Source organism: Cellulomonas marina (assembly GCF_900111925.1).
In the GTDB taxonomy this organism is placed as follows: Bacteria; Actinomycetota; Actinomycetes; order Actinomycetales; family Cellulomonadaceae; genus Cellulomonas; species Cellulomonas marina.
This window is the reverse complement of the sequence record NZ_FOKA01000009.1, coordinates 1-57,175: the sequence shown is the minus strand read 5'-3', so window position 1 is coordinate 57,175 and position 57,175 is coordinate 1. Positions and strand designations below refer to the sequence as shown.

General features: G+C 71.5%; 52 protein-coding genes (1 of these 52 cut by a window edge). 27 read left to right on the top strand and 25 right to left on the bottom strand.

Going from position 1 to position 57,175, the window contains the following annotated elements; translation table 11 throughout:
• The 4 genes from BM048_RS10865 to BM048_RS10850 all read right to left on the bottom strand — a co-directional run.
• Nucleotides 1-496, bottom strand: partial view of a dienelactone hydrolase family protein gene (locus BM048_RS10865; protein ID WP_090033071.1) — the beginning only. It extends 644 nt beyond the left edge of the window; the window shows 496 of its 1,140 coding nt (coding positions 1-496); its start codon is at nt 494-496; its stop codon lies off the left edge, out of view.
• Entirely contained in the window at nt 493-1,497 is a 1,005-nt protein-coding gene (locus BM048_RS10860; protein ID WP_090033069.1) for a LacI family DNA-binding transcriptional regulator, read from the bottom strand. The genes BM048_RS10865 and BM048_RS10860 overlap by 4 nt, the downstream gene beginning before the upstream one ends.
• Before the next feature lie 91 nt (nt 1,498-1,588).
• Nucleotides 1,589-2,272, bottom strand: coding sequence for a DedA family protein (locus BM048_RS10855; RefSeq protein ID WP_090033067.1), 684 nt, complete (start codon nt 2,270-2,272; stop codon nt 1,589-1,591).
• A gap of 220 nt (nt 2,273-2,492) precedes the next feature.
• Entirely contained in the window at nt 2,493-3,347 is an 855-nt protein-coding gene (locus tag BM048_RS10850; RefSeq protein ID WP_090033066.1) for an SDR family oxidoreductase, read from the bottom strand.
• On the opposite strand from BM048_RS10850, the gene BM048_RS10845 reads away from it, so the two are divergent.
• From BM048_RS10845 to BM048_RS10835, 3 genes are all read left to right on the top strand, one after another.
• Complete coding sequence (locus tag BM048_RS10845) at nt 3,331-4,278, top strand: RHS repeat-associated core domain-containing protein (RefSeq protein WP_139224425.1); 948 nt, start codon at nt 3,331-3,333, stop codon at nt 4,276-4,278. The genes BM048_RS10850 and BM048_RS10845 overlap by 17 nt on opposite strands.
• A gap of 341 nt (nt 4,279-4,619) precedes the next feature.
• Entirely contained in the window at nt 4,620-5,495 is an 876-nt protein-coding gene (locus tag BM048_RS10840) for a F510_1955 family glycosylhydrolase (RefSeq protein ID WP_239078668.1), read from the top strand.
• 184 nt (nt 5,496-5,679) lie between these two features.
• Nucleotides 5,680-6,207 (top strand): flagellar basal body-associated FliL family protein, encoded by a 528-nt coding sequence (locus tag BM048_RS10835; protein WP_239078667.1) that lies wholly within the window; start codon nt 5,680-5,682, stop codon nt 6,205-6,207.
• A gap of 81 nt (nt 6,208-6,288) precedes the next feature.
• On the opposite strand, the gene BM048_RS10830 is transcribed toward BM048_RS10835, so the two are convergent.
• Entirely contained in the window at nt 6,289-7,749 is a 1,461-nt protein-coding gene (locus BM048_RS10830) for a gamma-glutamyltransferase (RefSeq protein ID WP_139224424.1), read from the bottom strand.
• Between BM048_RS10830 and BM048_RS18215 the strand changes: the two genes are divergently transcribed.
• Entirely contained in the window at nt 7,748-8,041 is a 294-nt protein-coding gene (locus tag BM048_RS18215; RefSeq protein ID WP_175499502.1) for a hypothetical protein, read from the top strand. The genes BM048_RS10830 and BM048_RS18215 overlap by 2 nt on opposite strands.
• Here the strand turns inward: BM048_RS18215 and BM048_RS10825 are convergent.
• The gene (locus BM048_RS10825; RefSeq protein WP_090033063.1) at nt 8,022-9,242 is read right to left on the bottom strand and encodes a DUF418 domain-containing protein; all 1,221 of its coding nucleotides are present in this window, start codon (nt 9,240-9,242) and stop codon (nt 8,022-8,024) included. The two genes, BM048_RS18215 and BM048_RS10825, sit on opposite strands and share 20 nt — an antisense overlap.
• Before the next feature lie 61 nt (nt 9,243-9,303).
• Entirely contained in the window at nt 9,304-9,981 is a 678-nt protein-coding gene (locus BM048_RS10820; RefSeq protein WP_090033061.1) for a thioredoxin-like domain-containing protein, read from the bottom strand.
• 382 nt (nt 9,982-10,363) lie between these two features.
• Between BM048_RS10820 and BM048_RS10815 the strand changes: the two genes are divergently transcribed.
• Nucleotides 10,364-10,987: a DUF305 domain-containing protein gene (locus tag BM048_RS10815; protein ID WP_090033215.1), complete on the top strand. Its 624-nt coding sequence runs from the start codon at nt 10,364-10,366 to the stop codon at nt 10,985-10,987.
• Between the two features lie 102 nt (nt 10,988-11,089).
• Here BM048_RS10815 and BM048_RS10810 read toward each other — a convergent pair whose 3' ends face one another.
• The 5 genes from BM048_RS10810 to BM048_RS10790 form a co-directional block, all read right to left on the bottom strand.
• Nucleotides 11,090-12,391, bottom strand: coding sequence for a M23 family metallopeptidase (locus BM048_RS10810; protein ID WP_175499500.1), 1,302 nt, complete (start codon nt 12,389-12,391; stop codon nt 11,090-11,092).
• A gap of 119 nt (nt 12,392-12,510) precedes the next feature.
• The gene (gene lnt / locus BM048_RS10805) at nt 12,511-14,265 is read right to left on the bottom strand and encodes an apolipoprotein N-acyltransferase (RefSeq protein WP_090033057.1); all 1,755 of its coding nucleotides are present in this window, start codon (nt 14,263-14,265) and stop codon (nt 12,511-12,513) included.
• Nucleotides 14,262-15,248 (bottom strand): hypothetical protein, encoded by a 987-nt coding sequence (locus BM048_RS10800; RefSeq protein ID WP_139224423.1) that lies wholly within the window; start codon nt 15,246-15,248, stop codon nt 14,262-14,264. The genes lnt and BM048_RS10800 overlap by 4 nt, the downstream gene beginning before the upstream one ends.
• A gap of 329 nt (nt 15,249-15,577) precedes the next feature.
• Entirely contained in the window at nt 15,578-16,189 is a 612-nt protein-coding gene (locus BM048_RS10795; RefSeq protein ID WP_090033055.1) for a M15 family metallopeptidase, read from the bottom strand.
• A 290-nt stretch (nt 16,190-16,479) separates the two neighbouring features.
• Complete coding sequence (locus BM048_RS10790) at nt 16,480-16,704, bottom strand: heavy-metal-associated domain-containing protein (protein WP_090033053.1); 225 nt, start codon at nt 16,702-16,704, stop codon at nt 16,480-16,482.
• A gap of 283 nt (nt 16,705-16,987) precedes the next feature.
• Here BM048_RS10790 and BM048_RS10785 point away from each other — a divergent pair, with 283 nt between their 5' ends.
• Nucleotides 16,988-19,486: a heavy metal translocating P-type ATPase gene (locus BM048_RS10785; RefSeq protein ID WP_203708730.1), complete on the top strand. Its 2,499-nt coding sequence runs from the start codon at nt 16,988-16,990 to the stop codon at nt 19,484-19,486.
• Between the two features lie 207 nt (nt 19,487-19,693).
• On the opposite strand, the gene BM048_RS10780 is transcribed toward BM048_RS10785, so the two are convergent.
• The gene (locus BM048_RS10780) at nt 19,694-20,749 is read right to left on the bottom strand and encodes a sensor histidine kinase (RefSeq protein WP_308439479.1); all 1,056 of its coding nucleotides are present in this window, start codon (nt 20,747-20,749) and stop codon (nt 19,694-19,696) included.
• 68 nt (nt 20,750-20,817) lie between these two features.
• Complete coding sequence (locus BM048_RS10775; RefSeq protein WP_090033212.1) at nt 20,818-21,546, bottom strand: response regulator transcription factor; 729 nt, start codon at nt 21,544-21,546, stop codon at nt 20,818-20,820.
• Between the two features lie 239 nt (nt 21,547-21,785).
• On the opposite strand from BM048_RS10775, the gene BM048_RS10770 reads away from it, so the two are divergent.
• The 6 genes from BM048_RS10770 (at nt 21,786) to phoA (ending at nt 27,010) form a co-directional block, all read left to right on the top strand.
• Nucleotides 21,786-22,217 (top strand): thioredoxin domain-containing protein, encoded by a 432-nt coding sequence (locus BM048_RS10770; RefSeq protein WP_175499498.1) that lies wholly within the window; start codon nt 21,786-21,788, stop codon nt 22,215-22,217.
• A 641-nt stretch (nt 22,218-22,858) separates the two neighbouring features.
• On the top strand, nt 22,859-23,218 hold the full coding sequence (locus BM048_RS10765; protein WP_373308393.1) for an ArsR/SmtB family transcription factor: 360 nt from the start codon (nt 22,859-22,861) through the stop codon (nt 23,216-23,218).
• On the top strand, nt 23,215-23,865 hold the full coding sequence (locus BM048_RS10760) for a cation diffusion facilitator family transporter (RefSeq protein WP_090033051.1): 651 nt from the start codon (nt 23,215-23,217) through the stop codon (nt 23,863-23,865). Before BM048_RS10765 ends, BM048_RS10760 begins: the two co-directional genes overlap by 4 nt.
• The gene (locus BM048_RS10755; RefSeq protein WP_090033049.1) at nt 23,855-24,523 is read left to right on the top strand and encodes a methyltransferase family protein; all 669 of its coding nucleotides are present in this window, start codon (nt 23,855-23,857) and stop codon (nt 24,521-24,523) included. Before BM048_RS10760 ends, BM048_RS10755 begins: the two co-directional genes overlap by 11 nt.
• Nucleotides 24,520-25,440 (top strand): cation diffusion facilitator family transporter, encoded by a 921-nt coding sequence (locus BM048_RS10750; RefSeq protein WP_090033048.1) that lies wholly within the window; start codon nt 24,520-24,522, stop codon nt 25,438-25,440. The genes BM048_RS10755 and BM048_RS10750 overlap by 4 nt, the downstream gene beginning before the upstream one ends.
• 166 nt (nt 25,441-25,606) lie before the next feature.
• Nucleotides 25,607-27,010, top strand: coding sequence for an alkaline phosphatase (gene phoA, locus BM048_RS10745; RefSeq protein WP_239078665.1), 1,404 nt, complete (start codon nt 25,607-25,609; stop codon nt 27,008-27,010).
• A 52-nt stretch (nt 27,011-27,062) separates the two neighbouring features.
• Here the strand turns inward: phoA and BM048_RS10740 are convergent, their stop codons facing one another.
• From BM048_RS10740 to BM048_RS10710, 6 genes are all read right to left on the bottom strand, one after another.
• Nucleotides 27,063-27,995: a CE1 family esterase gene (locus BM048_RS10740; protein ID WP_175499496.1), complete on the bottom strand. Its 933-nt coding sequence runs from the start codon at nt 27,993-27,995 to the stop codon at nt 27,063-27,065.
• Nucleotides 27,992-30,727 (bottom strand): bifunctional lysylphosphatidylglycerol flippase/synthetase MprF, encoded by a 2,736-nt coding sequence (mprF, locus tag BM048_RS10735; protein WP_090033045.1) that lies wholly within the window; start codon nt 30,725-30,727, stop codon nt 27,992-27,994. The genes BM048_RS10740 and mprF overlap by 4 nt, the downstream gene beginning before the upstream one ends.
• 69 nt (nt 30,728-30,796) lie before the next feature.
• Nucleotides 30,797-32,509, bottom strand: a complete 1,713-nt coding sequence (gene resB / locus BM048_RS10730) for a cytochrome c biogenesis protein ResB (protein ID WP_090033044.1) — start codon at nt 32,507-32,509, stop codon at nt 30,797-30,799.
• A gap of 215 nt (nt 32,510-32,724) precedes the next feature.
• Nucleotides 32,725-33,450, bottom strand: a complete 726-nt coding sequence (locus tag BM048_RS10720; RefSeq protein WP_239078664.1) for a DUF305 domain-containing protein — start codon at nt 33,448-33,450, stop codon at nt 32,725-32,727.
• A complete protein-coding gene (locus tag BM048_RS10715; RefSeq protein ID WP_239078663.1) occupies nt 33,447-34,094 on the bottom strand; it encodes a thioredoxin-like domain-containing protein in 648 nt (215 codons plus the stop codon). The genes BM048_RS10720 and BM048_RS10715 overlap by 4 nt, the downstream gene beginning before the upstream one ends.
• Before the next feature lie 98 nt (nt 34,095-34,192).
• On the bottom strand, nt 34,193-35,587 hold the full coding sequence (locus BM048_RS10710; RefSeq protein ID WP_139224421.1) for a M23 family metallopeptidase: 1,395 nt from the start codon (nt 35,585-35,587) through the stop codon (nt 34,193-34,195).
• A 74-nt stretch (nt 35,588-35,661) separates the two neighbouring features.
• Here BM048_RS10710 and BM048_RS10705 point away from each other — a divergent pair, with 74 nt between their 5' ends.
• From BM048_RS10705 to BM048_RS10685, 5 genes are all read left to right on the top strand, one after another.
• Nucleotides 35,662-36,678 (top strand): cytochrome c oxidase assembly protein, encoded by a 1,017-nt coding sequence (locus BM048_RS10705; RefSeq protein WP_090033037.1) that lies wholly within the window; start codon nt 35,662-35,664, stop codon nt 36,676-36,678.
• A gap of 254 nt (nt 36,679-36,932) precedes the next feature.
• A complete protein-coding gene (locus BM048_RS10700) occupies nt 36,933-37,454 on the top strand; it encodes a flagellar basal body-associated FliL family protein (RefSeq protein WP_239078662.1) in 522 nt (173 codons plus the stop codon).
• 426 nt (nt 37,455-37,880) lie between these two features.
• Nucleotides 37,881-38,336, top strand: coding sequence for a TlpA family protein disulfide reductase (locus tag BM048_RS10695; RefSeq protein WP_308439478.1), 456 nt, complete (start codon nt 37,881-37,883; stop codon nt 38,334-38,336).
• On the top strand, nt 38,333-39,106 hold the full coding sequence (locus BM048_RS10690; protein WP_090033035.1) for a cytochrome c biogenesis CcdA family protein: 774 nt from the start codon (nt 38,333-38,335) through the stop codon (nt 39,104-39,106). The genes BM048_RS10695 and BM048_RS10690 overlap by 4 nt, the downstream gene beginning before the upstream one ends.
• Before the next feature lie 426 nt (nt 39,107-39,532).
• Nucleotides 39,533-41,332: a bifunctional copper resistance protein CopD/cytochrome c oxidase assembly protein gene (locus BM048_RS10685; protein WP_239078661.1), complete on the top strand. Its 1,800-nt coding sequence runs from the start codon at nt 39,533-39,535 to the stop codon at nt 41,330-41,332.
• A 207-nt stretch (nt 41,333-41,539) separates the two neighbouring features.
• On the opposite strand, the gene BM048_RS10680 is transcribed toward BM048_RS10685, so the two are convergent.
• Both BM048_RS10680 and BM048_RS10675 read right to left on the bottom strand, forming a co-directional pair.
• The gene (locus BM048_RS10680; protein WP_175499494.1) at nt 41,540-42,496 is read right to left on the bottom strand and encodes a M56 family metallopeptidase; all 957 of its coding nucleotides are present in this window, start codon (nt 42,494-42,496) and stop codon (nt 41,540-41,542) included.
• 42 nt (nt 42,497-42,538) lie between these two features.
• Complete coding sequence (locus BM048_RS10675; protein WP_090033032.1) at nt 42,539-42,928, bottom strand: BlaI/MecI/CopY family transcriptional regulator; 390 nt, start codon at nt 42,926-42,928, stop codon at nt 42,539-42,541.
• 133 nt (nt 42,929-43,061) lie between these two features.
• Here BM048_RS10675 and BM048_RS10670 point away from each other — a divergent pair, with 133 nt between their 5' ends.
• The 4 genes from BM048_RS10670 (at nt 43,062) to BM048_RS10650 (ending at nt 50,444) form a co-directional block, all read left to right on the top strand.
• Nucleotides 43,062-44,585 carry a cytochrome ubiquinol oxidase subunit I gene (locus BM048_RS10670; protein WP_090033031.1) on the top strand — a complete coding sequence of 508 codons (1,524 nt, stop codon included), beginning with the start codon at nt 43,062-43,064 and terminating at the stop codon, nt 44,583-44,585.
• A 60-nt stretch (nt 44,586-44,645) separates the two neighbouring features.
• Nucleotides 44,646-45,665, top strand: coding sequence for a cytochrome d ubiquinol oxidase subunit II (gene cydB, locus BM048_RS10665; protein ID WP_090033029.1), 1,020 nt, complete (start codon nt 44,646-44,648; stop codon nt 45,663-45,665).
• Nucleotides 45,662-49,132, top strand: coding sequence for a thiol reductant ABC exporter subunit CydD (gene cydD / locus BM048_RS10660; protein WP_090033027.1), 3,471 nt, complete (start codon nt 45,662-45,664; stop codon nt 49,130-49,132). Before cydB ends, cydD begins: the two co-directional genes overlap by 4 nt.
• Nucleotides 49,133-50,042: 910 nt before the next feature.
• Complete coding sequence (locus BM048_RS10650; RefSeq protein WP_090033024.1) at nt 50,043-50,444, top strand: four-helix bundle copper-binding protein; 402 nt, start codon at nt 50,043-50,045, stop codon at nt 50,442-50,444.
• 243 nt (nt 50,445-50,687) lie between these two features.
• Here the strand turns inward: BM048_RS10650 and BM048_RS10645 are convergent, their stop codons facing one another.
• From BM048_RS10645 to BM048_RS10635, 3 genes are all read right to left on the bottom strand, one after another.
• The gene (locus tag BM048_RS10645; RefSeq protein ID WP_090033022.1) at nt 50,688-51,620 is read right to left on the bottom strand and encodes a hypothetical protein; all 933 of its coding nucleotides are present in this window, start codon (nt 51,618-51,620) and stop codon (nt 50,688-50,690) included.
• 37 nt (nt 51,621-51,657) lie between these two features.
• Nucleotides 51,658-53,214 (bottom strand): relaxase/mobilization nuclease domain-containing protein, encoded by a 1,557-nt coding sequence (locus tag BM048_RS10640; RefSeq protein WP_239078660.1) that lies wholly within the window; start codon nt 53,212-53,214, stop codon nt 51,658-51,660.
• Nucleotides 53,215-53,357: 143 nt separating this feature from the next.
• The gene (locus BM048_RS10635; protein WP_090033020.1) at nt 53,358-53,756 is read right to left on the bottom strand and encodes a plasmid mobilization protein; all 399 of its coding nucleotides are present in this window, start codon (nt 53,754-53,756) and stop codon (nt 53,358-53,360) included.
• Between the two features lie 187 nt (nt 53,757-53,943).
• Between BM048_RS10635 and BM048_RS10630 the strand changes: the two genes are divergently transcribed.
• From BM048_RS10630 to BM048_RS10605, 6 genes are all read left to right on the top strand, one after another.
• Complete coding sequence (locus BM048_RS10630; protein ID WP_090033202.1) at nt 53,944-54,300, top strand: hypothetical protein; 357 nt, start codon at nt 53,944-53,946, stop codon at nt 54,298-54,300.
• A 6-nt stretch (nt 54,301-54,306) separates the two neighbouring features.
• Nucleotides 54,307-55,032 carry a hypothetical protein gene (locus BM048_RS10625; protein ID WP_139224420.1) on the top strand — a complete coding sequence of 242 codons (726 nt, stop codon included), beginning with the start codon at nt 54,307-54,309 and terminating at the stop codon, nt 55,030-55,032.
• Nucleotides 55,033-55,279: 247 nt separating this feature from the next.
• Entirely contained in the window at nt 55,280-55,642 is a 363-nt protein-coding gene (locus tag BM048_RS10620; protein ID WP_090033017.1) for a hypothetical protein, read from the top strand.
• A 71-nt stretch (nt 55,643-55,713) separates the two neighbouring features.
• On the top strand, nt 55,714-56,079 hold the full coding sequence (locus tag BM048_RS10615; protein WP_090033200.1) for a histone-like nucleoid-structuring protein Lsr2: 366 nt from the start codon (nt 55,714-55,716) through the stop codon (nt 56,077-56,079).
• Between the two features lie 256 nt (nt 56,080-56,335).
• The gene (locus BM048_RS19175; protein ID WP_090033015.1) at nt 56,336-56,779 is read left to right on the top strand and encodes a protein-tyrosine phosphatase family protein; all 444 of its coding nucleotides are present in this window, start codon (nt 56,336-56,338) and stop codon (nt 56,777-56,779) included.
• 168 nt (nt 56,780-56,947) lie between these two features.
• The coding region (locus tag BM048_RS10605) for a transposase (protein ID WP_175499493.1) at nt 56,948-57,175 on the top strand (228 nt) is incomplete at its 3' end.

Here is a 57,175-nt window from a genome sequence, read left to right as displayed (position 1 = left end):
TGCGCTCGGTGAGCGGGAACCGGCGGCTGCCCCAGCAGAACGCGTCGGGCGCGAGGACGGCGCACCCCGCCCGCGCCAGCGCGTGCGCCGGCCCGCGCCCGCCGTAGAGGTCTCGCTGCAGCCTGACCGCGCCGGCCGGGGCGTCGTCCCCGAGCTCGACGAGCTGCGCGCCGCCCACGGACTTCACGCCGCCGTGGCAGTGCAACGCGAGGACACCCGGGCGGGCGGCGTCGTCGTCGGGACGCACGAGCCAGCCGTGGGTGCGCGGGCCGACGCCGGTGGACCACACCAGCTCCGCCAGGCGCAGGCCGTCCGGCGTGGTGCGTGTCGCCAGGACCTCGACCGCGGGCGGCCCGGCCGGCAGGGCGCGGACGCCGAGGACCGCCGCGAGCGCGTCCTGCCGGGCGTCGCCGGTCGTGCGGGGCGGCGTCGAGCGGGCCCAGCCCGGCCAGTCCTCGTAGCCGGCGAGCGGGTCGGGCGGCAGCGCGACGCTCACCGCGGGGCCGGTCCGGTGCTGCTGCGCACGGTCACGGCCGGCGTGAGCAGGACGTCCTCGTCGGGGTCCTGCCCGGCGAGGAGCGCCGCGAGCCGGGCCCACGCCAGCGCCCCCAGCTCGACGTTCGCCACGGACGCCGTCGTCAGGCTCGGCGTCGTCCACCGGGCCAGCGGGATGTCGTCGAAGCCGGTCACCGACACCTGCTCGGGCACGTCGACGCCGGCCTCCTGCAGCGCGCCGAGCAGGCCCATGGCGACGAGGTCGTTGAAGGCCATGACGGCGGTGGCGCCCGACTCGCGGACGGCGGCCGCGGCGGCGTAGCCGTCCTCGAAGCTCACGCCCCCAGTTCGGACGACGACCTCCACCTCCGGGTGAGCGGTGCGGACGGCGTCGATGCCGTCGAGGCGCAGCCGGTTGTTCGTGCTCGACGCCGGGCCCGCCAGGTAGAGCAGCCGCCGGTGCCCGAGGCCGAGGAGGTGCTCGCCGAGGTCCACCATCCCGGCGCGGTAGTCGGCCGTGGCGGTGGGCACGCCGGTGCCCGGGCGTCGGTGCGTGAGGACCAGCGGCGCGAGCGAGGGGACGAGCGCCGCGAGCTGTTCGTCGGGCATGCGCGGGGCGCACAGGACGAGCGCGTCGGTGTGCCGCCGCGCCTCGCGCGCCAGCTCGACCTCCGCCGTCACGTCCTCGGCGGAGTCGGCGATGAGCACGCGGTGGCGCTGCTGGGCCGCGGCCCGCGTGATGCCCCGCAGCGTCTCCTGGAACGTGGGGTTGGCCATGTCGGGGACGACGACGGAGACGGTCTGGGTGCGGCCGAGGACGAGGCTGCGCGCGATGGGGCTGGCGACGTAGCCCAGCTCCGCCGCCGCGGCGTGCACCCGCTCGACGAGGGCGGCGGCCACCGTCGTGTTGCCGTTCATCACGCGCGAGACCGTGGCGGGCGAGACCCCGGCCGCGGCGGCCACGTCGGTGATCTGCGGCCGGCCGGACGTCCTCGGGCGCATCCCGCTCCCCTCTCGAGGCGGCGCGGGGGCTCCGGCGCCAGGCCTCATCCTGGCTGGGGAAGCGTTTCCTGGCAAACCTCGGTGGAGCGTGTCAGGCGTGCGCGCGGTCCCGGCCCGCCTCGGCGCGCTGGCGCCGGGACCGGCGGACGCGGGTCCAGACGAACTTCCCGACGAAGAACACGATCGCCGCGTAGACGGCGTAGTTGATGTAGTCGCTGTAGTGCCCGACGTCCTGCCACTGGCTGCCCAGCGCGTACCCGGCGACGATGAGCCCGGCGTTCCAGACCGTCGAGCCCAGCGCCGTGAGCAGCGTGAACGCCAGCCACCCCATCCGCTCGAGCCCCGCCGGCAGCGACACGAGGCTGCGCACCACGGGCACGCACCGCCCGACGAGCACCGCCCACACGCCCCAGTGCCGGAACCACGCCTCGGACCGCTCGAGGTCCTCCACGTCGACGAGCGGCATCCGGTCGATCCACCGCCGCAGCCGGGCGACGCCCACCCCGCGGCCGATGCCGTAGAGCAGCCAGGCGCCGGCCAGCGACCCGAGCGTGGCCCCGACGATCGCCCACGCCAGCGACATCTGCCCGGTGCTGGCGACGTACCCCGCGACGGGCAGGACCACCTCGGACGGGATGGGCGGGAAGGCGTTCTCGAGGGCGACGAGCAGCCCGACGCCCACGGGCCCGATCGACTCGATGACCGAGACCACCCACCCGGTGAGCCCGGTGAGCTCCGCCCCGCCGGAGGCGGCGGCCGTGGCGAGCACGCTCATACGATGGGCCCTCCGACCCTGGGATGGACACGGGGATGGACATGAGGATGGACACGGGGATGGATCGTCGTCGCCGCCGATGCTGCCATCGCGTCCTGGCCTCCGCTCCTCGGGCCGCCCTGCGCCCCGGCGGCGCCGGGACCCGGGCGGCGCCGTCGTCGTCCGGAGCGTGGAACGGGTGCGGGCGGACGGAGGTTCCCGTCCGTCCGCACCCGTCGCGTCACACCCAGCTGCGCAGCGTCTCCGCCAGCGGCGTCGTCGGGCGGCCGATGAGCGTCGCGAGGTCCGTCGTCGCGTCGGCGAGGTCGCCGCGGGCGATGCCCTCGTCGAGGGCGACGACGAAGCCGGCGGTGCCCTCGTCGAGCCCGGCGCCCGTCAGCGCCGCGCGGTGCTCGTCGGGCGTCACCGCGCGGTGCACCACCGGCCGCCCGAGGACGTCGGCGGCCGTCGCGGCGAACTCGTCGAACGTCCAGGCGGTGTCGCCCGACAGCTCGTAGACACGGCCCTCGTGACCCTCGCCGACGGCCACCGCCGCGGCGCCGGCGGCGTAGTCGGCGCGCGTGGCGGAGGCGACGCGGCCCTGGCTCGTGCTGGTGACGACCTCACCGGTGTCGCGCGCCTGCGCGAAGGTGCCCTCGTAGTTCTCGGTGTGCCAGTTGTTCCGCACGACGGTCCACACCAGGCCGGAGGCGCGGACGAGCTCCTCGGTGGCCTTGTGCTCGGGCGCCAGGACGAGCGCGGTGGTGTCGGCGTGCGGCGCGCTCGTGTAGACGACCCGGCGGACGCCGGCGTCGCGGGCGGCTTCGAGGGCGTTGCGGTGCTGGTCCACGCGCTGCCCGACCTCGCTGCCGGAGACGAGGACGAGCACGTCGGCGCCGGAGAAGGCGTCCTTGAGCGCGGCACCGTCGGCGTAGTCGGCGACGACCGTGCGCACGCCCTGGGCCGCCAGGTCGGCGAGGGCGTCGGCGCGACGGCCGGTCGCGGTGATCTCCCCGGCCGGGACCCCGCGGGCCAGCAGCTCCGCGACGACCAGGCGGCCCAGGTGGCCGGTGGCCCCGGTGACGACGTACGACATGCGTCCTCCTCGTGCTCGGCGGCGGGCACGTCGCCCGCCGCGGACACCTGCGCCAACGGCGACCACCGGGCTACCCTTCCCGGGCAGCGGTACCCACTTCTGGGTCGGGTACCTACCCGGAGGTGAGCATGCAGGTCAGCGCGGCGGGGATCGACCTACCGGAGTAAAGACCGCCGCGCCAGTCGCCGCCTACGATCCCTTCGGTCAAATCATCCACCCCACCAACTACGGGATCGTCACCAACATTGCCAACGACGCCGGGCCCGACACCACGCCGGGCACCGGCGACAACTCCTGGGTCGGCCAACACCAGAAGGTCACCGATACCACCGGCACCATCTACGCCATCGAAATGGGCGCACGCGTCTATCTCGCAACGCTGGGACGCTTCCTCTCGGTCAACCCCATCGAGGGCGGAGGAGCAAATGCATACTCATATCCGTCAGATCCGATCAACGCGTTCGATTTGGATGGGCGGAGCTGGAAATCCACTCTTAGTGGAGTCGCTACCGCCGCATCGATAGTAGGAGTAGCTGCGTGCATCGTGGCTTCGGCCGGCGCCTGCCTAGCATTGGGACTAGTGGCCGCAGGCATGAGTGCGGCCAGCAGTTACTCGAAGTTCCGCGCTGGTGACATAATCAAGACGCAACTAGGTCGCTCTATAGCGATAGACGCCGTTCTCGGCGCCATACCTGGTGCCCGGACCTTGAAATTAATTGGGCGGCACCGTGAAGCCCTGTCCGCAACCGGGCGCCTGTGGAATCGGGCGTCGCGCTCCACCGCGCGCCACCGCGCAAAATTCTCGTTCAAGCCGATGCTGCGGTACGCCAATCGCTCCTTCGAGGGCAACTGGCAATTGCGTCCAGCACGAACCGCTGGTGCAGTTGGTGCCCAGATCGGCCTCCTCGGACAATCTCTATACGGAGACTAGCCATGAGCCTTTTTGCGATCTTTATCGCCGTCGCCGTCGCATACTTTGTATCTCTTTTAGTAGACATAGCGGCAGGGTCGACAATGCGAGGTGCGGTCATCGTGATGACTCCGTTCGAGGGTGCTGTGAGAGGTTCACTCGAAGGATCACGCGGTGACCGCGTCGTCGTCTCTGACGACCACCGGCCCCAGCGCTACACCACTATCCGGGACTCAACTTCAGCGCGCTCGTGCTGCGTCTGTGCGTCCGACCGACTTGAGTGTCGATGAAGGTCTGATGAAGACCTGCCGCTGCGCCACCTCCGGGCTCAGGCGGGGCGCTGAGCGGCCGAGAATTCCGATGTGATTGCCGCGTTCTCGTCCTGGCGCCGGTCCGTCCTCGGCTTGGGGATCGCCGGTGCTCTGATCGTGCTCGTGGGCTGCTCGGGGCCGATTGCGCGACCGGCGACCGGCGCTGCGCCTTCAGAGACGGCCCAGTCGGGTGAGCTCGGCGCTCACGTTCACGGAGCGGGCTTCAACCCTGCTGACTCAACCCTGTACGTCGCCACTCACGACGGTCTGCTGCGCTACACCGAGGATGGGGCGTCGAGGGTGGGACCGGCGATGGATTTCATGGGGTTCGTCGTCGCCGGGCCGGACCACTTCTACGCCTCCGGCCATCCAGAGCCTAGCCAGGACCTACCGGACCCGGTGGGCCTGCTGGAGTCCACGGATGGTGGACGGACGTGGACACCTCTGGCTCGCACTGGAGCCAGTGACTTCCACGCGCTGGCGGTCACCAGCACGGGCATCCATGGCTACGACGGAGCGGACCTGCTCAGCAGCTTGGACGGCGGAACGACGTGGACGTCGACAAAGCCGCCTGTGCCGGTCTTCGCGATGGCAGGCGCGATCAACGGCCAAGTTCTGCTCGCCACGAGCTCGCAAGGGCTTGCGCGCGCGGCGGATACCGGGCTCAGTTGGCAGCAGGACCCCGACGCCCCGTTGCTCCAGCTGGTGCACTTCACCACTGCGCAGCTTGTCGTGGGAGTTGGGCCGGACGGGGTGATCTATCTCAGCCGCGATGCCGGCAGCAGCTGGGCTGAAGCCGGCGAGGCGGCCCCGGCACCAGAAGCTCTGGCCTCTTGGCTCATGCCGGACGGTCAGGTGCAGGTCGTCGTCGTCGCGGACGGGCGGGTGCTGCTGTCGGCGGACTCGGGGCTGACCTTCACCTCGTAGTCGACGGAGGCGCGCGTGTCGCCTCCCGTTTCTCCTCTAGTTGCGTTCTGGCGCGCTGTTGCATCGACGTTGGCAGGCCTGGCAAGTGACGTGGCGGACCAATGCCTTTCGGCGGAGGCGCTGTGACGCCGAGACCCGAGAGACCACCATCAATGTTCGCGTCGTTTATGAAAGAGGTCAGTTGATGTCGGACCAGCGCATCATGGGAAATCCGAGCAAGGCCAAGATCGGTCAGCGATCGAGTCCTGAGCCGGCCGAGGCGGCCACGCCCGTCAGCAAGGCGAAGGGCAAGGGGCGCCGGCCGCTGGTGCTGGTACTGGTGGCGGTGCTGGTCCTGGGCGCGGGGGCGGCGTACTGGTTCGTGCTGGGCCCTGGCTCTTCTCAGACGGCCGCCACCCAGGTGACCGAGGAGGTCGAGTCAGAAGTCGAGCTGGGGATCGTTCAGGCCGTGGATCCGATCAGCATCAATCTCGCAGACGGTCACTACTTGCGGTTGGGCCTGGGGCTCCAGCTGTCCGCCGAGGTGGCGGAGGACCTCGATCCCGCGAAGGCGTTGGACAGGACCATCGGCCTGTTCTCGATGCGGAGCCTGGCGGAGGCGGGCTCGGCCGAGGGACGCGAGGCGCTCAAGGCCGAGTTGGCCACGCAGCTGAAGGAGGCGTACGAGGGCGAAGTGGTGGACGTGTACTTCACCACCTACGTCACCCAGTAGCGCCCTCCCGCGCGCCGGACCGTGAATGGGCCTCTCCGAAGTGGTCGCACAACCGGGTCCGTCGGCGGGGCGGGCTCGCGCCTACCCGGCCGGTTGCCGTGGCGCCTCGACTGCGGTCTCCACTCCCGCCGACCGGCGGTCGTCCGCGACTCCAGAGACCGTGCGCTCGTCCCAGTTCACCTGGAGGGCTTGGATCGAGCCCCAGTCCGCGCGCGCATCGGAGGGATGCACTCGTACGGGATAGCCGAGGGCCGTCATCTCGGTACGGAGCCGTTCTGATTCCAGCCGCAGGACGCCGTCCGCGAGGATGAATCGGTCGGTGCGCACCGCGTCGTCCAGGCTCACGCGCTGCAACGCCCACAACATGATCACCTGTGCGGTGGTGTTGGGGATCTGGCGACCCCCAGGGGTGCCGATCACGAGCGCCGGACGGCCACGGTCATCGAGCAGCATGGACGGGCTGCTCCAGGTGACCGACCGTCGTCCCGGCAGCGGTGGGTTGTTCGCTCCCTGGGCACCGATGTCCTGGAAACGCTCGAGTTGGTCGTTCAGGAAGAACCCGGCCACGTACTGACCAGAGCCCCAGTAGTTGGTGATCGTGTTCGTCATGGAGACAGCCATGCCGTTGGCATCCACGACCGAGATGTGAGTCGTGTTCGGCGCCCCGTCGTAGGACTGCCCGGTCTCCTGGAACACCGCGGGCGGCAGATCCCGGGCTAGAGCAGCATTGGCAGCAGGATCGGTGAGGGCCTCGGTGGGGACCTGCACGAAGGCGGGGTCGCCGAACTGGCTCTGCACGGAGCGCTCCGCGACCTGCCACGCGCGCGACTGCAGGTCGACGAATTCGGCAGATCCCGCGGGAACCCTCCCGATGCCGGCGGCCTCCGCGATCTGCACCATCTGGATGATGGCCGCCCCTGGAAGGGCAGGGGATGCCGAGATCATCGTGTAGTCGCCGACTCGCCCGCGTGGCGGCTCAGAGGCTTGCACGGTGTAGGCGGCCAGGCTGGACGCATCGACGCCCTCGACCCCCACCACGGTCTGCGCCAGTTCTCCGGTGTAGAAGCTCCGAGGACCTTGCTCTGCCAGAGCGGCCATCGTCGTGGCCAGCTCTTGCTGTACGAGAAGGTCGCCCTCCTGCAGCGGTGCCCCGTCGGCGTTGCGGAACTGCGGGAGGGCACCGGTGACGCGCTGACCCAAGGAGCTGTTGATCGTGCGCGCCAGGTACCTCGAGACCGGCGCGCCCGTGCGTGCCAGATCAATCGCGGGCTGCAGGAGAGCGGCCCACGGCAGCGTGGCGTACTCACGGTGCAGCTCGTCCAGACCGGCGACGAACCCAGGGATGCCGGTCCCGCTCGGCGGCACCACGCCTGCAGCGTTGACCACCTCGCGGTAGTCGTAGCTCCGTGCTTGCCCGTCGGCGACGACCAGTGCGGCCCCGCCACCGCCGATCCCCGATGACGCCGGCTGCATGACCGAATCTGCGAAGGCGGTTGCGATCGCTGCATCGACGGCGTTGCCACCGGCCTCCAGGATCTGCATGCCGGCACGTGTGGCCGAGGGATGGCCGGAGTTGACCCCGAAGGCGCCCAAGGACGTCGACGGCGACGGCGTCGGCGTCGGCGACGGCGACGGCGACGGCGCTGGGGGAGAGCTGGCGGTGCCCGCCGAGGGTGCTCGGGGTGAGCTGGCCGTCGGCGCCGGGTCGTCCGTGCATCCAGTGAGGACCATGGTCAGGCCGACGGCGACGGCTACGGCCTTGCTGGCCCACCGACGCGGGGTCGCCGACCGAACAGGGGAGGGCGAGGTGCTGTTCACGGGTGCTGGTCCTTGATCTGTGCTTCGGGGTGGGGGACAGGAGCAGCCGGGACCCTCGTCCTCGTGGCGCCGGTGAGGAGGGACGCCCGCAGCACCCACTCCAACGGCCCGATGCTCGCTCTCGCGCGCCACAGGACTGCCACGACGAGGCAGCCGGTGACGAGTGCAGCGCTCAGGAGCGCACCGGTGGCGATGGTGATGTCTTCGGACGGACGCAGCATCGCCAGGACCAGCACGTGCAGCACGTAGAGGGTGAGGGCCATCTGCCCTGCCATGACCAGCGGGCGCGCCCAGCGTCCTAGCAGAGGCCACCAGCGCAGCAGCACTGCGACGGTGAACAGCGCACCGCCGATGCTGCCGATGAGCCACAGGGGCATCTGACCGTGGGCCGTACCGGTCAGCAGCCGCCAGTACCCCTGGTCGGCTCGTTCGCCGAGCAGGGCGCGGCTCAGCTGGCTGGCTCCTTGGGCGAGGACCGCCAGCGCACCGCCCCACGCGATCAGGCGACGGACCGTCGTGGCTCGGGTGTGGTCGAGGTGCCCGGCCCACATGCCGACCAGGAACGGCACGGCCCAGGTCACCAGCGGGTAGCGGCCGGACAGCACGAGCGCGTGCGCGATCTCCGGCCACGGGTCACCCAGCCGGGCCGGGGGGCCCAGATGCTGCCCGACGTCGTCGAGGCCGTGACTGATGAACAGGACCGGGCCGACGACGGCGAGCGCGGCAGCGGCGCCCAGCAAGACCGGCGGGGGCAGGAACTGCAGCACCAGCACGGAGATGAACAGGACCCCGTACACGGGCAGGATCACCCCGACGTCCTCGGTGGTGCGTTGCAGCAGCAACCCTCCGGTCAGCAGGACGGCTGCGCGCCAGATCAATGCTCGCCAGCGGCTCTTGGGGGTGCGGCGCGCGCGCACGAAGAACGCCATGCCGATCCCGGCGATGACGACGAAGAGCACGGAAGCCCGTCCGTAGGGCAGCAGGTACAACCGTTGCCAGAGGCCCTCCACGGACAAGGGCCCGACGTTGACGACGACCATCCCGACGAGGGCCAGACCTCGCGCGGCATCGATGGCGAGCAGTCGTCCGGGGGAGGCCGGTGCCGGCGCGGCTTCAGCAGCCTCTGACGTCGGGGATGAGCGCGGTGATCCCGGCGCCTCCACCGTCGGCGACTGGTCGTCGCGGGGTGTGTGGTCCCGCGGTCGCGACGGACGCATCAGGGACCTCCTCTGACAGGAACGGAGGAAGGAGGGCAAGCAATCGCCGACACGCCGCCCGTCACTCGCTGACGTCTCCGCTGCACGCGGCTCCCAGCTCGGGGCTTTGCGGACCCTGCAGGTAGCGCGTCAGGAAGGGCTCCACGCGAGGATCCGCACTCGAGGGCAGCTGGAGCTGTACTCCCCATGCGGAGAGCACCACCGGCGCCGCCAGGTCTGGGATCGGTGAGAGCAGTACGTAGGGGTGCGCGTCGGCGACGTCCGCCAGGTCCTCGACCTGCCCTTCTGGTAGCGAGGGGTTGTAGGCAATCCATACCGCGCCGTGCTCCAAGGAGTGCACGGCGTTCTCCGTGCGGACCGGCGTGTCGTAGATCCCGCAGGGCTGCCAGGCCGGGTCGTGGTCGCCCCCAGTGGGGGGGAGGGTGCCGGCTGGGGGGGTCGCGGCGCTCTCGAGGTCGTAGTCCACCGAAGCAGAGGTGTGCGCGGTGTCCGCGATCTTCATCACCTGCTCGCCTGCGATCGGCGATCCGGCGGCCGCCTCCACGGCGGCCTTCTGGCGGAGCGCGATCACCAGGACGACGGCGGTGGGCACGAGCAGCCCGACGATGCCCAACGCCAGGATCTGCACCAGGACCCGGCCGCGGCGCTGCTGTTCGCGGCGCTGCTGCGCCTGCGCCTCGGCCAGGCGGGCAGCTCGCAGCGCCGCTCGTTGGAGTCTCTTGCTCTGTGACGCGCTCACGCCGCCCCTTCCGCTCCCAACCGTGCGCCTGAGGGGGCGCGGGGCACACCAGCCTTCCGGTGCTGAGCAGGACCACCCGCCCCTGACGGTCCTCCTGGGCGCGTCTTCATGGAAATTTCATGGCCAGAGGGACTTCTGAGCGACGTTCCTTCCCAGCCGCCGTGTTGGTATGGGCGGGCGCCACACCGGCGCTCACCGCCAGCGGAGTGTCCTGTCGGGCGCGGCACGACAGGCGTGGGGTGCGCAGGGAGCGGTGTCGACGGCTCTGTGGGTGCTCATGGACATGCATGGCCCGGACACGAACCACCGCCCACCGCACCGCCCGGCACGCCAAGCGGCGCCACAGGACCCGCCGCGCAACTGAGTGCACGAAGGAGACGACATGCAGACCCGAATGCGCCGGGCGATGGCCGGTACCACCGCTGCCGCCCTGGCCCTGACGCTGGCAGCCTGTTCCAGCTCGGAGCAGGGCAGCGGGAGCACGACGGCCGCCTCAGCTCCCGCCAGCAGCCAGTCGGCGGTGGCCGACGTGCACAACGAGGCCGACACCGGCTTCGCGCAGATGATGATCGAGCACCACAACGGCGCGCTGGAGATGGCGAACCTGGCCGTGGAGAAGGGCAGCACCAGCGAGATCCAGGAGCTGGGGCAGCGGATCGCCGACGCCCAGGGCCCCGAGATCGACCTCATGACCGGCTGGCTGGAGGCCTGGGGCGAGGAGACCTCCGCCGACATGTCGATGGAGGGCATGGACCACAGCGGCATGGAGATGGACGGCATGAGCATGGACGAGGCGATGACGGAGCTGGAGTCGCTGTCCGGCGCTGAGTTCGACCGTCGCTTCCTTCAGCTCATGATCGCGCACCACACGGGCGCGATCGACATGGCGCAGCAGGAGATCGAGGACGGTAGCGACCCCGAGGCCATCCAGCTCGCTCAGGACATCGTCGAGGCGCAGACCGCCGAGATCGACGAGATGCAGCAGATGCTGGATGCAATGGCCTGAGCCTCTCAGGCTGTCGCCCTCGGGCGGTGTTCTCGAGCCCTGGCCGGCTCGGGAACACCGCCCTTTTCTCATCGTGCTCGCGGGCCTCACCGGCTCGGGCTGTCACATTCCCAGCAGCGGTCGGGGGTTGACGGTCGTGCCGTCGCGGTAGACCTCGAAGTGCAGGTGGCAGGCGCCCGACAGCCCCGTGTTGCCGGAGTAGCCGACGAGCTGACCCTTGCGCACCTGCTGCCCACCACCTACGACCCAGCTGGTCAGATGGTTGTAGCTGGTGGCTAGCAGCCTTCCTTCCACCAGGCCGTGGTCGAGCATCACCTGGTTCCCGAAGCCGTTGCGCCATTGCGCCCAGCGCACCAGACCGTCCCGAGCCGCGTAGATCGGGGTGCCGCAGTACGCGCGCAGATCGATACCAGCATGCAGCCGCATGATCTTCAGGATCGGGTGCAGCCGGTTGCCGTACTCACTGGTGACGTACATGGGCGTCGTAGCCGTCGGATTGCCGAACATCGCGCCAGCACCGGCCCCCGCGAGCGGAGCTGCGGGCGCATCGGCCGGCGGAGCTGCTGGCGCGGGTGCCGGCATGGGTGCCGGCACTGCCTGTGGGGGTCCGGCCGCCGCCGCGGCGGCCTCTGCTGCCGCGGCGGCGGCAGCGGCGTTGCGCTGCTGCTCGGCGATCGCGTCGAGCTCGCGTGCGATGGCATCCCGCTCGGCCTGGATCTGCGCTTCCTCCGACTCTGCCTGCGTCACCTTCGAGGCCATCACAGCCTCCTGCTCAGTCTGCGAGGCAAGCAGCTCGTCCAGCCGGTCGCGTTGCAGCACTGCCTCCTGACGGGCTGCAGCTGCCTCTCGGGCGCGTTGGTCAGCCTCGGCCTTCAGCTGGGCGACCCGCTCCTGCACGCTCTCAAGCCGGAGCCGGGCGGATCGCCCCGCGCTCGCCTGCTCCTGCAGGCGGGCGAAGACCCGGGACTGGGCGCGTTGCGCCGCAGACAGCAGGGCCGTGTCACGCGCCTGGTCGCTCAGTCGCGCGGGTTGCATCACGGCCGCGAGCTCGCTGGCCGTGGCCTCCCCGCGGTAGGCCCGTCGAGCCAGCTCGGCCAAGGAGGTGCGCGCCTGTTCGGCCGCTTCCTGTCCGACGCGGACCTTCTCGCTGATGACGGCCTGCTCGTCGCGGGCATCCTGCAACTGTCGCCCGACCATGTCGGCTTCCCGCACCGCTAGGTCCTCGGCCTGGCGAGCCCGCTGCAGGGCAGCTTCAGCGGCGGGTACCTGCGCGCGCGTGTTCTCCAGCTCGAGCACGACCCGAGCCAGGTCGGCGCTGAGGTCCTCGATCGACTCGCGCACCTGGGCCTGCCGCTGCTCGGCCGCCTTGTCCTGCTGGCGCAGACCGTTGGGGTCCTCGCCCACGGCCTGCACAGGTAGGACGGGAACGAGCACACCTGCGGCAAGCACGACCGCGATCAGCGCTGGCCGCAGACGTCGAGACCGAACGGCGAGGATGAGAGGAGCGGCAGGATCGCGCATGATCAGCGGGCAAGCCCTTCCGCCGGGGCACCGTGCAGGGCGCCGGCACCTTCGACGCGCGCGCCGGTGGACGACGTGCACCCTCGCAGCGGGCGGCCCTGTCGGCGCTTGGGACCGCCTGTCAGCACACCGACCACCAGCAGAGCGACAGCTGCACCGACGGCGGTGCGACCGGGTAGCGCCCCAAGGCGGTCCGCCAGGGTGAGACCTGTGCGCAGGGGGACCTGCATGACGGTGCGATCGCTGGTGAACAGCCCGCTGCTCCACAGCAGGCCGCCCTCAGGGGAGATCACCGCGCTGCGCCCCACGGTGGAGACCTGCACGAGGGCACGTCCGTGCTGAGCGGCTTGGAAGCGTCCCATGGCCAGCTGCTGCGAGGCTTCCTGGGTGTACCCGAACGAGGCGTTGTTGGTGGGGATGACGATCAGTTCTCCGCCGTCGCGCACCGCACCTCGCAGCGGCTCGTCGAAGGCGACCTCGAAGCAGATGCCCACGGCCAGCGGCACCGCTCGTGCGAGGCGGGGCACGGGCACCTCGAACGTGGCGCGGCTTTCGCCGGGCAGCATGTCCACGGTGACCTGGTCTACTGCGGCTGTCAGCCGCCGGATCCACGCGCGGGCCGGGATGTACTCCCCGAACGGCACGGGGCGCTGCTTGGCATAGACCTGTGGCGAAGCCCCTTCCTGGGCGGACCACAGCACGTACTCGTTGTAACGGCCGTCTGGGACGTAACGCTGGGTGCCCACTGCGATCGGCGCCTGGACGGCCAGAGCCGCTGCTTGCACGCGCCGTGCCGCCGCAGCATCGCGGCGAGGGTCGATGTCCGTGGAGCTCTCGGGCCAGAGGACGAGGTCCAGCTCGGCCGCCGAGCTCTCCTCGGCGAGGGCTCGTGTTCCTTGCACGTGGTTCTCGAGCACCTGGCGGGCACGTCGCTCCCCGCTCAGCTCAGGGCCCGGGACGTTGCCCTGCACGACGCCGACCAGCATGGTGCCGGCGTCGACGAGCGTGGGGTGCGGCGTGAGCGCGGCAGCGGCGGACAGGGCGAGGACCGCGACCAGGCTGCCGGTGGCGGCAGGCAAAGCACGGTGGCGTAACGACCAGCCGCACAGGTAGAGGTAGCCCCCCAGCACGACGACCATTGCGCTCACCAGTGCCGAGCCGCCCCACGGGGCGAGCCGTAGCAGAGGGCTCTCGCTCTGCGAGTAGGCCAGGAGAGCCCAGGGAAAGCCGCCCAGCGGCCACTGTGCGCGCAGCTGTTCGACAGCCACCCACAGCACCGCTGCAACCCAGGGCTGTGCGCCCGGGTGCGTCAGCACGGGGCGAAGTCGCGCCACCACGACCCAGGACACGGCGAACACCGCCCACGAGGACGCCTGCGCGAGGGCGAGCACGATCCAGCCCAGGACCGAGCCCGAGGCCACGACTGCCCACCACAGATGCGGCAGGAAGAACACCGACCCCGCCAGGAGTGCGGTCGATGCTGCCCACGTCGGTCGGCAGCCGTGCACCGCAGCCAGCAGCAGAGCCACGCCGATGCTGGCCAGCGGCCACCACGACCGTCCTGGGAAGGCGGCGCCGATCGCCAGGCCTGCCGCGCCCGCCACCGTTGCCCGGAACAGCACGGCGCGTGCACCAGCTCGCGGCGCATGCTGCCGTGGTCCTCGTCGCGCGCCCCCGCGGCGCTGCAGCAGGGCGACGAGGGTCAGCCGTGGGGCCGCTGCCCGCGGGGCGTCTTCGAGGTCGGTCGCCGTGGTCATCCTGGCCGGCGCTCGAAGACGTAGACGGCCGGGTCGAGCTCGGGCGGAAGCACCAGACGGCTCAGCGTCGGTTCCTCACGCATCTCGAACGCATGCTGCGCCAGGTAGCCCGCGAAGTCTCCGGACCCGAACCGATGACGGGTCCCGATGACGATGTACGTCTGCACGCTCTCGGTCCCGAACACGTAGCGTTCGAAGCCGTTGTCCGCCGGCGGCCAGGAGCACAGGACCACGGCGGGGCGGTAGCGGGCGAGGGCCGCCTGCGCATCGAGGCGTTCGACGTCCTCGGGGAAGTCGATGGTGCGTGACCAGCTGTGGTCGTCCGTGGCGTGCACCGGCACTCCAGCAGCCCGCAAGAACCGGGACAAGGTCCCGTCGCCCGCGGCGATCTCGACACATGTGCGCCCATCGATCAACCGGACCAGGCGACGGATCAGTGCGCTGCTGTAGAAGCAGTAGATCCCCTGAGGGGTCACCAGCGGCATCAGGTACCGCCGCTGAGGCAGCAGCGGCCACACGAGCCGGAACCACGGCAACGACACCGGCTTGCGTTCCAGTCCACGCCGGAACAGCAACCGCTGGGCCACCCACCCGTTCACGAGGTTGAACCGGACCGTGCCCTGGCTCACCCCCGTGGCCCTCGACAGGGACATCTGCCGCAGGGCGGCTGCCAGCATCCGTCGCCGCACCTCCGCCGAGACCTCCGCAGAAGCGTCGCTTCGTCCCGGGCCACGGGTGCCTGCAGCGGCCCGGGCGACGCTCTGGACGTAGGCGGCGATGGCCTCGTCGTCCTCCCGAGACACCAACTCCCGCAGCTTGGCGCGGACGCTCGCCCACTCCGCGGGAAAGCGTTCCTGCAGCTCCTCCAGGTCGGGATCGGACTCCAACCACGCCTTCACCTGCTGAGGTCCGCGGGGCACTTCAAGGCGGCGTGCGCGCAGCCGAGCAGGGCCGTCATGCCCGGGCCGGGGCTTGGCGCTCACGAGTCCACCTGCTCTCAACGGGCACCGCGAAAGCCGTCGTGCCGGTGCGGTACCTCAGCATCGGCGGCCGCGAGCGGATCGAGGAGTTGACGCACCCTTCTTGATCCAACCTTCATCGTCCTGGCGTGGTGGGCGCCTCGAAGCGCTCAGCAGAGGACGGGAGCCGCATCCGCCTCGCGCGCGTCGCCAGGAGCGCTCCTAGGACACATCCGCGCTGCCAGCAGCTCGACCGGGACCGGGGGCGGCGCGTCAGTCGATGTCCGACGCAACTGTGCGCGGTCGGCTGGCCGGGCGCCGGTCGCGATAGCGATAGGAGCCAGGGCCTGCGGTCAGGCCTTGAAGACCCAGTGCCACGGCTCGCGGGGGGTGTCCTCCACAAAGCCGAAGCGGTCGGCGTTCGCACGCATCCAGGTCTGCGCACGTGCGTCGAGGTCCAGGTCGACCGCCACAGCCCAACCGTGCGGGCTCGTTCCCGGTGCGGCCGCCAAGCCGCCCTGGGAGTACAAGCCCTTGCGCTTGACCAGGTCGACCTGCGCTGCGTAGGAGCGGTAGGAATCGGTGATGCCGATGCTGACACCATCTCGAGCGGCAGCCGCCAGGAGCTTCTCGAGGGCCTCACCTGCCGGCGCCCACAACCGGTGCCCGGTGTCCCCGACCTCCTGCAGCGCGCTGGTCGGGACGTTGCCGTTCCCGAACTTCGCCAGATCCGCCGGGACCCCTTGGGCGTTCCGTAAGGACGAGGTGGACGACGACGATCGGACGGCCTGGTCCAGGGCGTCAGCGAAACCTGTCCCCGTGGCGACCGCACCCGCGCTGCCGGCGGAGCCGGACGGCGACGACGAGGCCACCCCACCGACGGAGGCCGAGGCATAGCCGAGCGGACCGCCGATCAGGGCCTGGATCTCCGCCATCCGCTGCCCGATGCGCGAGATGCTGTCCATCGCTCTTCGTCCTCCCCAGATCCGCGCGGCGAACCAGCCGCCACGACCGCGAGACGCGGGACGCGCGGTCCGAGGACAACTTGCTCCTGGTACCACCCTCGAGCGGGCTCGACGCCCTATGCCTATCGACAGCACTCCTGTACCGCTTGAATATCCCTGCCGCCGAGGCGTTCGGCGCCCGCATCAGGGCGTCCTCATCGCCCCTTCGACAGGAACATCCGTGCCAGCGGTACCAGACCGAACACCACCGGCACGGCAAGCCCTGCCACGCGCCGACCCGCTCGCACTGATCACGCCGTGGCGTCCACCACCTCGTAGCCGGCCTCACCCACAGCGGTCCTCACCACTGACTCCGGTACGGGTGCCTCGCTGACGACGGTGACCTGAGAGATCCCGCCCTTGATCAGATCCACGTCCACTGCGCTGACACCACCGATCTTGCCCACTTCCTCGGTCACAGAAGCTACGCAGTGGCCGCAGGTCATCCCGGTGACGGCATACGTCGCGGTGCTCATCGCTGCTCCTCTGGCATCAAGGGGACGCCGATGCGTCCTTCTTCGTCGTCATCCCTATACCCCCAGGGGGTATTGGCGCGACCCGTAGCCGCGCGGCTTGTTGCCGCGTCCGTCCTGCGCAGCGCAATGACCAGCGCGAGCACCGAGTCCCCGGCCGACGCCTTCATCGAACCTTCATGGCGCCGGGGAAGCCTCGCGACCACGCTGGAGTTGTGCGGCTTGATACCCCCTAGGGGTATCGAGGGACGGCGACGTGGCGGCGTCTTCTACGAGGGAGCGGATCGTGAAGCAACTCAGCCCAGCAGTGCTCAATGTGGCAGGACTGCACTGGGCCACCTCCGAGCGCATCGTGGAGCGGACGCTGCTCCGACGTCCCGGGGTCGTCTCCGTCGAGCCCAGCGCCGCGTCGCAGACCGCAACCGTCACGTACGACCCAGACCAGACGACCCTGGCCCAGCTACGCGACTGGGTGAGCGAGTGCGGCTTCCACTGCTCCGGACAGTCCGTGCCCGAGCACCTGTGCCACCCCCTCGCCGAACCGAGGACCGCGATCGCACACGTCGCGCCCGCCGGCGTGGATCGGCACGGCGATCCTGCACACGCGGCGGTGAGCAACCCACTTCACGCAGCACCCTCGCAACGTCACGGCCCGTCGCAGGAGACCGTCATGGCAAGCGCCGTTCCCACAGCAATGCCGACCCAGACGCCCCACCACGCCGCCGAGCATGACGCGGCGCCCACTGCTCACGACGCGATGGGACACGGCGGTCACCACGGGGGCGGGTCCATGGCGGACATGGCCCGCGACATGCGCAACCGCCTCGTCGTGGCGGCGCTGCTGTCCATCGCGATCCTGCTGTGGTCACCCATCGGCCGCGAGGTGCTCGGCTTCGACGCTGCGGCCCCGTTCGGGCTGCGCGACGACGTGTTCTCGCTGCTGCTGTCGATCCCGGTCGTCTTCTACTCGGCGTGGATCTTCTTCGACGGTGCCGCTCGAGCTCTCCGCGCACGCACGCTGGACATGATGGTGCTCGTCGCGGTGGCCGTCGGCGCCGGCTGGCTCTACAGCGTGGTCGTGACCCTAACCGGCGGCGGCGAGGTCTTCTACGAGGCCGCCAGCGTGCTGACCACCTTCGTGCTCCTGGGCCACTGGCTGGAGATGCGGGCGCGCGGTGGCGCCAACGACGCGGTGCGCACACTGCTCGAACTGGCGCCATCCCAGGCCCTGGTGATCCGTGACGGGCACACGGTCGAGGTCCCCACCTCCCAGGTCCAGGTGGGCGACCTGCTCCTCATCCGTCCCGGTGCGAAGGTGCCCACCGACGCGGTCGTCGAGCAAGGCGAGTCAGAGGTCGACGAGTCGATGGTCACGGGCGAGTCGCTACCCGTGGCCAAGGGGCCCGGCGCGAACCTCATCGGCGCGTCCATCAACACCACCGGCGCCCTGCGCGCCCGGGCCACTCGGGTCGGCGCCGACACAGCGCTGGCCCAGATCGTGCAGCTCGTGCAGCAGGCCCAGAACTCCAAGGCGCCCGGCCAGCGCCTGGCGGACCGCGCTGCGTCCTGGCTCGTCTTCGTCGCCCTCGCCGGCGGCGCCGTGACATTCGCGGCCTGGACGCTGGCCGGGGCAGGGCTGGCACAAGCCATGCTGTTCGCCATCACCGTGGTGGTCGTCACCTGCCCCGACGCCCTCGGTCTGGCAACGCCGACGGCCATCATGGTGGGCACGGGCCTGGGTGCTCGTCGAGGTGTCCTGTTCAAGAACGCCACGGCGCTCGAGGCCACCGCGCGCATCGACACGGTGGTCTTGGACAAGACGGGAACCTTGACCAAGGGGGAGCCGGAGGTCACCGACGTGGTCGCGGCCGGCCTGGAGGAACAGGAGATGCTGGCTCTGGCTGCGGCTGTCGAGCGCGAGTCGGAGCACCCGCTGGCACGGGCCGTCGACCGCTACGCCCGGCAGCAGGGGCTGCCCACGCTCGCTGCGACCGACTTCGTCAACAAGCCCGGGCACGGCGCTTCTGCCTCGGTGGGGCACCATCGCGTGCTGGTCGGCAACCGCCGGCTGATGGACAGCGAGCAGATCCGCCTGGGGGAGCTGGACGAGCGACGGGCGGCGCTGTCGGCCTCTGGCCGCACCGTGGTCCTGGTCGCCGTCGACGGTCGCGCCGTCGGCGTCATCGCCCTGGCGGATGCCGTCCGGGAGAGCGCCGGCGCGGCCGTGACATCACTGCACGAGGCCGGTGTCCGGGTCGTCATGCTGACGGGCGACAACGAGGCCACAGCCCGCCGCATCGCGGGCCAACTCGGGATCGATGGGGTCATCGCGGAGGTCCTGCCGCAAGACAAGGCGACGCACGTGGGCCGGCTGCAGCAGATGGGCAGGAAGGTCGCGATGGTGGGTGACGGCGTCAATGACGCCCCGGCTCTCGCGCAGGCGGATGTCGGTATCGCGATCGGCGCCGGAACCGACGTCGCCATCGAGACCGCGGACGTCGTGCTGATGCGGTCGGACCCGCTCGATGTCCCGATCGCCATGCGCATCGGTCGAGCGACCATGCGTAAAGAGCACCAGAACCTGGCCTGGGCCATCGGGTACAACGCGATCGCCCTGCCGATCGCTGCTGGCGTGTTCTTCTCTGCCTGGGGTCTCATGCTGCGGCCGGAGATCGCCGCCCTGTCGATGTCCGGCTCGACCGTCATCGTCACCGTCAACGCGCTGCTGCTCAAGCGGCTGCGACTGCCACGGCAGCAGGACCACCACGCAGGGCCGCCGGCCTGAGAGGGCGCGGCCAGCGCCGACGTCGCACTGCCCTGCCGCCCGTCGGTGTGGGACGTGGCGCGGCCCTGGCGAGTGGCGAGTGGCGAGTGGCGAGGGCGATGATGCTCGCGACGGTGTCGCTGACGCCCGGCGTACACCGGCACACCGGCCCGCCGAGTCGCATCAGCGGTGACCTACCTCGCGGTGCGCCGAGCCGTTTGCGCGGATTCAGGCGCCCGGCAGGGCCAGGGTGAAGGTCGCCCCCCTGCCGGGGCCGGCGCTGGCCGCGGTGATGGTGCCGCCATGCGCTTCCGTCAGGGCCTTGCTGATCGCCAGGCCGATCCCCGACCCACCTCGGCCACGATCGCGTGCGGTGTCCGCACGGTAGAACCGTTCGAAGATGTGCGGCAGGTGCTCGGACGCGATGCCCTCGCCGGTGTCCGCTACTGCCAGCACCACCCGCTCACCCGGACCGCGGTCGGCAGACAGCACGATCGTGCCGCCGGCGCCGGTGTGTCGGATCGCGTTCGCAACGAGGTTGTCCAGCACCTGGGCGATCCGCGTGCGGTCCACCGCAAGCGGCCGCAGCCCGTCCGCGATCTTGACCTCGAGGTCGACGCCCGCGACCGCGGCGCGTTCACCGGCCGCAGCAGCGACGGCGCGAAGCAGGGCGTCAGCAGGTACGGGCTCCAGATCCAGAGTCAGGTCCCCAGCTTCTGCACGGGTGACGGCGGACAGGTCCTGCGCCAGCCGGGTTAGGCGCGCCGCCTGCTCGCGAAGAACGGCGATGGTGGTCTGGTCCAGCGGCTGCAGGCCATCCTCGACGGCCTCCAAGTAGCCCACGATCGTCGCCACCGGGGTCCGCACCTCGTGCGCCACGTCGGCCAGCAGCCGCGCTCGAAGACGGTCGGCCTCGTGCAGCCGGTCAGCCATGGCGTTGAAGGAGCGGGCGAGGTTGTCGAACTCCGCTCCCAGACCCGGGTCCGGGACGCGGGACTCGTACGCACCGGCCCCCACACGTGCTGCGGCCGTGGACACCGCCGCCAGAGACCGGCCGATACGGCGGGTCAGCACCACGCTGACGGCGGCGGCGGCGAGGGCTGCGGCGCCAAGAGCCAGGGCAAAGGAAACGGTGCTGGCGTCACGGAACGCCTGCTCGGCGTGGAGAACAGCAGCGTCATGGTCCTGCAGGCCGGCGCGGAGCATGTGGTCGTGGAACAGTCCTGGCCCCAGGGCGGACGCCACCAACCCCGCGGTGATCGCTGCCGTGGCCAGCACGGTCACCAGGGCTGCGAGAAGGCGAGCGGCAAGTCCGTGCCTGGCCAACGGCGGGCGGCGTGTTGCGGCAGTCGTCATGTGCCGGTTCCGATGCGGTACCCGACGCCGCGCACCGTGCGGACGTAACGCTGGGCATTAGCCGTGTCGCCCAGCTTCTGGCGCACGTGCAGCACGTGGACGTCGACGAGGTGCTCATCTCCGACCCACCCGGCGCCCCATACGGTGTCGATGAGGGCGCGACGGTCGAAGACCCGCCCCGGCTTGGCCGCCATGGCCGCCAACACGTCGAACTCAGTGCGAGTCAGCGGTACCACCCGCCCGGCGCGGTGCACCTCCCGGGCCTCAACGTCGATGCGCAGATCCCCGATCTCCAGGACCTCGCTGGCCGGTGGGACGGCGCTCGCTGCGCGGCGCGGACGTCGCATCAGGGCAGCAACCCGAGCCATGAGCTCGCGCGGACTGAACGGCTTGGTCATGTAGTCATCCGCGCCGACGGACAAGCCGACCAAGGTGTCGACCTCTTCCGTGCGGGCGGTGAGCATCACGACGTAGCAGTCCGAGAACGCGCGCAGCTGCCGGCACACCTCCACCCCATCCAGTCCTGGCAGACCCAGATCGAGCACGACCAGGTCAGGGTCCACCTCGCGGAGCAGATCGACAGCCCTGGCGCCGTCGTGGCACACGGTCGTCGCGTACCCCTCGCGCTCGAGATACCCAGCGACGAGACGCGCCAGCGCCTCCTCGTCGTCGACGACGACAGCGCGGCGGGCGGGGGAGGAGGTCGATACGGTCACAGGGATCATCTTGTCCGTCGCCACTCCCGAGCTACCGCTGCACCGAGCCCGGCTCCAGCCCTTCATCGAACCTTGACCAGACCCGAACGTAGATGCACGGCATACCAGAGACGACGACTCCCTCTGTCGACACTGATCCAATGCGAGGTTGACCACCGCCACCACTCTGGAGCACCGGCCGTTCCCGTCGCCAGTGCACCGCGCACGCGTTAGAGCCAGGCAGTGTCGGTGACACGTACTGTCGGTCCGTGCCCGCCGATCCCACCGCCACGCGCGTGAACCGTGTCCCCGGGCTGACCGCGTGCTCCTTGTGCGCCGGCGAGACCCTTGGTGACAGCGATCCTCTGCCGGGCGGGCAGATGGAGCGGCTACGCCGTCTCACCAGGGAAGACCTTGCCCGGCTGACGTTGGTGGAGTGCCTCGACGAGTGCAACCGCGGCGACGTCGTGGTGGTCAGGCCGGCACCGGGCCGCCGCCGGGCTGGCACCACGCCGGTCTGGTTCGAACGTCTCGCCGGTGACCGCGCGACGGGTGCGCTGGCGACCTGGCTGCGCGAGGGCGGACCAAGCGCAGGACCGCCTCCAGCTCAACTTGCCCATCTGGTGATCAACCGGCCCGGGCCAGGAGACGACGACCAGTCGGCGGTGCGCTCGGCTCAGTCGACCACCACCACCACCTAGTCGTCTCGGCCGTAGTCCCCCGGTGATGGCGGCGCCCTGAGACTTCCGCGCCTCTCGCCTGCTGCGGGCCTAAGGATGAGTATTGGCCAGACGCGGCCGCTGCCTCCTGCGACCTCGGCCTAGCGGCTTCGTCGGACTCGGTCGCCTGCGAGCATGTGGCGCATGATTCACGGGCTCGGCGACGGCGGCCTCACGCGACTCAACGAGCTCGCAGGCGCCTTGGTCCTGGCGGCGATGCTGCCGTCAGCTACAAGGATGGACGGCGCTACCCGGATCCCCTAAGGGATGTGCACATAGGAGCCTTGCCGGCGGCGAGCTTCTCAGCGACGCCGGCTTTGGCCGCTGGATGCCACTTCGACGCCTGCCAGGAAGTTGACCAGTCCGACGGCACGACTGGCACGTGCAGAACGATGTGGTCGTCGACCTCTTTGCGTATCAGTTCGCGGACGTTGGCACTCTAGAAGAACAGGTGGCCTCGGCGAGGGACGCAATGACGACTGTGTAGTTCCCTCCAACGGCGCCCAGCAGGAGCGTCAGCACGCCTCTGACGCACCCATTGCTGGGGCTGGTGTCGGATGCGCGGCAGCCCCTAACATCGTCTCGTGGCGATGCTAACAGGGGTCCGGGCGAGTACGAACGACGTGAGTGGCGAGGTCGAAGCGGCGGCGCTGACGGCTGCAGCCTGCTTGTTCCACGGGTTCTCGGACCCTTCCCGGCTGGTGATCGTCCGGCACCTCGCGCTGGGGGAGCACCGGGTGGTGGACCTCACGGCGCACCTCGAACTGGCGCAGAGCACGGTCTCGAAGCACCTCGCCTGCTTGCGCGATTGCGGCCTGGTCAGCTCTCGACCCCAGGGGCGAGCTTCGTTGTTCTCGTTGAACCACCCCGAGCAGGTCCTGAACCTGCTCGGTGCCGCCGAGGAGTTGTTGGCGGTGACCGGGGACGCGGTCGCGCTGTGCCCTACGTACGGCGCGGCTTCGGTCGAGGGGCGGCAGCGGTGAGCGGACCTGCGTCGTCGCTGACCGCCGTTCAGACCGAAGCCCTCACCCGGCGAGGACTGCGACTGGCGCAGTTCACGGTTGCCTACAACGTCCTGGAGGGCGCTGTCGCGATCACCGTCGGGGTCCTGGCCGGGCTGGTGTCCGTCATCGGCTTCGGTATCGACTCCGGCATCGAGTCGATCGCCGCCGTCCTGGTCGGGTTGCGCCTCGCCGCTCGGCTGCGTCACGGGCACGCCGACGAAGCGAAAGAGCGGCGCGTGCTGCGGGCCGTCGCCGTCACGTTCTTCCTGCTCGCCGGCTACGTCACCGTCGAAGGCATTCGTGCACTCCTCGGCAGCGAGGAGCCGGACACCTCTCCGGTCGCGCTGGTCCTCCTGGCCACCTCCATCGTCGTGATGCCGGTGCTGGCTGCGGCCAAGACCCGTGTCGGGCGCGCGCTCGGCGACAACCTGATCCTGGCCGACGCCGCCGAGACGCGGATCTGCGTGCTGCTGTCGATCTCGACGCTGGCCGGGGTTGGTCTGTACGCGCTGACAGGCGCCGCCTGGCTGGACCCCGTCGCCGGCTTCGTCATCGCCGCCTTCGCCGTCCACGAGGGCAAGGAGGCCTGGGAGGGCGAGCTGGTGGAGGACGACGATGACGACTGACCGTGCAGGCCTGGTCGCCCTGGTGCTCTACGCCATCGGGTGCGCCGCAACCTTCGGCTGGCGCAGCTACGTGCACCGTCGACGGACCGGCAGCGCCGGCTTCCGCGGCATCAGCGGGCCGGCCGGTTCGGCGGGCTGGTGGGGCGGGGTGCTGTTCGTGGTGGCGCTCGTTGCCGGAGCACTCGGTCCCGCTCTGGCTGCGGCAGGAGTGCTGCCCGCTCGTGAGTCGACCACTGTTGTTCGCGTCGTCGTGGGCGCCTTGCTGGCACTGGTGGGCTTCGTCCTGGTGCTGGCAGCGCAGGGCGCGCTGGGGTCGTCTTGGCGGATAGGGGTCGACCTTTCCGAACGGACCGCGTTGGTCACCGACGGGTGGTTCTCGCGGGTGCGCAACCCGGTCTTCAGCGCGATGGTCGTCGCCCTGGCCGGGATCGCGCTGGTGATCCCGACGGTCCTGACCGTCGCGGCGCTGGTGGCCCTCGTACTGGCGGTCCAGCTGCAGGTGCGGTGCGTCGAGGAGCCCTACCTGCGTGCGGTCCACGGTGCGACCTACCTCCGGTACGCCGGCACCGTGGGCCGCTTCGTCCCCGGTCTGGGTCGGTATCCCCGAGCGGGAACTGACTCGGCGACCGCGTCGTTCACAGGAGGAGACGTGCCATGAGCGCCGGACACAACCATGGCGCGGCCGCCACGGCCACCGGTCAGCATCGACGTCGGATGCTCGCCGTGCTCGTCATCACCTTGTCGATCGTCGGGATCCAGGTCGTCGGCGGGCTGGCCTCGGGGTCCCTGGCATTGCTGGCCGATGCCGGGCATATGTTCACCGACGCCAGCGGTGTGGCGATCGCTCTCGTCGCGGCGTCACTGGCGGCGCGCCCGGCCACCACCGCTCGCACCTTCGGATTGATGCGCGCCGAGATCCTGGCTGCGCTGGCCAACGCGGTCCTGCTGGCCGTGCTGGCGATCTGGGTCATCGTGGAGGCGTTGCAGCGGTGGAACGACCCGCCCGAGGTCTCCACCGGGGTGATGCTGCTTGTCGCGGTCGTTGGCGCCGCCGCCAACCTGGTCTCCTTGCTGCTGCTGCGTGGTGGGCAGGGGCAGAGCCTGAACGTGCGCGGCGCCTACTTGGAGGTAATGGGCGATCTGCTCGGCTCCGTGGCGGTGATCATCGCCGGCATCGTCATCGCCACCACCGGCTACGTGCGCGCCGATGCCATCGCCTCCATCGCCATCGGCGTCCTGATCCTGCCGCGGGCGTGGTCTTTGCTGCGCGAGGTGCTGGACGTCCTGCTCGAGGCCACTCCTCGCGGCATTGATCTGGACAGGGTGCGCGAGCACATGAGCGAGGTGCCGGGCGTGCTCGACGTGCACGATCTGCACGCCTGGACCATCACGAGCGGCGTGCCCGCGCTGTCTGCGCACGTGACGGTCGATGCCGAGTGCCTGGCCCAGGACCGCAGCGGACAGGTCCTGGACGCGCTCGGGCAGTGCCTGGGCGAGCACTTCGACACCGCCCACTGCACGTTCCAGCTGGAGCCGGCCGGGCACCGCGACCACGAACCCGCCCCTCACGCATGATCGAGAGCGGGGCACAACGCGCACAGCACGTGGGCGGTTCCCGCAGCGGCGGTCGTTCACCCGCTCCTTGCTCGACGGTCACCTCGTGGTGGCCCGCTCCTCGTTCGGACGGGATGTGATCAGTCTCGGCATTTCGCCGCAGGACGGACACGTCACGAGGAGAGCCATGAGCAAGCGAGTCACCAGCCCGGTGTTGGTCGCGGCCGTCGCAGGGTCGATGGTCATCGGCGGGGCCGGCGCCTGGGCGGCGGTCGGCGGACTGAGCGGGAACGGCGACGCGCGCCGCACCACCACCGCCGACAACACGCAGGAGGTCCGCGCGCAGATCTCCGGCAAGTACGCCAAGAACGTGATCCTGCTCGTCGGCGACGGCATGGGTGACTCCGAGATCACGGTCGCACGCAACTATGCCAAGGGCGCCGCTGGGGAGTTCGCGGGCATCGATGCCCTGCCCTTCACTGGTCAGTACACGACGTACTCCCTGGACCGCGAGACCGGGCTGCCCGACTACGTCCCGGACTCGGCCGCCACCGGCTCGGCCTGGGCCACGGGGACCAAGACCTACAACAACGCCGTCTCCGTGGACCTGGAGGGCCAGCCGCAGCAGACGATCCTGCAGCTCGCGAAGGCGAACGGCCTCAAGACCGGCAACGTCTCGACCTCGGAGATCCAGGACGCCACCCCGGCCGTCCAGGTCTCCCACGTCTCGCTGCGCAGCTGCTACGGCCCCGAGCGCACCTCGACGAACTGCCCGGAGAACGCGCTGGAGAACGGCGGCCTGGGGTCCATCTCCGAGCAGCTGCTCGACACCCGCGCCGACGTCACCTTCGGCGGCGGCGCGACCTCCTTCCAGGAGGTCGCCAAGGCCGGCGACTGGGCCGGCCAGACGCTGTTCGAGCAGGCCGACGCCCGCGGCTACCAGCTGGTCGGCGACCAGACGCAGTTCGAGGCGCTGACCAGCGCTGACGACGACGCCCCCGTCCTCGGTCTGTTCGCCGACGGCAACCTGCCCGTGCGCTGGCAGGGCCCCCTGGCCACCGTCACGGGCGGCGCCGAGGAGCCGGTCACCTGCACCGAGAACCCCGAGTACGGCACCGCGCCCACCCTGGCCGAGATGACGACCAAGGCGATCGACCTGCTCGAGAACGACAAGGGCTTCTTCCTGCAGGTCGAGGGCGCCTCCATCGACAAGCAGGACCACGCCGCCAACCCCTGCGGCCAGATCGGTGAGACGGTCGACCTCGACGAGGCCGTGCAGGTCGCGCTCGAGTACGCCAAGACCGCCGGCGACACCCTCGTCGTCGTCACCGCCGACCACGCCCACTCCAGCCAGATCGTCTACCCGGGCAGCACCACCCCCGGTCTGACGCGCACGCTCCTGACGGCGGACGGTGCGCCCATGACGATCGCCTACGGCACCGCCGAGGAGGGCGACTCCCAGGCCCACACCGGCGCCCAGGTCCGCATCGCCGCCTTCGGCCCCCGCGCGACCAACGTGCTCGGCCTGACCGACCAGACCGACCTGTACTTCACCATGCGCAACGCGCTGCGTCTGCAGCCGGCCAGCTGACGAGAACCCACGTGGCAACAGCCCCGGTCCTCCGCAATGGGGGCCGGGGCTGTCACGTCCGGCACGAAGGTGCGCCGACGCCGAGCAGCCGTGCAACCAGGTCCGCGGTCGGCACGGCGGCCGTGCGCCCGAGACGCGCAGGTGCGCGTCGGGGCCCGGGGATCGTGTGCCCGCCGCGGTGGACCGTGACCAGCACGACCGGCGGCAGCCCGTCCTGGGCGTACGTCAGGTGCTCCACGTGCGTACCCCGGGTCGCCGCCCACCGCCCCTGCTTCGGTGCTGCCAATAGATCCGGTGGAGTGAGGACGGGCGTGGCGAGGATGCCGTTGCGGCGAGCCAGGTAGGCAGCCGTAGCCGGGGCCGACAAAGCGGTGCCGTCGACCTGGAAGACCACTCGCACCCACCACGGCACACGGCCGCCGCCGTAGGGCACGACGCGGTCCGCCGTGCCGTGCAGCAGCAGCACCGGGACCGGTCGGGTCGCAGGGCCGGCGGGTAGCAGGAAGTCCTGCGGCACGGGCATGGTCATGGCCACGACGGCAGCACCGGCGAGCGGGGACTCTCCCTCGTGGAGCAGGCGCAGCGCCATCAGACCGCCGTTGGAGTATCCGACGGCATGCACGCGGCGAGGATCGATGTGGTGCGTGAACGTCAGCAGGTCGACCACGGCGCGCACGAAGGCCACGTCGTCCACATCACGACGACGTGCCGGGAACCGGTTGTGACGCCGCGCGTCGTTCCAGTTCCCCCGGTAGCCGTCGAGGTAGGCGAGGACCGCGCCGTCGCGGGTGGCGAGTACCTCGAGCGCCGCCCCCGTGACGCGACGCAGACCGGAGCCGCTCTGGCCCGACCCGTGCAGGGCGAGCACCAGGTCTCGCCCCGGCGGTCCCTCGCGCGACCCGACGACGACCAGCGTCCGATTGAGGGACCCGACGCGGATCCCGACGCGGTCCGCCGCGTCGGACGTCCGCCGCGCGTGCGTCACGCCGGTTGGTCCGCGGGCACGTCCGCCTCGGCGCGAGGGGCGGGAACCGCCGTGGACATCGTTCCCGCTCGTGGTGCCCAGGCCCGCCGGCGTGCCTGAGCCGAGGCCGAGTGCCACAGCTGGCGAGCCGCCTCGGCGTCGATGGTGCGCAGCCCCGCGGACATGCCACCGACCCCGCCGCCGATGAGGGTCGCGACGTCGAGCATCGTCTTGGGGAAGGCCGGCCCTGGCCGGGCGGCGACGTGACGCTCCTCCCACCGCGGGTGAAAGCACTCCTTGAAGTGCCGCACGCCGCGAAAGTTGTAAAAGGCGTCGCCATGAGCAAAGACGCGCCTGCCGATGCGATCCCACACCGGTGCCGTCGCGTCGGTGCGCAGCCCCGACAGCGGCGCCATGCCGAGGCTGAAGGTCGAGTACCCGCGCTCCTTCGCCCAGAGCATGACCTCCAGGAACAGGTAGTTCATGACGTTGGGCACCTCCGTGCGCACCTGGCGCATGAGATCGATCGCAACCTCGCCCTCACCGTGCCCCACCCACAACGTGGCGAAGGCGATGACCCGGCCCTCGCGCCGCACAACGGCTAGGGGGAACCGCATCACGTAGTCGTCCTCGAACGGGCCGAGCGAGAACCGCTTCTCCGACGCGCGGCGTCCGGCCAGCCACTGGTTGGAGACGGCTCGCAGCTCGGGCAGCAGGGGGCGGACGGCCTCGGGCGCAAGGATCTGGACGCTGCACCCGGCGCGCTCGTTGATGCTGCGCCAGCGCCGCATCTTCACGCGGTCGCGGCCCGCCAGGCCGAATGACCGCAGGTCGATGAGGGCTTCCTCGCCGAGCTTGCTCAGGCCGAGGCCGAGCTCGCGGTAAAGGGGAGCCAAGGAGTCGCCGACGGCGTACAGCACCGGTCGCCCGTCGTGCCTCTCGGCCTGCTGGACGAAGGCGGTCAACAGCTCCTGGAACTGGGTGGGGTCGCCGACGGGGTCGCCCATGGTGACCCAGCTGCGGCCCTGCACCTGGTACATGAGGAACGCGTCGCCCCTGGCGCTGAACAGCAGACGCTTGTCACCGGTGAAGGCCAGGTGAGCGGAAGCTTTGCCGAAGCGGGCGATGACGTCCTCGGCGCGGGCTAGGTCGTCAGGGCCACCCGTGGCAGGGCCGGGCACCACGGGGGCGAGCAGACGCGCGCCCGCCACGAGGACACCGGCAAGCCCGACGGCCGCGGCGAGGCGGACGGACACGGGATGCGCGCCGTCGAGGACGATCGCAAACCCCGAGCCCTCGTCCTGGGTCGAGGAGGTGTGCCAGGCGAACCAGGACATCGCTGTCGCGGCGGCACCCGTGGCCACGGCGGACCAGGTCCAGCCTCGCGAGTGGGTGAAGACGTGGCTGCGCCGATCGAAGACCCGGGCCGCCGCCGCCAAAGCGCCGAGCAGGCCCAGCGACACCAGGCCCGTGATCGGGGCCTGCAGGACCAGGCACAGGGCGGTCATCAGCACAAGCACCAGCAGGGTGCCTAGCCACGCCTCCCGCAGGCGTCGACGCAGACCCAGGGCGAGCAGCACAAGACCCACCCCGAGCAGGCCAACCCCCGGCCGCGGAACGGTCAGCCGGTGCGCCAGGCCGGCGAGGTCACCGGTCACCACAAGGACCGCACCCGCACCTGCCACCGCGACGGCGAGGACTCTCGGCGCCCAGACACACAGGTGCTGCGCGAGGTCGACCCGCGGGCGTCGGGAGCGCCCGGCGTGTCCGCGCCGTGCCTCGAGGACGGCGAGCACGGCGGCGCCCAGCAGCAGCGGCACCGCGTAGTAGATGAGCCGGAAGGCCACCAGTGCCGGCGCCAGGACAAGCGGGTCCACAGACGTTGCCAGCAGGACGAGCAGGACGGCTTCGAAGACGCCGACACCGCCCGGCACGCTGCTGAGCAAACCCAGGAGCGTGGCGATGGCGAAGGCGGCGGCGAAGGGGAGGAACGGGACCTGCGAGCCGACCGGCAGCAAGAACCACAGTGCCGCCGCCATGGTCGCGATCTCGAGCGTCGAGAGCAGCACCTGGGCCACGGCGAGCGGGCGCGCCGGCCGGTTGATCCGCACGTCCTGCCAGCGCAGGGGTCGCCCGCCGCGGCGTGCCCACGCCACGTAGCCGATGAGGGCCACCGTCAGCGAGGCGCCGCCGGCGCCGACCAGCGACGGGCTCACGCGGAGCGCTTCCCCGACCCGTCCGGGTGCGGAGATCATGCCGAGGGCGGACAGCGCTGCTAAGCCCAGCGCCAGGGTCACCGCGTTGAACCCCACGAGGCGGGCGATCACGGCGGCAGGGACCTGCCACGCGGCGTAGACGCGGGCACGCAGCACGGCACCGACGACCGCCGATGCTCCCGTCGAGTTGGCGACGGCGGTGGCCACGAACGAGGCCGCCGCGTACCGCCGGTACCGCAGCGGGTGCTCGACGTACCGCAGCGCAAGGGCGTCGTATCCGGTCATCGCGACGTACGAGACCACCGTCGCCACGGTAGCCAGCACCAGGGCTGGGGCGCCGATCGCTGCGACGTCGCTGGGCAGCTGCGACCACCGGTACCCCTCGAGAGTGCGATCCAGCTGCAGGAGGGCTACCCCGAGCACGCCGACCACCACGACCGGACCCAGTCCCCGACGTAGCCGGTGCCCACGAGGCCCACGTGCTGCATGCGGCCCCTGCAGGACGGCAGGAGTCAGGGGCGCGGTGGTCGTCTCCATAGCACCGGACAGATCGTCAGCCGTCCCACCGAGGTGAAGGATCGGTCGGCAAGGGCTGGCGGCGACCCCCTACCTGCCAGGGGTGGCGAGGGCAGCGCGTAGGAGGCGCTCGACGTCGTGGCCCAGGTGGATGTCCTCGCCGCGCGCCAGTCCCGCGGCAGTGACGAGCGTGCCCGTGCTGGCCGGATGCGGGCCGGCGCGCAGCCACAGTCGTCGCCGGGGGGCGAACAGAGAGATGCCCAATCCGGCGAAGGCCGACAGTGCGAAGGTCAGGACCCATCCCAGGGCCGGGTCGTGCCGCAAGTCGAAGGCGGCGAAGCGCGGGAGGTCCTCGAACGTCAGGGTGCCTTGCCCGTCCGGCAGGTCGACGCTGTCCCCGGGTCGCAGGTACAGGGTCACCGGTCGGCCCTGCCCGTCCAGGATCTGCCGCATCCGGGACTCGTCCAGCTGGTACACGTTCTGCGGGACACCGGTGTCCAGGCCGAGGTTCCCCGTCCACACCGACAGCACCAGGAGCGGGTCGAGAGGCTCGGGGCGGACCGAGCGCCACAGCTGGGGTCCGTACTGCTCGGCCGTCGGCAGCAGGTAGCCCACCAGGCCCAACTGCTCCTGCTCGGCGGAGACGTCCGGGACCTTGATAACCCCGCGCGAGGTGTAGACGGCGTCTTGGGGCAGGAACGGCACTGATCCGGAGAAGGCCACCTCGCCCGAGGCGTCCCGGACGGTGACCTGCGGGGCGTACCCGTTGCCCATGAGATAGACGGTGGCACCACCGGCCTTGATGGGGTTGTTCACCGTGATCGACGTGGCCTGGGGCGCCTGCCCCGGCTCCGTCACCGTGACGTCGGCGCGGAAGAAGCGCGACTGCAGCGTCTCCTCGTCGAAGCGGGATTCGAACCGGTCCAGACGCAGCGTGAAGGGCACGAGGCTGTCGGACGCGAACGCCGTGCCCTGCTCGAAGGTGTCGTAGTTGACCACGGCGTTGGCGAACCCGCGGCCCTGGATCACGAGCTCCTGGCCGCGGTAGTGCAGCATCTGACCGGTGGCGACCGCGACCAGCAGCCCCACCAGTGACAGGTGGAACAGCAGGTTGCCGCTCTCGCGCAGGTAGCCGCGCTCGGCGCTGACCGACCAGGTTCCGGCGCCCTCGTCGAGCACCTGGACGCGGTGACGAGGCACAAAGCGCAGGAGAGGCCATCCGGCGCGCAGATCGGCGTGCGCTCGGGCCACGACGTCCTGCGGCGAGGCCGCGGTCCTGGCGCGACCGTGGGCCGGGAAGCGGTCGAAGCGGCGCGGGGTGCGCGGAGGCCGGGCGCGCAGCGCCGTCAGGTGAGCGCGTGAGCGCGGCACGATGCAGCCGACCAGCGATGTGCTGAGCAGCAGGTAGATCGCCGAGAACCAGACCGAGGAGTACACGTCGAAGAACCCCAGACGGTCCAACCACGGGCCAGTGGTGGGGTGCTCGTCGACATACTCCACGACCGCGACGGGATCCTGGGCGTTCTGCGGGAAGATCGTCCCGGGTACGGCCGCCACCGCCAGCAGCATCAGCAGCAGCAGGGCCGTACGCATGCTCGTCAGCTGGCGCCAGGCCCACCGGCCCCAGCCCAGCCAGCTCAGCTGGGGCAGCTGCGGCCGCCCGTCCGGGCGCTGCTCGCGCTCATCCGTCGCGGCGACCAAGGGCGCACTGGAGGTCGCGGCGTTGCCGAGCGCCGGCGACGCCACTTCCTCGGGCGCCAGTGCGTCCTGGAGGCCCTCCGGTCGGTACGGACGTGTCGCCATCTCCGCTGTCGTCCCTCGAGGTCAGCTCTGCTGCGGGACTGACGCGGACGCCGTAGGCGCCGGTGAAGGCGTCGCTGCAGCGCGGCGCAGCTCCTCGGCCCAGTCCAGCCCGGCCCGCACGCCCCACCCCAGTCCCAGCAGCACCGCCACGCCCAGGATCACCACAGTGCGCAAAAGGTGGTCTCCACCAGCCCTGGTCTGGGACGGCAGGCGCTTCACGACCCGCCGTGTTCCTGCAGCAGGGTGCGCAGCACGTCCAACTCGGCGTTCTGCGACGTCAGGATCCGCTGTGCCAGCGTCCGTACCGGCGTCGTCTCGGCGCGCTCGGCGGCCGCCGTCGCCATCGCCACCCCCGCTTCGTGGTGGGGGATCATCAGCTGCAGGTACGCACGGTCGGCCTCCTCCTTGGCGGCCAGCGTCAGGCGCTGCAGATCCTCCGCACTCGCCATCCCCGGCATCGGGGCGGTCTCGGTCGCCCCGCTGTGGTCCATGCCGCCCGTGCCGCCCATGCCGGCCATTCCTGGCACGGCCTCGCTGGTCATCCACGCCATCGGAGCAGCTGACGACGTCTGGGGCAGCCCCCACTGGACGAGCCAGCCGTACATCTGTCCCGCCTGCTGCTGCTGGGTGAGCAGGACATCGGTGGCCAGGGTGCGCACCTCTGGGTCCCCGGACCGCTCCAGGAGCAGCAGCGACATCTGCACGGCCTGGCTGTGGTGCTGCTGCATGTCTCGGGAGAAGCCGACGTCCACGGACCGGTCGGCCGGCGAGGAGGAGAGGCCGCCGCGAGCGACCCACAGACCGGCCATCGCACCGAGCAGCAGCACGAACAGCAGGGTCCAGGTCACGGCCACGACTTGTAGCGGCCGCCAGCGCCTTCGGCGAGGCTCGTCCTTGAGAGGAGTGGTGCCCTCCTCCGGGGGCGAGAGGGTGTCGCTCATGCCGGGGTGACACCGCCGGTGCAGGGAGCGCCGGGCTCAGGAGTCTGCTCGCCCTGCTGGTACTTCTGCACGAACAGCTCGACCCGCTCGTCCGTGGCCTCGGCCACGGCCAGCTGCACCCCCCAGGCGCTGAGCACCACGGGATCGCTCAGATCCGGGTCTGGGCTCATCAGCGTGTAGGGCTGGTCGCTGACGGTGTCCTGCAGCGCCAGGAGCTGCTCCTCCGGCAGGTCAGGCCGATAGCTGATCCAGACGGCTCCGTGCTCGAGGGCGTGCACGGTCTCCTCGGCCGGCAACGGGCTCTGGTAGACACCGCAGTTGGTCCAGGTCCCCGCGTGGTCACCGCCGACCGGGGGGTCCTGCTCGTAGGACACGGTGCCGCTGACGTGATCCTGGGACAGCCCCTCGTACTCCCGCACACCCTCGATGGGCGCTCCCGCGGCCGCTTCCAGCTGGCTCTGGCTCTGCGCCTCCCGGGCGATCACCCAACCGGCCCCGCCGACCAGCAGAAGGCCCAGGCCGGTCACCGCGGCGATGATGCCGCGCTCGCGCCGCTTCGCCGCGCGCTCTTGCGCCGCACGCATCGCCGCGACCTGTGCTGCCCGTTGCTTGGCCGACTGCCGAATGACCATGGTTCCTTCCACCTGTCGAGTGCGCTCGCGCCCCTAACGAACCGGGTCGCGGCACAGTTCCCCGGCGATGCCATCGCCACTGCGAGCATCTTCGACGGCGATGGGCGGCGTCAGAGGCCGAGGTACGGCGCTGGGTCGGTGGTGGTGCCGTTGCGGTACACCTCCAGGTGCAGGTGGCAGGCACCGGACAACCCGGTGTTGCCGGAGTACCCGATCAGCTGGCCCGCACGGACCTGCTGGCCTGCGCTGACCACGGAGCGGGTCAGGTGGTTGGAGCTGGTCATGAGTGAGGCCCCGGCGACCTGCCCGTAGTCGAGCATGACCTGGTTGCCGAAGCCGTCGCGCCAGGCCGACCAGCGCACCGTGGCGTCCGCCGGGGCGTACAGCGGGGTGTTGCAGTAGGTGCGTAGATCGATGCCCGCGTGCAGCCGGGTGTAGCCCAGGATCGGGTGCAACCGCATGCCGTACCGGGACGTGACGTAGATCGGGTTGATGGAGGTCGGGTTCACGAATCGGGCACCGGAACCGGGGCTCGCAGCAGCGGCAGGCGGCGCAGGAGGCGCAGGCGCCGGCGCTCCTTGCGCTGCGGCTGCCGCGGCGGCAGCGGCAGCAGCCGCGGCAGCGGCCGCCTGCTGCTCGGCGATGATCGCCGCCAGCTCACCTTCGACGGCCGCGCGCTGCTGCTCGGCGACCTGGGCCTCAGCCTCGGCCTGAGCGCGCAGCCCGGTCAGGGTCTGCTCCCGAGCGGTCTGCTCAGCGATGAGCCGCTCGATCTCCGCCTGCCGCTCGGCGGCGACGTCACGGGCCCGGGCGGCCTCGGCAGCGCGGGCGTCGGCCTCGGCCTTGAGGTCGGCCAGCGTGGCGGTGACTGCCTCGAGGCGAGCCTGGGCGTTTCGGCTGGCCGCCTGCAGCTCGGTCAGCTCGGTCAACATGCGTGCCGTGCTGGAGGTGCTGGTCGTGACTGCTCGCGACTGTTCGAGGAAGTCCTCCAGATCGCCCGCGTCGACGACCGCGGCAAGCAGGGGGTCCGAGGGCCCGGACCGGTACATCGAGCGAGCCAGCTCAGCGATCTGATCGCGCGCCTGGCTCTCCTGGCTGCGGGAGGCCGCGATTGTCTCGGTCAGTGCGCTGCGCTGGTCTTGCGCGCTTCTGAGCCGGTCGGCCAGCATCAGCGCCTGGCGGTCCGCGGCGTCGGCCTGGGCCTGAGCCTGGGCGAGCTCGGCTCGCGCAGCCGGCAGTCGAAGCTGGGTCTGCTGCAGCTGCAGGACCGCCTGAGCAAGCTCAGAGCTGAGACCCTCGACCGAGGCCTGCAACTGCTCGACCTGCCCGGCGGCCGCCTCGGCTCGCTGCTGCGCGGCCGCACGACGCTCGTCCAGGTCGTCAGCGACTGCGGGCGCCGGGCCAGCCGGTGCGGCGAGCGTCGCGCAGAGGAGCAGGGAGGTGCACCACGCCACAGCGCGGGCCCTGCCCAGACGTGCCCACGGCGAGCGGCAGGGCTCAGGCATGGCCGGGATGCTAAGCCAGCTACCTTCGAGACGGGCTTGGGACACGGCCGAGCCGGGGCGGGAAGGGGCACCTGATGCTGGGGGAGTTCGACGGGGCCGCGGTCCTGCCGCAACAGGCACCTTCGTTGGCCGCGTACCTGTCGTGGACCTCTCCGCAGCCGGTGCCAGTGCTACCGGCGCTCGGGCTGCTGCTAGTAGTGGCGTACCTGGCCGGTGCAGTGCGGATGTGGCGCGCCGGGCGGCGCTGGCCGGCGCGTGAGAGCGCCCTGTTCTTCCTCGGGTGTCTGGTGCTGATCATCGTGACCGGGGCCGACATCGAGGGTTACGGCTTGGAGATGTTCTCGGTCTTCATGTTCCAGCAGCTGACGCTGATGATCGCCGTCCCGATGCTTCTGGTGCTGGGACGGCCGGGGACGTTGCTGCTCAAGGCCACCCCCACGCAAGGGCGGGGACGGTGGATGCGGGCTGCGGCCCTGCGGGCGTTGCGCTCGTCGGCGGCTCGAGCCGCCGTGCATCCGGCCGTCATGGTGCCCTTGTTCCTGGCTCTGTTCTACGGGGTGTACCTCAGCAGCACCGGCAGCTGGTTGCTGCAGCGCTGGGAGGGGCACCTGGCCCTGGAGGTCATGTTCTTGATCTCGGGGCTGCTGTTCACCGCTCCCGTGCTGTCCACCGACCCGCTGCCACGCCGGCAGGGGCATGGAGCGCGCCTGGCAGACATGGCCGTGGAGATGCCCCTGCACGCCTTTTTCGGGGTGCTCATCATGATGGCCCCGCAGCCCATGGTGGCTGCTTTCGCTCATCCTCCGACGGCCTGGGGGGTCGAGGTTCTCGACGACCAACGGCTCGCCGGTGGCCTTGCGTGGTCGTACGGGGAGCTGCCGAACCTCATCGTGGTGCTGGTGCTGGCCGCGCGCTGGCACCGGGACGAGGAACGCCGCAACCGCGTGAACGACCGCCGCACCGACGACCCTGAACTCGAGGAGTACAACGCCTACCTGCGGTCGCTGGCCGACCGCACTCAAGCGCCCGGTCCGCTGCGCTCAGGCCCTGCCAACGTGTCGGCTCCGACGGACTCAGACCCGAGGCGCTGACGCACCAACAGCCCCGTTGTCCCCGATAGCCGCGATAGCCGCGATGCGTTTAGGACATGAACGGGCGCACACCGACGGCCGGGCGTCGCCCGACGCACAGACAGGGCGCTTCGCTCCCGCGTCGCGACCCAGGGCGCTGAGCGGTGGATGCCTCACGACCTCCTCGAAGGAGCCGAAAGGAGGGAGAGCAGACCGTAGGGGTGTTCGACTCCAGGAAGCGTCAGGGACGGGACCAAGTGCCAGAGCAGCAGCGCGTGATCGGTGACTCCAGCAAGAAGATCGGCAACTCCCGGCCCGCGCCCACGGCGTCGGCGGACCCGGCAGAGGGCGCTGCCCCGACCCGTAAGGGTCGCGGCAAGAAGCTGCTCATCATGATCGCGGTCGCGGTGCTCGCCGGCGCCGGCGCCGGCTACTGGTTGTTCCTGCGCCCGGCTCCGGCCGAGCCCACAGCCGAGGAGGCGGAGATCGCTGCTGAGGAGGCCGCCGCCGCTGAGCTGGGCGCCGTCCAGCCGGTCGAACCGATCAGCATCAATCTCGCCGACGGGCACTATCTGCGCCTGGGTCTTGGCCTGCAGCTGACGATCGCAGTCGTCGAGGACGTGGATGTCTCCAAGGCCGTCGACAGAGCGATTGCCTTGTTCTCCATGCGCCCGGTGGAGGAGGTCGGCTCTGCCGAGGGCCGCGAGGCGCTCAAGGCCGAGCTGGCCACCCAGTTGGAAGAGGCCTACGAAGGCGAGATCGTCGACGTGTACTTCACGACGTACGTGACCCAGTAAGAGCACGGACACCACGTCGGTCCCCGACGGTCGGACACGGGCCAACCGGCGGCGACGAGCCTCAGCGAGCACTGACAGCGGCTGCGAGATAGCTGGGCCGATCGACGAGACTGGTAGCGCCACGTCGTCGGGTGCCGTCTGCGGCTCGAGGGGCCACGGGGATCAGAGCCTGATCGCCGCTATCATCCCACGGTGGCGATGACGACGACGGACCCTCGTGCCGCCTTCAGCCGTCCGGGCACCTCCGGCGCGAGGACGGCTCACGGTGAGCCGTCGGCGGCCGTCCATCCTGGTCGGCGCTCGGGCCATGCCGCCCTTGCCGGTGCGGTCCTCGCCCTCGCGCTCGGCGCCTGCACCGCGTCCTCGCCCGACGACGGGCGCACGGCAACCGGTGCGCAGGCGGGGTACATCTCAGGTGACGGGTCCGTGGCGACGTGGGAGCCCGACGGCCGAGGCGACCCCGTCCGCCTGCAGGGACAGGACTTCGCGGGCAACCCCGTGGACACCGGCCCATGGGTGGGAGACGTCGTCGTGGTCAACACCTGGTACGCCGCCTGTCCGCCCTGCCGGGTGGAAGCCCCGGACCTTGCGGCAGCGGCAACGGACTACGCCGCCGACGGCGTCCGCTTCCTCGGTATCAACGGCACCGACGACGCCGGCGCCGCGCAGCCCTTCGAGCGCACCTTCGACATCCCTTACCCGAGCATCGCCGACACCGACGGCACCGCGATCGCCGCCCTACAGGGGCGGGTACCGGTCGAAGCCGTGCCGACGACGGTCGTGCTGGATCGCCAGGGACGGGTGAGCGGACGCATCCTGGGGGTGGCGGACCCGACGATCCTGCGCGACCTGATCGACGACGTCCTGGACGAGCCCGCATGACGTCCAGCTTCTGGGACGGCCTTGCCAACGCCTTCCAGACCACGGCGTTCGCAGGACCCATGCTGCTCGCGGTACCGGTGGCGGTCGTGGCGGGTCTCGTCTCCTTCGCCTCACCGTGCGTCATCCCGCTGCTGCCCGGCTACTTCGCGTTCATCTCGGGTATGACCGGCGCCCACACAGGCCCTCGCGCCAAGACGATGCTGCTGGCCGGGGTCGCTCTCTTCGTGCTCGGCTTCTCCGCCGTGTTCGTCCTCCTCGGGGTTGCGTTCGGATCCCTCGGCCTCGCGCTGCGACCTTGGCAAGACGTGATCACACCTGTGCTGGGGATCGCGGTGGTGATCATGGGTCTGTCGTTTTTGGGCTGGATCCCCAGCTTGCAGCGGGAGCGTCGCTTCCACGTCGTCGCGCGGGGCCGAGGGCTGTGGGGAGCACCCGTGCTCGGCATCGCGTTCGGGCTGGGATGGGCACCGTGCATCGGGCCCACCCTGGCGACCGTTCTCTCGCTGTCGCTGGACCAGGCCAGCGCGCCGCGCGGTGCCGTGCTGGCCGCTGCCTACGCCACCGGTCTAGGGATCCCCTTCCTGCTGATCGCGCTACTCGCGCACCGGTCAACCGCGGCCGTCACGTTCCTTCGCGTCCACCGGGTCGCCGTCATGCGCCTGGGCGGAGCGCTACTCGTACTGATCGGCCTCGCCCTGGTCACCGGCATGTGGGGTCGATGGACGCAGAGTCTGCAGTCCCTCATCGGCGGCTTCGTGACGGTCATATGAGCCGAGCGATCCGGCATGTCAGCCCCCGAGAGCACGGCGGCGGTAGCTCGCCCACGCCGTGCCATCCCGTACACGAACGGTCGTGCTGTGACGTCTGAACGCTCCTCGGCGGGCCCCGCACCCTTGCAATCACCAGCACGCCGGCCGGCAGGCGCTGCCCTAGTAGCAGTCGCTGCGGCCATCAGCCTCCTTGTCGTCGGGGCGGCCGTGGCGGCGTCCGGCGGGGCTCGTCCGCCTGCACTGGGTGATCCGGGCGCGCTGACGCGATGGGGACTGCCGCTGGTCTCGACTCTGACCAACTTGGCAGCAGCAACCACCCTGGGGCCGCTCGTGCTGGCCTGCACCGTGCTGCCCCTGCTACCTGCACCAGCCGCGCCTCGAACCTCGTCCCAGCCGCCAGCCGCGTCAGACGTCCGCGGTGCGGCCATGCCCCGTGTGCTGAACATCGCCGCGGTCGCGGCTGCCGCATGGACGGTCCTGGCCCTGGCGAGGCTGATCCTGGCGTGCGCCAGCGTCAGTGGACAACCGCCGGCTACGGCAGGATTCGGCTCCCAGCTGCAGCTTTACGCCACCCAGGTCGAACTGGGGCGCACTCAGCTCTCCGTGGTCATCCTGGTCTCCCTCGTCAGCGTCCTGGTGCTGCTGGTTCGCACGCCTGCAGGAGCAGCGGTACTGGCAGCGGTGGCCGTCGTCGCCCTGTGGCAGGAGTCGCAGACCGGACACGCCGCCGGCGCCGCCAACCACGAGCTCGCCACCTCCTCCATGGTCATGCATCAGGTCGCGGCAGCCATCTGGGTCGGTGGGCTGCTGGCGCTACCCCTGCTACGTGCGCATCTGGGCGGCGACCTGGCGCCCGTCGTCGCCCGCTACTCGACGATCGCCGGCTGGTGTCTGCCCGCCGTTGCAGTCTCAGGCGTCGTCAACGGCGCCCTGCGCACCGGCTGGGGAGGGCTGACCACCGAATGGGGCGCGCTTCTCATCGCCAAGGCGCTCCTGCTGCTGTTCCTGGGCGTTCTAGGGCTCATGCACCGACGTCGCGTTGTGCGTCACCTCGCCGACGGTGCACCGGGCCGAGGGCTGCTGTGGCGGCTCGTGAGCGTCGAGCTCATGGTCATGGGAGCCGTCTCTGGTGTGGCCGTCGCGTTGTCCTCCACACCACCGCCGGAGCAGGAGAGCGCTTCGGAGAGCCTCACGCCGGCCGAGATCCTGACCGGCTCACCGCTGCCGCCCGAGCCCACCGCGATGAGTTGGCTCAGCGAGTGGCGGTGGGACCTGCTGACGGCTGCCGCTGCGACGGTCGGAGCAGTGATGTACGTCCGGTGGGTCCGACGACTGCACCGACGTGGAGACCGCTGGCCCGTGCTGCGAACGGTGTCGTTCCTGGCGGCGATGGCCGTCTTCGTCTGGGCCACCTCTGGTGGACCAGCCACCTACGGCCGGGTCCTCTTCAGCGCTCACATGCTGGCCCACATGGTGCTGGTCATGGTCGTGCCGATCCTGGTCGCCCTGTCCGCACCGGTCACGCTCGCGCTGCGAGCCCTTCCCTCTCGCGCCAGTACACACCGGGCGGACCGTTCCCGTGGGCCGCGTGAATGGCTACTGGTCATGGTGCACAGCCGGCTCGGTCGCGTCCTTGCTCACCCCCTGTTCGCTGCGGTCAACTTCTCAGGGTCGATGGTGCTCTTCTACTACACCGACGCCTTCGGTTGGGCGCTACGCAGTCACGTCGGACACCTGGCGATGGTGCTGCACTTCTCCGTCGCAGGATATCTGTTCGTCAATGCGATGATCGGCCTGGATCCGGGCCCGACGCGGCTGGGATATCCGCAGAGACTCCTCCTGCTGTTCGTCACGATGGCCTTCCATGCATTCTTCGGCGTCTCGCTCCTGCAGTCCACCGCGCTGCTCCAAGCGGACTGGTTCGGTGCGATGGGACGACCGTGGGGACCATCAGCGATAGAAGACCAACAAGCTGGCGCGGCCATCACCTGGGGCATCGGGGAGCTCCCGACCCTGGCTTTGGCCGTCGGCCTGGTCTACGGCTGGGCACGCGACGACGACCGCGCCGCCCGTCGCCGTGACCGCCACGTCGAACGCGACGGGGACCTGGAGCTTGAGGAGTACAACCGCATGCTCGCCGAGCTGCCACGTACAGCAGCTGAAGCGCCGGCAGAGACTGACGGCGCACCGCCGGCGCAAGGCAGGGCGTCTCGGCAAGCGCCGTGACGTCATCTCGATTATCGGCTCACACGGGGCATAACTTGCAAGGCCATGGGGTCTTGGTGATGAGCATCAACCGAGAGCGTGAAGGATCTACGATCGGCGCGCGCACGTACGACACAGCACTTCGCGCACATGCTCCTCTCGCGGAGACTCCGATCGAGCGGGGCGAAGCGACAACCCCGGCACGGTGCCGACGGTGCGAGGACTGCTTCAAGAGCCGGGAAGCGGCGGCAGCGACGGCAGCGCCTGGGCCAGCCAGGGTGCGACGACGAACGCGGTGGGCAGCACGAGGACGGCCACCGCCAGGCCCAGGACGGCCGCGCGCAGAGCACGCTCGGCCGTGGCCGGTCGCTGCAGCCGCCCGACCCGGCGGCGGCGGTCGCCCTGGGGGGTGCGGACCTGGCGGCGGGCCGCGCGCCCGGCAGGGCCCAGGTCCTGCGCACCCAGGTCACCGTCGGTGCTCATCGCGGCCAGCGCTGAGGCCAGTGGCGCCGGGCCGCAGCGGGCCCGGGCTGCGTCGTCGGCCACCATCTCCAGCAGCAGGGCCACCGACTCCAGCGGGATACGGCTGCGCAGCGACCTCGGGACGGCCTGGTACGCAGCGGTGAAGGACTCCAGCACGAGGTCGTGGCGCGCCCGCAGGTGCGCCTGCTCGTGAGCCAGGACCGCCTGGACCTGCTCGGCCGACAGCGCCTGCAGCGCGGCGCCGCTAAGGACGACGCGCGGTGCCCGCCCGGGCAGGCAGTAGGCCAGCGGCAGGGGACCGTCGAGCACCCGCAGCGGTGCGCCGCCCGGATGCTGCAGACCATCCGTCTCGGCGCGGCCCAGCAGGTCCACCAGGTTCGCGTGCCGCGCCCGCCGCCGTCGTGAGCGCAGCAGCACCCCGGCGGTGGACCACACGAGCCGGGTGACGATGAGGCCGGCGACGGCCAGGGCGCCTACGAGCACCCACGCCTCGACGTCGGGCCCGGTGTCCAGTGCCCGCACGAGCTCCTCGGGGGCCACGAGCACGACCCCGACCGCCGAGAGCACCGACGCCAGGGTCACGGCTTGCCACAGCACGACGGCCGGCCCGGGCGCTCGATCGGTCCACCGGGCCCGGGCGAGCATCTCGGGCACCAGCAGGGACAGCGCCAGCCCGAGCCCACCGAGCAGCAGCGTCGTCACGGGGGCGGAGGAGAGGTCAGGCAGGGGCCGCGGGCGGCCGGCTCAGGACCCGGAGCCGGCGCGCTCCAGCGCCGCGCGCAGGGCGGCGGCGCCCTCGGGTCCGACCCTGCCGACGAAGTGCACGAGGGCCGCATCGCGCGCGGGCCCGTCGGGGGTGGCGCCCAGCGCGTCCAGCATGAGCGCGGCCGTCATCTCTTCGCGGGTCTGCACCGGCGCGTAGCGGTAGGCGCGGTCGGCGCGCTCCTGACGCACGACGCCCTTCTTGGCCAGTCGGTCCAGCACCGTCATCACGGTCGTGTACGCCAGGGACCGCGCGCCGGACAGCTGCTCGTGCACCTGTCGGACGGTCAGGGGCGCGCCGGCGTCCCACAGATGCGCCATGACCTCACGCTCAAGGTCGCCCAGTCCGCTGCCCGCCACAGCGCCCAGCATAGCCAGGTCAACACCTTCCTACGACAGGCGACGTACTTCCACCTTCGTACTACATACCTCGTACGACGCGGCGTAGTATGGCTGCGACAGGCACCGGCCGGTCGCTGGCGTGCACAGGAAAAGGTGGGTGGGCGTGGACCTTTCTGTCCTGGACATCACGCGGCTGCAGTTTGCGGTCGTGACGATCTACCACTACCTGTTCGTACCGCTGTCGATAGCGCTGGCGGCAGCCACGGCCGGTCTGCACACCGCGTGGCACCGCACGGGCCGCGACTGCTACCGCCGGCTGACGCTGCTAGTCGGCAAGCTGCTGCTGGTGACCTTCGCCGTCGGTGTGGTCACCGGTCTGGTGCAGGAGCTGCAGTTCGGTCTGGGGTGGAGCTCGTTCGCCCGCGCCTACGGCGACGTCTTCGGGCCCGTGCTGGCCGTCGAAGGCATGCTCGCATTCTTCCTCGAGGCGACCTTCTTGGGCCTGTGGTACTTCGGCTGGGGCAGGCTGCCGCGGCGGCTGCACCTAGCAACGATCTGGGTGGTCGCCATCGGGACGCTGATCTCGGCCTTCGTTATCCTCGCGGCGAATGCGTTCATGCAGAACCCCGTCGCCTACCGCTGGGACGAGCAGGTGGGCCGCGCGCGCCTGACAAGCTTTCCTGAGCTGATGCTCAACCCGGTCAACCTGGCCGCCTTCCCGCACACGATCGCCGGGGCGGTGATGCTCGGCGGTGCGCTGCTGTTGGCCGTGGGTGCCTGGCGCCGCTGGGTGCACGTGCCGACGGCCTCGGGGCTGGGCGAGCCAGGGGAACCCGAAAGCCGCGACGACCACGAGCAGGGGCTGGCCTTCGGCACGCTGGCGCGGGTCGGGGCATGGTCGACGCTTGTGGGCGGGACCCTCGTGGCCCTGACTGGGGACGTGCTGGGCAAGGTGATGACCCAGGTCCAACCCATGAAGATGGCGGCCGCGGAGGCGCTGTACACGACCACGGCCGGGGCGCCATTCTCAATCTTCGCCGTCGGGCGTCCCGGGGGAGAAGAGCCCTTCTTCAGCCTGGACGTGCCCTACCTGCTCTCGGTCCTGGCAGTAGGCGATCCGACCGCCACGGTGGCCGGTATCGACGACCTGCAGGCGCAGTACGCCGAGCAGTTCGGTGCCGGCGATTACGTGCCCGTGGTGTGGATGGCGTACTGGTCCTTCCGGGCCATGATCGGCATCGGGATGCTCGCGACCGCCGTGGCCGCGGCCTACCTGTGGGCCACGCGCCGTGGCCGTGAGCTGCCGGTCGGTCGTCTCGGTGTGCGGCGGGCGCTGCGACTGCTGCCGCTGCTACCTGCCCTGCCCGCCGCGGCCGGCACCTTCGGCTGGGTTTTCACCGAGACCGCGCGTCAGCCCTGGCTGGCGTTCGGCTTGACCCGTACCGAGGACGGCCTATCCGCGGGCCTGACCGCCGGGGAGGCGCTGGCGGCCCTGGGGACCTTCGCCCTCGCCTACGGCGTCATCGCGGTCGTATGGACCCGCCTGGTGCTGCACATCATCCGCCAGGACCTGGACGCCGAGGCCCTGGCCGCGGGCGAGCGGGGCGAGGAGAACCCCACTGACCAGCCCGACGAGCGCACCGGCGGCCGCACCCCGCAGGACGCCGACCTGGTCACCACCTACTGACCTGACCTGCACCGCTACCTCAGGGGTCGCCGCCCCTGGACCATCTCCGGGGAGTCCGCCGTGGACCTCGTCACCATCTGGTTCGCCCTCGTCGTGCTGTGCTGGGTGCTGTTCTTCGTCCTGGAGGGCTTCGACTTCGGCGTCGGCGCGCTGTCACCGCTGCTGGGACGCAACGACCACGAGCGCTCCGCCGCGCTGCGCACCATCGGGCCCTTCTGGGACGGCAACGAGGTCTGGTTCGTCGCCGCCATCGGGGTCACCTTCGCCGCCTTCCCCGACTGGTACGCAGCCCTGCTGTCAGGCCTGTTCCTGCCCTTCGTGGCCGTGCTGGTGCTGCTCGCCGGCCGCGGGGTCGCACTGGAGTTCCGCGGCAAGCACTCCGGAGCGGCCTGGCGGCGCCGGTGCGACGCGTGGCTGGCAGCAACCTCGCTCGGCGTGGTCGCCCTGCTCGGGGCGCTGCTGACCGTCTTCGTCCGCGGGCTCGCCCTGGGCACGGACGGCGAGGTGCACTCGAGTCCGGGCGTGGGCGCCGGGCTCCTGCGCACCCTGGAGCCGCTGGCGACCTGGCAGGCACTGGCCGGTGCCGTGGCCGCGGTGACCCTGGCGGTGCTGCTGGGCTCGACCTTTCTGGGCCTGCGCACCACCGGGCCGCTGCGACGTCGGGCCCGGCGCGTGACCGTCGCCACGGCCTCCACGGGCGCCGCTGCCCTTGCGGGCGCCGCCGGCATCAGCGCCCTCACCGGGTACGGCACCGCCTCGCTGTGGGGCGGCGCGGCCCTGGTACTTCTCCTCGTCGTCGCCGCGGCCGCGGCCCACCGCGAGGCGCTGGCCTTCGTCGCGGGGGCCGCGGTGGTCGCCGCGGCGGTGGTGGCCGCCCTGACCGCCGGTGGCGAGGTGGTGCTAGCCAGCACGCTAGACCCGGCCTGGTCGCTGACCCGTGAGTCCGCCGCCGCCTCGAGCACGGCGCTGGAGGTCATCAGCTGGGCCGGCGTCGTGGTCTTGCCCGGCGTCGTGGCCTACCAGGCCTTCTCCTACTGGGTGCTGCGCCAGCGGGTGACCAGCGAACGGGTACCCACGTGAGCGCCGACCCTCGCCGTGGCCCGCTGGATCCCCGGCTGCTGCGCCGCGCGCCCTCCGCCCGGCCCTGGGTGGCCGCCGTCGTGCTGGTCTCCGGCGCCCAGGCGCTGGTCACCGTCCTGGTCGCCGGCATCCTGGCCGCCCTGGTGACCGCCCTGGTCGCCCTCGAGGACCCCGCCCGTGCGGGGGCACTGCCGATGCCCGGCGCGGGCGTCGGGACCTGGCTCGGGCTGCTCGGGGCCGCCCTCGGCCTGCGGGCCGCCCTGGCCTGGGGCGAGCGGGTGCTCACCACCCGCGCCGGATCCGCAGCCGTCGACGACGTGCGCCGCGCTGCCCTTGCCGCCGCACTGCGCCGGGGCCCCGCGTGGATCGCCGCGTACGGACCCGCCCGGCTGGGCGCCCTGCTCAGCAGCGGCCTGGACGCGCTGCGGCCCTGGTTCGACGGCTACCTGCCCTCCCTCGTCATCGCCGGTGTCGTTCCACCCCTGGTCGTGGCCGCGATGCTCCTGGTCGACCCCGCCTCGGGCATCATCGTCCTGCTCACCCTGCCCCTCGTACCGGTCTTCGCCGCGCTCGTCGGCTGGGCCACCGCCGAGCGAGCCCGCCAGCGCTGGGTCACCACCCGGCGCCTGACCGCCCACTTCCTCGACGTCGTCGCAGGCCTGCCCACGCTGCGCCTGTACGGGCGTGCCCAACGCCAGGTCGACGTCGTCGCGCAGATGACCCGGGCCCAGGCCACCGAGACGGCCCGCGTGCTGCGGCTGGCGTTCCTGTCCTCAACCGCGCTGGACTTGGTGGGCACCCTGTCGGTCGGCCTCGTCGCCGTCGAGGCCGGCCTGCGCGTGGCCGCCGGCACCCTGGACCTGCTGCCTGCGCTCCTGCTCATCCTGCTCGCCCCCGAGGCCTACCGGCCCCTGCGCGAGGTCGGTGCCCGCTTCCACGCCGCCGCCGACGCCACCGCCGTGGTCGAGGAGGTCGAAAACCTCCTCGCCGTCCCCGACGCCCGCGACACCGCCAGGCTCCGACCTGGCACCCCCGCCTGGGGCCCCGCCAGGGCAAGCGCCCTAGACGTGCGAGTACGCCACCCCGGTACCGAGGTCGACGCCCTTCACCTGCCGCACTTGTCCGTCACCGCCGGGGAGCTCGTCGCCCTGCAGGGTCCCTCCGGCGCGGGGAAGACCACGGCGCTGCGCGTGCTCGCCGGCATCCAACCGGGCGCCACCGGCGCCGTGGAGGTAGTCGGCGGAGGAGCCACCGGCGGTCGTGACGGCCTCGTCTACGTGCCCCAGCGCCCGACGCTGCCGCACGCCCGCACAGTCGCCGACGCCCTGGACGTGCTCGCGGGCGACGACGAGCGCTGGGCCGCCCTGGCCGACGTCGGGCTCGCCGACGAGATCGCCGCCCTACCGCTGGCCCTGGCGACCCCGCTCGGCGAAGGAGGCGCCGGGCTCTCCTCCGGCCAGCGCCAACGACTGGCGCTGGCCCGCGCCCTGGCCTTGGTGGCCCACCACCCTCGTCTGCTGCTCCTGGACGAGCCCACCGCCCACCTCGACGCCGCCGCCGAGCAGCTGGTCATCGCCCGCCTTCGCCAGGCAGCCGCACGCGGCAGCGCTGTCCTGGTCGTCTCCCATCGACGGGCCCTGCTCGCCGCGGCCGACCGCACCCTCGAGGTCCACCCGCCCCAGCCCCTCATCCCCGCACCCGTCCGCCCCGGTCGCGCCGCAGCGACTGCATCTGCCGGGCCACCAGATCACGGCGTGCGCATGGCGTCCGATGAGGACAGACCCCAAGCCCTCCCACCGGCTGAGGCAGCCTGGTCACGACAGCTGTTGCGGCGGGCCTCCCGGTCGGCGCCGGTCGCTGTGACCCTGGGCGCCACCTCCTGGCTGGCCGGGCTGCTGCTGACGGCGGCGGCCACCTGGCTGCTCGTGCGCGCCTCGGCGATCCCACCGGTGCTGACCCTGTCGACCGCCGTCGTGCTGGTCCGCGGGTCCGCCGTGGCCCGTCCCCTGCTGCGCTACCTCGAGCGGCTGGTCTCCCACGAGGTCGCCTTCGACAGGCTGGGGCGCTGGCGCTCCCAGGTGTACGCGGAACTCGTGCCCCGCGTGCCCGGACCCGGCCCGTTGCGCCGCGGGGCCCTGCTGACCCGGGTCGTCGACGACGTCGACGCCCGCGTCGACGGGCTCCTGCGTGGGCAGCTGCCCGCCCTGTCCGCACTCCTCGCGCTGCTCGTGGCGGCGGGCGCAGCCACAGCCGCCCTACCCCTCTCTGGCGCGGCGGTCGCCGCGGGGCTGCTCGTCGCAGGAGTGCTGGCCCCCCTCATCGGCGCGCGCGAAGCCGTACGCCGCGAGGCCGCCGTCGCCGGCGCGCGCGACCAGGTCATCGACGCCCTCACCGAGACACTCGACGGCGCCGAGGAGCTCGCGGCCCGCGGCGTCGAGGAGGCCCTGCGCCTGCCCGACCGTCGCAGCGCCGCCCTCGCTGTCGCCGAGGCCCGCAGTGCGTGGTGGTGCGGCGCCGCGACCGCGCTCGGCCACGTCGGCGTGGCCGTCGCCGTCTTAGGAGCCGCCGCCGCGGCCGCCTACTCCAGGGCGCTGGGCCCCGAGGCGGCAGCCGTCCTCGTGCTCGTCGCGCTGGCGCTCACCGAGCCCGCACAAACCCTCGTCGACGCCGCCGTCGCCCGTCAGCGCGCGGCCGCAGCGCGGACCCGCCTTCGCGAACTCGCGACCGCCCCGGTCGTCGCCGGCGAGCCCGTGGCGCCACGCCCCCTGCCGGTCTCCTCGCAGCTGACGGTCCGCGGCCTGGTCGCCGGATGGGACCCGGCCCGCCCACCTGCACTCCACGGCCTAGACCTGAAGGTCGACGAGGGGGAGAAGGTTGCACTCCTGGGGCCCTCCGGCTCGGGCAAGTCGACCCTCGTGGCCGTCATCGCGCGCCTGCTCGACCCCGCCGGCGGCCACGTGCTGCTCGGCGGCATCGACATCCGCGAGCTCGCCGGCGCCGATGTCCGACGCCGCGTGGCCGTCGTCGGCGACCACGGCGACCACCTGTTCGACTCCACCCTCCGGGAGAACCTTCGCCTGGCGGCCCCGGATGCCGACGACGCCCGGCTCGTCGCCGTCCTCGAACGGGTGCGCCTGGGACCGTGGCTCGCCGGCCTGCCCGCCGGTCTCTCCACGCGGCTCGGGGACGGCACCATCTCCGGCGGCGAACGTCGCCGCCTGGCAGCCGCGCGCGCGCTGCTGGTCAACCCCACGCTGCTCGTCCTCGACGAACCGACCGAAGGCCTCGACGAACCCACCGCCGAAGCCCTCGTCGCCGATCTGCTCGACGCCGCCTCCCACCTCGGTGTCCTACTACTGACTCACCGCAGCGAAGGCCTGGACAAGGTCGACGCCGTGCACCGACTTCCTGCAGCCCACACCCGCACCCCACCAGGCCCTCCGCTGCCTGCACACGCATCCGTCTAGAGCGACGCCGGGACGGTTTCGGGGTGTGAGGGCAGCGTCCGCTGCCTCCGCAGCGCGGCTCGACGCGCTCACCTGCGGCCACCCTGCCGCCCGAGCCCGCGGCGATGAGCTGACTTCGAGGGTTGGCGGTGGGACCTGCTGACTGCAGCTGCTGCCGCGGTCGGAGCAGTGATACGTACGGTGGGTCCAACGACTACGCCAATGTCCCGGACCCAGGGCCGCGCGACGACAAGCAACCTGCACGACCCCTGAGCCGGTTTCGGTCTGCGCGAGTTGGCGGGTGCTGCAAGCGCCGGCGGAGGAGCTCGGGCAGTACGTCTGCGGAGAGATGCATCACGCTTGGGCCACAATGCCGGCGCCGCACGCCGCTCCGCGAGAGCCGCAGACCATATGACATAAGGTTCGTTATCGGCGTCGCGGAGGCTCTTCCCACAGCGTGGAAGGGCCACGATCAGGGCACCGGGATATGTGCCGAGGAGGCCATCATGAGCGCCACGCCAAAGCGCACCGTCGATCTGACGGTCACGACGAGCACGCCGCCACGTCCGCGTGGTCTCCGCCACCGCGGCCGGCGGCCGCCGTGCCCGCGTGCTGAGCGTGGCCTGCTGCCGAGCCGGCGTGCCTGTCGCGATGGCCGACGCCGTGGCCCGGGTGGGGGGCGTGACTGGTGTAACCGGTGTGCTCGTCCGCGCTCATCGTGACCTCCGCCCTGTGGGGTATGAGCAGGAACCGGTTGTCCTGGCTGGTGTCCCCCAGTGTGCGCGCCGGGGTGGATTTCATAAGAACTTCATCGCCGCCCAGGTACCTCACCATGCGACCGGCCGCATGAATCCGTAGCGTCGATGGCGTTCAAGTGCGCGGGCTCAATGGGGCTGCGCGCGCCGGCAACTCAGACCCACCGGAGGGCACGATGAAGACCGCCGCGATGCTGCAGACCTACCCCGCCGAGATCAACGTCGACCGCGAGCTCCTCGTCCGCGTCATCGACACCCTAGTCACCTGCTCCCAGGCATGTACCGCCTGTGCCGACGCGTGCCTGAGCGAGGACATGGTCGCCGACCTGCGCAAGTGCATCCGCAGCAACCTCGACTGCGCCGATAGCTGCGCCACCACCGCCGCCATCCTGTCCCGCCACACCGGCTACGACGCCAACGTCGCCCGCGCCCACCTGCAGGCCTGCATCGCGGCCTGCCGTGCCTGCGGGGACGAATGCGAGAGCCACGCCGGCATGCACGAGCACTGCCGGATCTGCGCCGAGGCATGCCGGGCGTGCGAGCAGGCGTGCACCGAGCTGCTCGACGCCATCGCCTGACCCCACCCGGACGCGGTCGGGCGCACCGGCGTCGTCGCGCCTAACCGCGCACCCCGCGACGCAACCACCACCACATCACGAGAGGTGCTGCGGCCGGTCAACGCAGAGCTACCACAGGCGAGCCCGGCAGCAATCGCCGTGGCGGGTTGGGCATGTTGATGTTGGTCGTCCGCGCACCGTGGCGGCCGTAGTGCTGCAGGCTCGGGGATGACCGGACGGCTCGACCGTTCTGGGGCGCCTGCTCTATCGCTCGATGCCGCCGGGCTCGAGGCGGGCTCTGCCGCGGCCGCGAGCACCGCCGCGGCCGGTCCGCGCAGCGTTGCCGGTGACGGCTTCGGTGGCCGGCGTCGCCTGGGCAATATCAGCGCGTATCCGAAGGGCGATGAGCTCCTGGGACAGGCCCTTGCTCTCGAGGTGTACGGCCATCGTTCGGCGCCGCTCGGCGCTGTCATAGGCGAGAGCAGCCTCCTGGTGCGCGGCGGGCGATTTCTGCGCCGCCGGCGCGCCCTGGCCCTCCTCGAGCGTCGCCTCGCGCCCCGTGGGTGCCTCGCTCTGGCGCTGCCCCTGACCGGCGATGATCGTCTCGAACCGCTCGGTGACGTCATGCAGGTCCGCCGGGTCGACATCGATGCCAGCACGGGCACTGTCGTCGCGCTCTGCGTCGGCGGCGGGCCCCTCACGCGGGGGTGTCGCACGCAGCTGGTCGGCGGCGACCTCGTCCTCGCGTGCGGCGCGGCGCTGGGCTTCGGCCTGCTGCTGCGCGGCTGCGGCGCGGGCGAGGTAGCCGGCGACGGTGGCGGCGTCGGCCCCGCCGTTCTCGACGTCGACGCCGTAGCGGGTGCGCACCTGCTCGCGGATGGTCTCGCGGGCAACCCGCGCCTCGGGCTGCAGGTCCGACCAGGCGCGGGCCACGGAGAAGGTGCGCGCGATCCCCTCTGCGCTAGCGCGGTCCCAGAACTGCGGGCGGTCCACCTGCGCGAGCTCGGTGCGCGCCCCGCCCCACTCCGCGGTCATCCGCTGGCGCAGCGCGCGCGCCTGCTCGCTGTTCTCGGCCGCGGCGCGGCGGGCGTTTTCGGCGTGAAGCCGCGCCATCGCGTCGGCGACCTGCGCCGCCGCGGTGAGCGCCACCCGCAGGTGCTCGTCGAAGGTCTCGCTGATGCCGTCGGACTCAGACACGGTGGCTCCTCTTTGGGTACGGCGCTCGGGGCGTCGGTCAGCGCTCGGGGCCCTCGCGGGCAGGGGTGGTCGGCTGCACCCTTCGCGGCTCGATGGGAACCGGCAGCGGTGAACGAGGCACCTGCGGTCCGCGCGGCTGCGCAGCATCCGCGCGAGCGACGATCGCCGCGAGCTCGGGCGCGAGAACCGGCGCCGGCGCCGCCTCTGGCGCGTTCGACGGTGCCGGCCGCGATCCGCGGTACTCGGCCACCAGGCGCTCGTGCACGCCGGTCAGCTGCGTGCGGTACAGGCTCGCCAGGCGTGCGGCTTGCTGGGCCTGCCCGCTGGCCTCGGCGGCGCTGTGGACGGACTTGGTGAGGTTGGCCAGCTGCTTGAACATCGCGACCTGCGCGGCCTTGCCGCCGCTGCGGGTGACGGCCAGCAGGATCATCGCGTTCTCGCCCAGGGGCGCCAGGTCCAGGTGCGAGCCTGGGCGCTCGCCCTGTCGGGTCTGAGCCGACAGGCTCAGCGCGCGTGAGGCCTCGGCCAGCGGTCCGGGTGTGCGCTCCAGGCGCCGTGACCATGCCGCGAACGCGCCGGAGGTCTGCCGCGCGACGCGGGCCCAGGTGTCGGTGTCCTCGAGGGGGACCGCGCGCAGACGCTCGTTGAGCGCGGCCAGCTGCTCGGCGTGCTGGCGCCACACCTTCGGGTCACCCTCACGGGCCTCGCGCCCTGGGGCGACGGGCCGGCGGCCGCGGCGTCCAGCGGTCCACTCGGCCACCGCGGCGTTGGCGTTCTGCGGGGTGTCGGGCCACTCCTGCCGCAGCCGCGGCAACGTCAGGTCCCGGCCCAGCGAACCGCCCGCGTACCAGATCGGCCGCTCACCGTGGACCGGTCGCTGCGCGACGATGTACCCGGTGACGACGTCGGCGCGTCCCTCGGCCAGGCGGCCCTTGACGATCAGGTTGGCGCGGCGAAGTCGGCGGACGAACTCGGCCTCGTCGCGGCTGGCCACGGCGCACTCACGCACCGTGCGCGCCAGGGTCAGGCGCGGCTGCTCGACCGGCTTCTGCGCCTGAACAAGCCTCGCGCGGTCGGCGGCGTCCAGGTGCTCCCAGCGCGGTGCACGCGCACTTCCGCCGTGCTCGCGCTGGTGCTTGGCCTTGGCGCGCGAACGCGCCTGGGCCTCGACCTCGGCCTGGTGGTAGCCGCGACTCCCCCGGCCCTGCGCTCGCCCCTCGGTGATGACCAGCCCGTGCTTGACCTCCAGCTCGGCGGCCACATGCTGGGCGCGCACGTAGTCGTTGTGGGTGGAGGCCTTCGTGCCGTCCTCGCGGACCAGGTTCACCGCTAGGTGCACGTGGTCGTTGCCGTTCTTCGACAGACCGTGCCGCACCGCGACCCACCGCACCGGCGCCTTGGTGCCGTCGTGGTCGTCGAAGCCCATGGCGGCCGTGAAGTCCTCGGCGATCTGCCGCCACTTCTCATTGCTCAACTGCCCCTCAGACGCTGCCAGCGACAACGAGCAGTGCCACACGTGCCCGCCCGCGACCTGCGTCCCCAGCACGCGGTGCGGCTCCTCGAGGTAGTCCGCGACGGCCGCGGCCGAGGCCATGCTCAGCTCGTTGTCGTCGTACCAGGCCAGCATTGCCGCGTCGCCGGCGACCAGGTGCGGCTCGGTGTGCTCGTTCGCACGACCGGGCCCTGCCAGGTACGTCATCAGGCCGCGCATCCGGTCGCCGCGACCGACCTTCGGCATCATGCCGGGTCCATCCGGCGCATCGTCTCGTCCAGACGCATCGCGCTGCGCCGCACCGCCGCCAGCGTCGCGGTCATCTCCGCCTGGACCTGACCCGTGGCGTTGGTGGCCTTGGCCATCTGGTTCACGTTGTTGGAGACCGCGGCCAGCAGCCGACGGATCGCGAACAGGTTGACGAAGGCGTTACGGCGCTCGGTGCTGGTCTCCCTCGCGGGCCCGGCCAGCGCAGCCTCCACCAGCAGCCGCGGGATCGTCACGCCCTGCGCGGCGGCCAGCGCCAGCAGCTGCGCCTCCTCCTCCGCGGTGACCTTCACCTCGTGCTTGTGCGCACGCCCACCGGGTGCGTTGGCACGACGACGACGACCGAACCCGCGCAGCGTGGGCGTCGACTCGCTCATGCCGTCCCGCCCTTCGCCGTTGGCCTAGCGCAGCGCCCCCGTGACCACGGGGCCGCACACGTCAGTGTGCCCGCCCGCGCGACGCCAGTCGAGCCCGGCAGGCCGGTTAGCCATGTTAACTGTATAACTTGCTCTGTTCCTGGCGCGTCAGCGTGCTGTGCCGCCATCCACTCGTAGAGTGGGGCGCATGGCGAAGGAACTGAGCATCGAGGCCGCCGAGCGGCAGGCCCGGCAGCTGCTGGAAGCGCGCATGCAGTCCGTCCGTGACCTGGTCACCGGACGGCAGGCGCTGGCCGACCTGCGCGAGCAGGTCGAGGCCGCCGAGCGCGAGGACGTGCGGCTCTACAACGCCGCCCTGACTGCCGGGTGGTCGCCCGACGAGCTGCGCAAGATCGGCGTCGGCGAGCCCGACAAGAAGGCCCGTGTCGCACGCCGCGCGCGTGCCCGCCGTGCCGGTGCCGGCAGCGGCGCGGCTGCCAAGGACGGTGCCTCCGGCACCGACGACACCACCGGCGCCACGGCGCACGACACCGACGCCGGCTGACCTGCCGTGCCTGCCCTGTCCCCGCACCAGGACCCGCCTACCCACGCCCAGCGCCACACCGTGCTCGACGAGCACGGCGACCCCTGGACGGTGGGTCGGTACTCCGTGTCCGACTACTTCGCCGACCGCCAGCAGGTGCACCCCTTCGCCGTCGACGTCGGCCGCACCGGTGACTTCAGCGACCCCGGCACCGTCGAGACGCGCCACGCCCACTACGACCGCCACGAGCAGCGGTTCGTGTGCGAGTGGGTCGACAAGACCGACAGCCCCATGCGCGAGCACGACCAGGCCGTCCACCCCGCCAGCGCCGACGGCCTGCGGACCGTCGGCGCACCCGCCGACGTCGTCGCCCGGCTCACCCGTGACGCCGCACGCACGGCCCCGGGCCACTACGAAGCGGCCACCCTCGCCGACCTCGAGACGCACCTGGCCGGGCAGGTCGCCCTACCCGCCCAGGTGCGCGCCCACCTCACCCGCCCCGCTATGTCGCCGGCACCCACGGCAGGCGCGCCGGTCGAGCGGGATGGCGGCGCAACGCGCGTCGCCGGCGGCGACCTCGACGCCCAGACCCGCGCGGCGTGGAGCCTGGCCCAGGTGTGCCACCCGCGCCGCCCGGCGGCCGCGGGCCCGGGCCGGGCCGGCGGGACGGCGACGCCGTCCCCACCGGGCCTGAGCACCACGCGCGGGTACGAGCACGGCGGCGACGACGGCCGCGACGTCGGGCGCGACTGACGCCTCCCGGGCGTCGCGCGCGAGCACGGCCCCGGGTCCTGGTGGTGCGCCCCTCGCACCCCTGGGGACGGGGCCGTGCTCCGCAACGGCCGGCCCCGCCCACAGGGGCACGACGGGACCCCGAAGTCCCCCGCACACAGCCGGCACCTCACCACCCGTAGACACCTCACGCCGGGCGAGCGCCGACTGTGCACGACGTCCCTGCCGTAGCCGCTCACCCATCAGGCCCGCGGCGCACGATGGGCCGATGGACGCCACCCACCAGCGCGGCCAGGCACCGGACCAGACGCGCTGCACGCACCCGATGACGGGCCTCGTCGACGAGGTCCCCGAGGACCTCGTCGTGATCCCCGACGACCAGCTGTGCGCGCGGTGCATCACCACCCGCACCGACGCGCTGAACGCCGAGTACGCCCACCTCGAGGAACCCGGGCACCAGGCCTACGTCGAGCACGAGCACCCCTGGGTGCGCGTGCTCGCCCACCCCACGCTGCTGCCCCACCGAGTCAGCGTGGTCTGTGCCGACTGCGAGACCCGCCACGACGCCGCGACCACCGCCGGGGCGCTGCGCCGGGCAGGACGCACCTGTGCCGCCGCGCGGACCCGGTGAACGCCAAGGCGCCGTCGCGACAGCGGCTAGCCTCCAACACCCCCGACCCGGCTCCTGGTGCAATGGCGACCATGGCACAGACGACACGCGTGACCCTGGTCGACGACCTCACCGGCGAGGAGATCACCGACGGCGCCGGCGAGACCGTCACCTTCGCTCTAGACGGCACCACCTACGAGATCGACCTCAGCACCGACAACGCGACCCAGCTACGCGAGGCCTTCGCCGCCTACACCTCCGCCGGCCGCAAGACCTCCGGCCGCACCACCGGTGGCGCTGGCCGGCGCCGTACCGCGCCCTCGTCGAAGAGCACGACCGGCTCCGTGGCCGACCCGCGGGCCGTGCGGGACTGGGCCGCCAAGAACGGCATCGAGCTGTCCTCCCGCGGCCGCATCCCCCTCGAGGTCGTCGCCAAGTACGAGGCCGCCCAGCACTGACCCGGGAACACCCACCACCGCCCTGCTGTTACGGCAGGTGCGCACCGGTTCTATGACCCCCGGGCTCCACCATCGCCGCCACGAGCGGCCCCGCGCCGTGGGCGTCAGCCGGTGCGCAACACCACCTCCACGGGCGGCGACTGACTCAGTCGCCGCCCGTGGCGCGTTCTACTCGCCATCGACGAACGGCTGCATCACGGGATGACCGTGAGGTCGACGCCGTCCCCACACAGCCCGTCGTGTCTACGGTGCTGCCGTGAGCCGGACGTGGGAACGGGACGCCCCGGGCGTGCTCCGCCTGCCCAGCGGACGGCTGGTGCGAGGACGAGGGCTGCGCGCTGCCCCGCCGCCGGGGGCTGCGCCCGAAGCAGGCCTGTATCTACTGGCGAGGCGACCCGCGCCCGTGCCATGGCCGTCCCGGTGGGTGCGCTGGCCCGACTTCTGGCTGCCCGGTGATCATGTGGCCGCAGGCGAGGCGCTGCACTGGGCGTGGCAAGCAGCCGAGGGTCACCGAGTGGAGGTCGCCTGCGGGGGTGGGGTGGGACGGACCGGCACCGCCCTAGCGTGCCTCGCCGTGATGGACGGGCTACCGGCGCGGGCGGCCATCGCCTACGTGCGGACGGGCTACCACCGGCGGGCGGTTGAGACGCCGTGGCAGCGGCGCTACATCGAGCACTTCGCCAAGACGGGTGACGGGTGACTTTGCCGGTGCTGCCCCGATCGCGCCGTCGGCTGTGGTCTTGGCGAGTTGAGTCCAGCAGAGTGGTGTACCGGTAGCCCGGTGGGCGCGTCGTCGTAGACGAGGACGCGGTCACCGCGTGACCCTTCGAGTGAACCTCTCACAGCACTCTCGAAGTGGAGCAACACGATGACCGCACCGACGAGTATCGACCCTGCCCGGTTCTTGCACGAGCACCTGGAGCAGGCTTCCCCAGATCTGATGCGTCACCTGCTGAGCACGTTCATCGACGTGCTGCTCTCGGCGGATGCCGACGCGGTGTGCGGCGCCGAGTGGGGCCAGCGCAGCCAGGACCGGGTCAACCGCCGCAACGGGTACCGGCACCGGGACCTGGACACCCGGGTCGGGACGATCGAG

What these genes read in the sequence shown, in the direction of transcription:
- BM048_RS10860 (WP_090033069.1), bottom strand. Translation starts at nt 1,497, where the DNA reads ATGCGCCCGAGGACGTCCGGCCGGCCGCAGATCACCGACGTGGCCGCC.
- BM048_RS10855 (WP_090033067.1), bottom strand. Translation starts at nt 2,272, where the DNA reads ATGAGCGTGCTCGCCACGGCCGCCGCCTCCGGCGGGGCGGAGCTCACC.
- BM048_RS10850 (WP_090033066.1), bottom strand. Translation starts at nt 3,347, where the DNA reads ATGTCGTACGTCGTCACCGGGGCCACCGGCCACCTGGGCCGCCTGGTC.
- BM048_RS10835 (WP_239078667.1), top strand. Translation starts at nt 5,680, where the DNA reads ATGTCGGACCAGCGCATCATGGGAAATCCGAGCAAGGCCAAGATCGGT.
- BM048_RS18215 (WP_175499502.1), top strand. Translation starts at nt 7,748, where the DNA reads ATGCCGGCACGTGTGGCCGAGGGATGGCCGGAGTTGACCCCGAAGGCG.
- BM048_RS10830 (WP_139224424.1), bottom strand. Translation starts at nt 7,749, where the DNA reads ATGCAGATCCTGGAGGCCGGTGGCAACGCCGTCGATGCAGCGATCGCA.
- BM048_RS10825 (WP_090033063.1), bottom strand. Translation starts at nt 9,242, where the DNA reads ATGCGTCCGTCGCGACCGCGGGACCACACACCCCGCGACGACCAGTCG.
- BM048_RS10815 (WP_090033215.1), top strand. Translation starts at nt 10,364, where the DNA reads ATGCAGACCCGAATGCGCCGGGCGATGGCCGGTACCACCGCTGCCGCC.
- lnt (WP_090033057.1), bottom strand. Translation starts at nt 14,265, where the DNA reads ATGACCACGGCGACCGACCTCGAAGACGCCCCGCGGGCAGCGGCCCCA.
- BM048_RS10795 (WP_090033055.1), bottom strand. Translation starts at nt 16,189, where the DNA reads ATGGACAGCATCTCGCGCATCGGGCAGCGGATGGCGGAGATCCAGGCC.
- BM048_RS10790 (WP_090033053.1), bottom strand. Translation starts at nt 16,704, where the DNA reads ATGAGCACCGCGACGTATGCCGTCACCGGGATGACCTGCGGCCACTGC.
- BM048_RS10775 (WP_090033212.1), bottom strand. Translation starts at nt 21,546, where the DNA reads ATGATCCCTGTGACCGTATCGACCTCCTCCCCCGCCCGCCGCGCTGTC.
- BM048_RS10755 (WP_090033049.1), top strand. Translation starts at nt 23,855, where the DNA reads ATGACGACTGACCGTGCAGGCCTGGTCGCCCTGGTGCTCTACGCCATC.
- BM048_RS10750 (WP_090033048.1), top strand. Translation starts at nt 24,520, where the DNA reads ATGAGCGCCGGACACAACCATGGCGCGGCCGCCACGGCCACCGGTCAG.
- phoA (WP_239078665.1), top strand. Translation starts at nt 25,607, where the DNA reads ATGAGCAAGCGAGTCACCAGCCCGGTGTTGGTCGCGGCCGTCGCAGGG.
- mprF (WP_090033045.1), bottom strand. Translation starts at nt 30,727, where the DNA reads ATGGAGACGACCACCGCGCCCCTGACTCCTGCCGTCCTGCAGGGGCCG.
- resB (WP_090033044.1), bottom strand. Translation starts at nt 32,509, where the DNA reads ATGGCGACACGTCCGTACCGACCGGAGGGCCTCCAGGACGCACTGGCG.
- BM048_RS10720 (WP_239078664.1), bottom strand. Translation starts at nt 33,450, where the DNA reads ATGAGCGACACCCTCTCGCCCCCGGAGGAGGGCACCACTCCTCTCAAG.
- BM048_RS10710 (WP_139224421.1), bottom strand. Translation starts at nt 35,587, where the DNA reads ATGCCTGAGCCCTGCCGCTCGCCGTGGGCACGTCTGGGCAGGGCCCGC.
- BM048_RS10705 (WP_090033037.1), top strand. Translation starts at nt 35,662, where the DNA reads ATGCTGGGGGAGTTCGACGGGGCCGCGGTCCTGCCGCAACAGGCACCT.
- BM048_RS10690 (WP_090033035.1), top strand. Translation starts at nt 38,333, where the DNA reads ATGACGTCCAGCTTCTGGGACGGCCTTGCCAACGCCTTCCAGACCACG.
- BM048_RS10685 (WP_239078661.1), top strand. Translation starts at nt 39,533, where the DNA reads ATGCCCCGTGTGCTGAACATCGCCGCGGTCGCGGCTGCCGCATGGACG.
- BM048_RS10675 (WP_090033032.1), bottom strand. Translation starts at nt 42,928, where the DNA reads ATGCTGGGCGCTGTGGCGGGCAGCGGACTGGGCGACCTTGAGCGTGAG.
- BM048_RS10650 (WP_090033024.1), top strand. Translation starts at nt 50,043, where the DNA reads ATGAAGACCGCCGCGATGCTGCAGACCTACCCCGCCGAGATCAACGTC.
- BM048_RS10640 (WP_239078660.1), bottom strand. Translation starts at nt 53,214, where the DNA reads ATGGCCTCGGCCGCGGCCGTCGCGGACTACCTCGAGGAGCCGCACCGC.
- BM048_RS10635 (WP_090033020.1), bottom strand. Translation starts at nt 53,756, where the DNA reads ATGAGCGAGTCGACGCCCACGCTGCGCGGGTTCGGTCGTCGTCGTCGT.
- BM048_RS10630 (WP_090033202.1), top strand. Translation starts at nt 53,944, where the DNA reads ATGGCGAAGGAACTGAGCATCGAGGCCGCCGAGCGGCAGGCCCGGCAG.
- BM048_RS10620 (WP_090033017.1), top strand. Translation starts at nt 55,280, where the DNA reads ATGGACGCCACCCACCAGCGCGGCCAGGCACCGGACCAGACGCGCTGC.
- BM048_RS10615 (WP_090033200.1), top strand. Translation starts at nt 55,714, where the DNA reads ATGGCACAGACGACACGCGTGACCCTGGTCGACGACCTCACCGGCGAG.